The sequence below is a fragment of the Mycobacterium europaeum genome, assembly GCF_002102155.1.
Lineage (GTDB): Bacteria > Actinomycetota > Actinomycetes > Mycobacteriales > Mycobacteriaceae > Mycobacterium > Mycobacterium europaeum.
In genome coordinates this window covers 1-55,588 of record NZ_LQOU01000064.1, presented here as the reverse complement: position 1 = coordinate 55,588, position 55,588 = coordinate 1, and the positions used below count along the sequence as shown (strand labels likewise).

Sequence of the window (55,588 nt, the reverse complement as noted above, 5' to 3'; positions counted from 1 at the left end):
CAGCTCGCGCGCCGGGGTGGAAATCGCCATCGACGACAACGGCACCGGGGTGCCCGAGGACGAACGCGACGTGGTGTTCGAGCGGTTCTCTCGCGGATCGACCGCCTCGCATTCGGGCTCCGGGCTGGGGCTGGCGCTGGTGGCCCAGCAGGCCCACCTGCATCGCGGGACCGCTGCACTGGAAAGCAGCCCGCTGGGCGGCGCGCGGCTGGTGCTGCGGCTGCCGGGCCCCAGTTAACGCATCCGCCGGCTACCGGGTCGGCCCCCGACGGGTCGGGCACACTGGAGCGATGGGCAACGGCAAGAAACCGACCGACAGCGAAACCCTGGCACACATCCGAAACCTGGTCGCCGAGGAGAAAACCCTGCGGGCGCAGCTGCAGCAAGGCGACATCACCGAATCGGAGGAGCACGATCGCCTGCGGCGGGTGGAGGTCGAGCTCGACCAGTGCTGGGACCTGCTGCGGCAACGGCGGGCGCTGCGTGACACCGGCGGCGACCCGCGCGAGGCCGAGGTGCGCCCGCCCGACGAGGTCGAGGGCTACCTGAGCTGAGCCCGCACCCGGGGGATGTCGACGTCGTCGTTGTCGGGGGCGGTCACAACGGCCTGGTGGCGGCGGCTTATCTGGCTCGGGCGGGCCTGCGGGTGCGGTTGCTCGAGCGGCTGGGACACGTTGGCGGAGCGGCCGTCTCGGCTCAGGCCTTCGACGGCGTCGGGGTTCGGCTGTCGCGGTACTCCTACCTGGTCAGCCTGTTGCCGCCCCGCATCGTCGACGACCTGGGCGCCGCCGTGCGACTGGCCCGGCGGCGGTATTCCTCGTACACGCCCGACCCCGGCACCGACGGCCGCCGCGGGCTGCTGATCGGGGCGGGCGGCGACACGTTCCCCGCGATCGGCGCCGGCCCCGATGCGCAGGGGTTCGCCGCCTTCTACCGACGCTGCCGGCTGGTGACCCGGCCGCTGTGGCCGACGCTGCTGGAACCGCTGCGCACCCGCGAACAGGCGCGCCGGCACGTCGTGGACAGCGGCGGGCACCAAGCGGCGGACGCGTGGCAGGCCTTGATCGACGAGCCGATCGGAGACGCCATCACCGCCGCCGTCGGCAACGACGTGGTCCGCGGCGTGATCGCGACCGACGCACTGATCGGAACGTTCGCTCGCCTCGGCGACCCGTCGCTGATCCAGAATGTCTGCTTTCTGTATCACGTACTCGGCGGCGGGACCGGGGACTGGGACGTGCCCGTCGGCGGAATGGGCGCGCTGACTCAGGCCCTGGCGGCCGCCGCCGTCCACCACGGTGCCGAAATCAGCACGGGTGCAGAGGTTTACGCCATCGAACCGGACGGGCTGGTCCGCTACCGCACCGGCGAGACGGAGCGCCTGATCCGGGCCCGCTTCGTCCTCGCGGGTGTCACGCCGGCGGTGCTGGCCCAGCTGCTCGGCGAACGGCCCCCGCCGCCCGCCCAGGGCGCACAGGTCAAGGTGAACATGGTGCTGCGGCGGCTACCCCGGTTGCGCGACGACAGCGTCACCCCCGAACAGGCCTTCGCCGGGACGTTCCACGTCAACGAGGCGTGGACGCAACTGGATACGGCGTATGCGCGGGCAGCCGTCGGTGAGGTGCCCGATCCCCTGCCGTGCGAGGCGTACTGCCATTCGCTGACCGACCCCGGCATTCTGCCGGCCGGGCTGCGCGACGCGGGTGCGCACACGATGACCGTGTTCGGCCTGCACACCCCCCACTCGCTGTTCGACGGCACCTACTCCGGCGCCCTGCGTGACCGGCTGGCCGACTCGGTGCTGGCATCGCTGGATTCCGTTCTGGCCGAACCGATTCAGGACGTGTTGCTGAGCGACGCCCACGGTCGCCCGTGCATCGAGACGACCACCACGCTGGACCTGCACCGCACGCTGGGGATGACGGCCGGCAACATCTTCCACGGCGGCTTGGCATGGCCCTTCGCCGAGGACGACGACCCGCTGGACACCCCGGCGCGGCAATGGGGAGTCGCAACGGCGCACGAGCGGATCATGCTGTGCGGCTCGGGCGCCCGCCGCGGCGGCGCGGTGTCGGGGATCGGCGGGCACAACGCCGCCATGGCGGTGCTGGCCTCGCTGTGACTCGACTCCGGCGTGGCTAGCGCGCGTCGATGGTCGTGTAGTCGCGCTCGGTGTAGCCGGTGTAGATCTGGCGCGGACGGCCGATCTTGCTGTCACCCTCGTCGTGCATCTCGCGCCAGTGCGCGATCCAGCCGGGCAGCCGGCCCAAGGCGAACAGCACGGTGAACATCCGCACCGGGAAGCCGAGGGCCCGATAGATCAGGCCGGTGTAGAAGTCGACGTTGGGGTACAGCTTGCGCTCGATGAAGTAGTCGTCGGTCAGCGCCGCCTCTTCGAGCTCCTTGGCGATGTCGAGCAGCGGGTCGCCGCCGAGCTTGGCCAGGATCTTGTCGGCCTGCTCCTTGACGATGCGGGCGCGCGGGTCGTAGTTCTTGTAGACCCGGTGGCCGAAGCCCATCAGCTTGACGCCCTCTTCGCGGTTCTTCACCTTGCGGACGAACTCGCTGACGTCGTCGCCACTTTCGCGGATCTGCTCGAGCATCTCGAGCACCGCCTGGTTGGCGCCGCCGTGCAGCGGTCCCCACAACGCGTTGATGCCGCCGGAGATCGAGGTGAACAGGTTGGCCCGCGACGACCCAACCAGCCGGACCGTCGACGTCGAACAGTTCTGCTCGTGGTCGGCGTGCAGGATGAGCAGCATGTCCAGCGCCCGCACCACCTCGGGGTCGGCCTGGTAGGGCTCGGCGGGCAGCCCGAACGTCATCCGGAGGAAGTTCTCCACCAACGACATCGAGTTGTCCGGGTAGAGGAACGGCTGGCCGACCGACTTCTTGTACGCGTACGCGGCGATGGTGGGCAGCTTCGCGAGCAGGCGGATGGTCGACAGCTCGACCTGGTTGTTGTCCATCGGGTCGAGCGCGTCGGGGTAGTAGGCGCTCAACGCGTTCACCACGCTGGACAGCACCGGCATGGGGTGCGCGTTGCGCGGGAAGCCGTCGAAGAACCGCTTCAGGTCCTCGTGCAGCATGGTGTGCAGCTGGATGCGCTTGGTGAACTCCGCGAGCTGGTCGGAGTCCGGCAGCTCACCGTAGATCAGCAGGTAGCTCACCTCGATGAAGGTCGACTTCTCGGCGAGCTGCTCGATCGGGTAGCCGCGGTAACGCAGAATTCCGGCGTCGCCGTCGATGTAGGTGATGGCGCTCTTGCAGGCGGCGGTGTTGACAAAGCCGTTGTCGAAGGTGGTGTGCCCCGTTTTGGACAACAGGGAACCGAGAGCAATCCCGTCAGCACCCTCGGTGGCGCGGACGATCTCTAGGTCGATCTCGCCCCCCGGGTACTTCAGAGTTGCGGTGTCGTCGGTGTCGGCCACGAGAACCCCTTTGCGCTCTGGCTGGTATGGCTGCCCTGACTAGCTGCTTATAGGTGAAGGTAGTCGTTGTCGCGTTCGCGTGCCTGCCCGGGGTCGGCCTTGCGGAGGCTGCCAGCGTATCCATCGGGCGACGCGGTGGCGGTCGTGGCCGCTCACGACTTCACCGACGCGATATCGACCTGAAGGCCGAGTCGCCCCCGCCGCCGCGCGGGCACCCCCGGCCCCTCCCGCGCACCCGGGAGAAGATCCGAACGGCCGCGCGCGGGGCTTCACCCGGCCATCGGTGCGGCCAACCCGAACAGCCGAGCGGCGTTGTCGTGAAAGACCTTCCGCAGCCAGTCGTCGTCGACCCCCGGCAGCCGGGTCAGCACCCGCATCGCGTCGACGAAGCCGTGCGGGATGTTCGGGAAGTCGCTGCCGAACAGGATGCGGTCGCCGTGGTCGCGCAGCCGCCGGTGTTCCGTGCGCGGGAACGGCATCGCCTCCTCCATGAACGGGGTGAACGCCATCGTGGTGTCGAGCCGGATCTCGTCGTACCGGTCGGCGAGGTCCAGGAAGTCGGTGTACTCGGGCATGCCCATGTGCGCGACGATCAGGCGCAGGCGGGGATGGCGCGTCAGCAGCTCCGCGACGGGGCCGGCGCCGGTGTGTTCGCCGGGGACCGGACCCGAGCCGCAGTGGATGACGACGGGGGCGGCGGCGTCCTCGATGACGCCCCACGCCCGGTCGAGCAGCGGATCGGTGGGGCTGAAGCGGCCGACCTGGACGTGCACCTTGAACACCCGCGCGCCGGACTCGACGGCCCGACGGACGTAGGCCTCGACGCCGGGCTCGGGGTAGAGCGTCGCCGTGTGCAGGCAGTCCGGCGTCGCCGCGGCGAAGGACGCCGCCCACTCGTTGAGCCAGGCCGCCATCTGCGGCTTGTGGGGGTAGACCAGTGAGGTGAACGCCCGCACCCCGAATCCTCGGAGTGTGCGCACCCGCTGCTCCTCGTCGGTGCGGTAGGCGATCGGCCAGCGGCGGCCGACCAACGGGCCGGCGTCGTCGAAATAGCGCCACACCTTGTCCATCACGGACTTGGGCATGAAATGGGTGTGCACGTCGACGATGCCCGGCAGCCCGAGCGAGCGCCAGATGCGGCGCACCGCTTCCATCTCGTCCACGTCAGCCAGGATGGCAGCCACATCGGCGGCGACACCGGCCGGGACGACGCGCACGCCGGCCCGCCTTCAGGGCTGGAGCCGCTCGACCCGGGCGCCGGTGACCCGGATCCGGTTATGCAACCGGTTCTCCCGCCCCTGCCAGAATTCGACCGACTCCGGAACGAGCAGATAGCCGCCCCAGCCCGGTGGCACCGGGACCTGCTCGCGGTCGGCGAAGCGTGCGGTCACCTCCGCCAGTTGGTCGAGCAACGCCAGACGCGACGCGATCGGACGGGACTGGTGCGACGCCCACGCGCCCAGCTGAGAGCCGCGCGGGCGCTTGGACCAGTAGTCCTCGGTGACCTCCGGGGTGACCTTGCTCACCGGGCCCCGGAGGTGGACCTGCCTGCCCAGCTGATACCAGGGAAACGTCACCGACGCGTACGGCGTCGCCGCCAGGTCGGCGCCCTTGGCCGAGTCATAGTTGGTGAAAAATGTGATCCCGGCCTCGTCCACGCTCTTGCACAAGACCGTCCGGCTGGCCGGCCTGCCGTCGGCGACGGTGGCCAACACCATGGCGTTGGGCTCGGCGACGCCGGACCGCTCGGCGTCACCGATCCACTTGCGCAGCAAGGCAACCCAACCGTCGTCGAGCCAATCGGTATCGAGATCGGGACTGCCGTCCTTTTCCGCCGACCCGTATTCCACTCGCATGCGCTGCAGGTGTTCGGAGTCTGGTCCTGCCATCGCGCCAACGCTACCGGGGCTTGCTACCGGCCGGTAGCGTCCGCCCGAAGGTGGGGTGCGAGAATTTCCGGTATGAGTGTGGTCCCCGAGAACTTTGTCCCCGGCCTCGAAGGCGTCGTCGCCTTCACCACCGAGATCGCCGAACCGGATAAAGACGGCGGCGCGCTGCGCTACCGCGGCGTCGACATCCAGGATCTGGTGAACCAACAGGTCACCTTCGGTGACGTGTGGGCCCTGCTGGTCGACGGCAGGTTCGGCCGCGGTTTGCCGCCGGCCGAGCCGTTCCCGCTACCCATCCACACCGGCGACGTGCGCGTGGACGTGCAGGCGGGCCTGGCGATGCTGGCGCCGATATGGGGGTACCGGCCGCTGCTCGACACCGACGACGACACCGCCCGCGACCAGCTGGCCCGGGCCTCGGTGATGGCACTGTCCTACGTGGCGCAGTCCGCCCGCGGCATCTACCAGCCCGCCGTCCCGCAGCGCGTGATCGACGAATGCTCAACCGTCACAGCCCGTTTCATGACCCGATGGCAGGGTGAGCCGGACCCGAGGCACGTCGAAGCGATTGACGCCTACTGGGTCTCGGCCGCCGAGCACGGCATGAACGCGTCGACGTTCACCGCACGGGTGATCGCCTCGACCGGCGCCGACGTCGCCGCCGCGCTGTCCGGCGCGATCGGCGCGATGAGCGGGCCGCTGCACGGCGGGGCGCCCGCGCGGGTCCTACCGATGATCGAAGAGGTCGAGCGCACCGGCGACGCCCGTGGCCTGGTCAAGAAGATCCTCGACAGCGGCGACAAGCTGATGGGCTTCGGGCACCGGGTCTACCGCGCCGAGGACCCGCGGGCGCGGGTGCTGCGCGCCACCGCCGAGCGGTTGGGTGCGCCGCGTCACGAGGTCGCGGTGGCGCTGGAGCAGGCCGCGCTGGCCGAACTGCGCGAGCGTCGCCCGGACCGGGCCATCGAGACCAACGTCGAGTTCTGGGCTGCGGTGATCCTGGACTTCGCCCAGGTGCCGGCCAACATGATGCCGGCGATGTTCACCTGCGGGCGCACCGCCGGCTGGTGCGCGCACATTCTCGAGCAGAAGCGGCTGGGCAAGCTGGTGCGCCCGTCGGCCATCTACGTGGGACCGGGCCCGCGCAGCCCGGAGTCCGTCGAAGGTTGGGACCGCAGCCTCACCCACGCCTGAGGCGGGCTCAGTTGTCGGTGCCCCGCGATTGAATGAAATCGCCGCGATGAATTTGTGTCGCGGGCGAAGTCATAACTCGCGAACCCGCCCGCCCGGGCGGGTCTGGGACACCGACAACAAGGAGAACCACGATGGCGATCAACTTCGAACCGGCACTGGCCCCGCACCTGGTGGTGGACGACGCCGCCGCCGCGATCGACTTCTATGTCAAGGCTTTCGGCGCCGAGGAGATTGGGCGGGTGCCTCGCCCCGACGGAAAGCTCGTCCACGCCGCCCTGCGCATCAACGGCTTTCTGGTCATGCTCAACGACGATTTCCCGGAGATGTGTAGCGGCAGGTCGATGACGCCCACGTCACTGGGCGGCACCCCGGTGACGATCCACCTGACCGTCAGCGACGTCGACGCCAAGTTCCAGCGCGCCCTGGACGCGGGCGCCACCGTGGTGATGCCGTTGGACGACCAGTTCTGGGGCGATCGCTACGGCGTGGTCGCCGACCCGTTCGGCCACCACTGGTCGATGGGGCAGCCGGTCCGCGAGGTCGGCTACGACGAGATCCAGGCCGCGATGGCGGGGCGGTAGCCCCGGCTATCGGCCGCGCGGCTCGGCCATAGGCCGTGGATCAGGTCTAGGAAGACGCGTTAGTGGTCTGGATCAGCCGGTCGACCTCTTCCGTGCTGTATAACGAGACCCCGCCGGTGGCGAAGTTTGCCACATCAGCGCTGGCGGCGGCCATCTCGGGTGATTTCAGCGCCCCCATGAGGTCTTCGAGGGAGCCGAACATCAGGCTGGCCACCATGTAATACGGGGCCTCGCGGTCAGGCATGAGCGACCGACACTTGCCGGTGGTGAAACCGGTTAAACCGGGGATCTTCAACGTCAACGGAACATGCGTGCTGCTGTAGTACTTCTCGAATGCTCCAGGATCGGTGGGCTCGCCGTAGCAGACTGAGACTCGAAACATATTTTGCTCCTCAGAGTTAGAACGGATCGGATAGCACCGGGCGACGAAGAACCCGGATCACGGCGGCTTGAAATGGAACGCAAGCCGGTCTGGCGGCTTCGCTACGACTGCGACCACCGCGGTGACGCCTCGGGGCTTCAAGGTCTGGAGCTGGGGAGGGGCTGGCCGCATCGCTTGACAGTGTCATTGACGCCCCGGTTGGTTGCGTTGCTCTTTCAGTTTTGCAACCAGCGTCAACACGTCATAAGTAGCCACCTGGTCACCATCCTGATTGGTCACCACGGCATCCCAGCGGACTTCGCCGTAGTCGGCCGAAAGCCGCGGTGTTAGCTGCTTTGCGGTCAGGGTGACGGTTAGAGCGTCTCCTGCCTTGACCGGGGTGAGGAATCGCAGCCCGTCCACGCCAAAGTTGGCCAGGACCGGCCCTGGGCTGGGTTCGACGAACAAGCCGGCTGCCAGCGACACGACGAGATAGCCGTGCGCCACGATCCCGCCAAACAACGGGTTGTTTGCTGCTGCCGATGCATCGGTGTGAGCGTAGAAGGTATCGCCGGTGAACTCGGCGAAGTGGCCGATGTCTTCGAGGCTGACGACCCGCGGGCCGCCGACGATCGTGTCGCCGATGTGCAGCTCCTCGAGGTGCTTGCGGAACGGGTGCACATCCGTGGTGGTACGTGCGGAACCGGCGGTCCAACGACCGGTGATCGCTGTCATCATGTCGGGACTGGCCTGGATCGCGCTGCGTTGCATGAAGTGCAAGACGCCGCGGATGCCCCCCAATTCCTCCCCGCCACCGGCACGGCCGGGCCCACCGTGCACCAGCGTGGGCAGCGGCGATCCGTGGCCGGTCGACTCCTTGGCGTCGTCGCGGTCCAACACCAGGATGCGGCCGTGATATGGGGCGATGCCGATCGTCACCCGTCGCGCCAGTGCGGCATCGTGGGTCACCAATGACCCTACGAGACTTCCCTTTCCGCGCGCTGCGAGCGCAATGGCATCATCCAAGTCGCGGTAGCCGATGACAGTGCTGACCGGGCCGAAAGCCTCTACCTCATGCACGGCAGCCGCCGTGGGATCCGCCGCCCGCAGTAGCAATGGCGGCAGGAAGGCGCCACGGGCGGCGTCGGCGCCCTCGACGGTGAACGAATCCGGGTCACCGAAGACGAGGGCAGCGGCGTCGCGAAGGCTCTTTAGCGACCGCAGCACCTCGTCGCGCTGATCGATGCTGGCCAACGGGCCCATCCGCACGCCCTCGAGCGCCGGGTCACCGACAACGATTTGCGCCAGTCGCGCACTCGTCGCGTCGATCACCTCGTCGAGAAGCTCGTTGGGCACCAGGGCGCGCCGGATGGCCGTGCACTTCTGCCCCGCCTTCGTGGTCATCTCCGCCACGAGTTGCTTGACGTACAAGTCGAACTCGGGTGTGTCCGCAGTGGCATCGTGACCCAGGATCGAGCAGTTCAGGGAATCGGCCTCGCCGTTGAAGCGCACGCCACCCTCGACCACAGCGGGATGGCTGCGGAGCTTGGCGGCGGTCGATGCGGACCCGGTGAACAGCACACTGTCCTGGCTGTCGAGGTGGTCCAGCAACTGGTGCGGGCTGGCGCACAGCAGCTGCACGGACCCTTCGGGAAGTAACCCGGAGTCGATGATGGCGCGGAACACCAACTCGGTCAGGTAGGCGGTTTGATGTGCCGGCTTGACGATCGAGGGCACGCCGGCGATAAACGCCGGGGCCAGCTTTTCCAGCATCCCCCATACCGGGAAGTTGAACGCATTGATCTGGACAGCGACGCCGCCGCGTGAGGTGTAGATGTGCTGTCCGACGAATGCGCCGGTGCGGCCGAGCTTTTCAGCGGGGCCGTCGAGGTAGACGGTATCGTTCGGAAGTTCGCGCGTGCCCTTGCTCGCGTAGCTGAACAGCGTGCCGATTCCCCCGTCGACGTCGATCGCCGAGTCGCGCACGGTCGCGCCCGTGGCCGCCGACAGCGGATAGAACTCTTCCTTGCGGCTCATGAGCAGCTTGCCCAGCGCTTTCAACGCGTTGGCACGCTGATGAAAGGTCAACGCGCGCAACGCCGGGCCGCCCACCTCACGCCCGTGGGCGATGACGGCGGCCAGATCCAGCGATCCCGTCGCGAAGCGGGCCACTTGCTCGCCGGTGACCGCGTGGAACAGCGGGACGTCATCCCCCGCGGGCGCGATCCAGCTTCCCGTCACGTAGCTCTTCAGCACATCGGTCATCCAGTGGGCTCCCTCTTAACCAACCGTCCATTCGTTCGGTTATCACCATGCCAGTGTGGCCATCGACGCGTCAAGCGGACATCATGGGGCGGGTAATACCGGCCGAACGGTCAGTCTGTGGCAGCGGTGCGCAGTCCGTCGAAGATCATCGTCGCCACCGCCTCGGCGAGCTCGTCGGCGCCCAGGGCACGGCTTGGCCGGTACCACTCGATGAGGGAGTTGACGGTGCCGAAGATGAGCCGGCTCGTCAGGGCCGGATCGACGTCGGGACGAATGCTGCCCTCGTCGCACGCGTTCTCGACGAGCTTTCCGACGATGTGGTCGAACTCTCGGCGCCGCGCCAAAGCGCGTCGCTCCACGGTGGTGTTGCCGCGGATCCGCAGCAGCAGCGTCACGTAGGGAAGCTCCTCGACCAGCACATGAATACTGCGTTTGACGAGGTTTTCCAGGCGCTCGATGGCCGGTCCGGTGGTGGTGTCCGGGGCTTGCGTGGCGGCGAAGAGCGCGTCCAGGGCCCGATCCACGGCAAGCCGCAGCAGCTCTTCCTTGCCGCTGACGTGGTGATAGATCGACGACTTGCTGATGCCCAGCCGGGCCGACAGGTGTTCCATCGACGTGCCGTCGTAACCGCGCTGGTTGAACACCCCGACGGCAATGGCCAGCAATGAGTCCAAGTCGTAGCCCGGCCGACCGACATGCCCGGTGGAACGCGATCGCGGTGCGGCCATGTTGATCATCATGGCATTCCGCGTCTCCGCATGCTGATAACCCTCGCGCTCATCTGTCTGCTATTAATAATAGACCGAATGGTCGGTTATTGACGGAAATCGCGAAAGGATGCCGCAGTGGGCGCAGAAGTGCATCTGGTCGACGGCGTTTTCCGCGCCGACGGCGTCGTGACCGCGCGATCGTCGTCACCACTGCCCGCCGGTTCGGCGGCCGCGCTGATCGAGGCGCTGTGATCGTCTACGAAACTCTGCGCGTTCACCAGGAAGACGGCCGCGTGGTGGTCGAATTGCACCGCCCCGCCCAGCGCAATGCCATCAACGCCGCGATGGTCGCCGAACTCCACGCGGTATGCGCGCTTTTGGAGTCCCGGCCCCGCGTGCTCGTCGTCAGCGGCGCCGGCACCGACTTTGCCGCCGGCGCGGATATCGGCGAACTCCGCTCGCGGGGACGCGACGAGGCGTTGGCCGGAATCAATCGCGGCGTCTTCGACCGGATTGCGGCGCTGCCGATGCCCACCATCGCCGCCGTGGAGGGAAATGCGTTGGGCGGTGGCGCCGAACTGGCATATGCCTGCGACCTGCGCGTCGCGGCAATGGGCGCCCGGTTCGGCAATCCCGAGCCCGCACTCGGAATCCTGGCGGCCGCGGGCGCCAGCTACCGGCTCACCGACTTGGTGGGCAAATCGATTGCCAAGCAGGTCATCCTCGGCGGGCGCATCCTCGACGCCGAGGCCGCACTGCAGTGCGGCCTGGTCGGTGAGGTGGTCGAAACGGGGACCGCGCTCAGCCGCGCATGCACGCTGGCGGATCGGATTGCCCGACTCTCGCCGCTGGCGGTGCGGATCTCCAAGGCGGTGGTGGATGCCACCGCGCCGCATCCCCTGCTCGATGACGTCGCTCAGGCGGTCCTGTTCGAAAGCCCCGACAAAACTGAGCGGATGACCCGGTTTCTACAGAAGAGGACCTCATGATCACCGTGCCCGAAGTGGTCGCAGTAATCGGCGGAGGTCGGATGGGCGCCGGCATCAGCCAGGTCTTCGCGGCGGCCGGGTCGACGGTCACCGTGGCGGAGGCGAACCCGGATGCCGCATCGGCCGCCCGCGAACGGGTTGCGGCCGGGCTGGCCCGCGCCGCGGACAAAGGCAGCCTGCGTGACGATCCGCAGCGGGTCTTGGCCCGGGTGCATACCGTGCCGGCCCTGACCGAATTGCCCGCCGCCGCCGGGTTGGTCATCGAGGCGGTGCCCGAACGGATGGCCGACAAGATCAATGTCTTGTCCGGGGCGGAAAAGGTCGTCGCGCCGACCGCCGTGCTCGCGTCGAACACCAGCTCGCTGTCGATCAGTGAAATCGCTGCGGCGCTTCGCTTTCCAGAGCGCTTCGTCGGTATGCACTTCTTCAACCCGGTGCCCGCGTCTGCCCTGGTCGAGGTGGTGCGCGGACCCGGCACCGCTGACGACGTCGTCAACGAGGTGCTTGGCTGGATTCACCGGCTCGGGAAATCCGATGTGGTCGTCAATGATTCGCCCGGGTTCGCCACCAGCCGCCTCGGCGTGGCGCTCGGGCTGGAAGCGATCCGCATGCTCGAGGAAAGCGTCGCGGATGCCGCATCGATCGACCGCGCGATGGAATTGGGTTATCGCCATCCCATGGGTCCGCTCCGATCCACGGACCTCGTCGGCCTGGATGTCCGGCTTGCGATCGCCGAGCATTTGCACGCCACCTTGGGGGATCGCTTCCGGCCACCGGCGCTCCTGCGCGACAAAGTCGCTCGTGGGGAGCTGGGCCGCAAGACCGGCCAGGGATTCTTCCACTGGCCGCGGTAAACAACCATCGAGGAGCATCTGATGACAGGAACATCCGCGGCGACAGTCGATTACCACGTTGAGGACGGCGTCGCCGCGATTCGACTGGACCGGCCCGGGGCCTCCAACGCGCTCGACCGCGCCACCAAACAGCAGCTGCTGAATGCGCTGACTGCTGTCGCGGCAGACAACAGCGTGCGAGCCCTCATGATCACCGCTGCCGGAAAGAACTTCTGCGTGGGCCAGGACCTCGCCGAACACGTCGACGCGCTGCACGCCGACCCCGGCCACGCGATGGACACGGTGCGCGACCACTACAACCCGATCGTGACGGCACTACATGCGATCAAGGTGCCCGTCATCGCGGGGATCAACGGTGCTTGCGTCGGGGCGGGCCTGGGACTGGCCCTGGCGGGCGACGTCCGCATCGCCGGTTCCAATGCCAAGTTCGGCACTGCTTTCACCGGCATCGGTCTGGCGGCCGACTCGGCGCTGTCCGCGTCGCTGCCCCGGCTCATCGGAGCAGGCCGTGCCACAGCGATGTTCCTGCTCGCAGACACCATCGACGCGGCCACCGCCCAAGCGTGGGGACTCGTGCATCAGGTCGTCGACCCCGACGTCCTCGACGATGTGGCGACCGGCCTTGCGGCGCGCCTGGCCGCCGGCCCCACCGCCGCGTTCAGCGCCGTTAAGGCGCTGCTGGCCGAAAACGCCACCGGCTCATTGCAAGACATCCTCGAACGCGAAGCCGCCGCACAACAACGGCTTGGCGCGTCGACCGATCACGGTGCGGCCGTCGAGGCATTCCTCGCCAAGGCCAGGCCGGTTTTCGTCGGGCACTGAGCCCGCGCAACTTGTGTTCGGGCGCGCGATCCGGCAAAATTATATAACCGAACATTCGGTCGGTATTTGGGAGGCTCGATGACCCTGGGCGACGTCTCGTCGCAGACGGATGGCCACGATCCCGCCGCACTGGCGCGGGAGTTCGAAGCGATCATTGCCGGCGGCATGCGGATAGAACCGCGCGATTGGATGCCCGACGGCTACCGCACGACGCTGATCCGCCAGATCGCACAGCATGCCCACTCCGAAATCATCGGCATGCAGCCCGAAGGCAACTGGCTGACCCGGGCGCCGTCGTTGCGCCGCAAGGCGATCCTTCTGGCGAAGGTGCAAGACGAAGCCGGTCACGGCCTCTACCTGTATTCGGCGGCCGAGACGTTGGGTGCCGACCGTGCCGACCTCAACGCCAAGCTTCTCGCCGGTACGCAGAAGTATTCGTCGATCTTCAACTACCCCGCGTTGACCTACGCCGATGTGGGCGTGATCGGCTGGCTGGTCGACGGCGCGGCGATCTGTAACCAGGTTCCGTTGTGCCGCAGCTCGTATGGGCCCTACGCCCGCGCGATGATCCGGGTCTGCAAGGAGGAGTCCTTCCACCAACGCCAGGGCTACGAACTGTTGGCCACGATGATGGCGGGCACCGCCGCGCAGCGCGCGATGGTTCAAGACGCCGTCGACCGGTGGTGGTGGCCAACCCTGATGATGTTCGGGCCGCCCGACACCGACTCGCCCCACAGCGCCACGTCAATGGCGTGGGGGATCAAGCGCCATACCAACGACGAACTCAGGCAACGTTTCGTGGACATGACGGTCCCGCAGGCCGAGGCACTCGGCGTCACCCTGCCCGATCCGCAGCTGTGCTGGAACGAAAAACGTGGCGCACACGATTTCGGCACGCCGGATTGGAACGAGTTCACCGACGTCATCGCTGGGCATGGGCCGTGCAACGCCGAGCGCATCGCCAGGCGCACGCGCGCCCACGACGACGGTGCATGGGTGCGCGAGGCCGCGACCGCATTCGCGGCGAAACGCCGAACCTTGGAGGGGAAAGCACGATGAGCGACAACGACTTCACCGCCGAAGGCGGTCACGGCGCGGTTCCGATAGCGAGCGTGGACACGGTACCGGACGAGGCCGCGGTCGCGGCCGACTGGCCGCTCTACGAGGTATTCGTCCGCGGCAGACGCGGTCTCAACCATGTGCATGTCGGTTCGCTGCACGCCGCCGAGGAGAAGATGGCCCTGCGCCACGCGCGTGATCTCTACACCCGGCGCAACGAAGGCGTCAGCATCTGGGTGGTGCGTTCGGACGCGATCCTCGCGTCCAGCCCCGCCGAGAAGGATCCGTTCTTCGCACCCAGCGGCGACAAGGTGTACCGCCACCCCACCTTTTACACCATTGCCGACAACGTCTCCCACATGTGATCGGCGAGGAAGGCCTGCGCGCATGAACGACCCCGACACCACCTACGCCATCGACGAAGACACGCACGACCAGTGGGCATTCGGAACCAGCTTCGACGATCCGCTGGCAGGCGTCGACACCGCGTTGGTTGACGGCATCGACGCCGCCGACCTGGCGGTCTACTGCTTGATGCTCGCCGACGATGCGTTGATCTCCGCGCAGCGGCTGACCCAATGGTGCGCTAACGCGCCCGAACTCGAAGAGGAGATGGCACTGGCCAACATCGGGCTGGACCTGCTCGGCCAGGCCCGCCTGTTGCTGGCCCGGGCCGCGGCCGCCCACCCGGCAATTGTCCCGGCGCTGCCCGACGACTCCCCCGTGCCCGCCGACGACGCGTTGGCCTTCTTTCGCGACGAGCCGTCGTTTCGGTGCCTTCGCCTGGTGGAACTGCCCAACGGCGACTTCGCCCACAGCATCGCGCGCCTTCTGGTGTTCGCCACTTTTCGGCTGGCGACACTGCAACGGTTGCGGGACTCGCGCGACCCGGTGCTCGCGGCCGTGGCCACCAAGGGCGTCAAAGAAGTGACCTATCACCGCGACTACGCCGCCCGGTGGTTCCGCACGCTCGCAGGGGGGACCGCCGAGTCGCGGTTCCGGCTGGAGCGGGCGGTCACGGCTGTATGGCCCTACGTGGACGAACTTTTCATTCCCAACCCGGTGGAGCAGCGACTTGCGGCGACGGGCGCGGCGGCCGACTCGGCGATGCTTCGCGGTGAGTTCGACGACGTCGTCGAACAGATCTTCCGGGCCGCGCTGTTGCCCGTCCCGGTGGTGCGGGCCGCGGCGCGAGTGGCCGGCAGATCCGGCCGAGACGGTACCCACACCGAAGCGCTGAGCTATCTACTGGCCGAAATGCAGTCCGTGGCCCGGGCGCATCCCACTGGGGCATGGTGAGGTCGATGACCGCCGCGATGATGGGGGCGGTGGCCCGGGCGCGTGCAGTCGCCGCCACGGTGACCGACCCCGAGATGCCGATGCTGACGCTGGTGGACCTCGGAGTGTTGCGTGACGTCCACCAAGAAGAAGACGGCACGATCGTCGTCACCATCACCCCGACCTACTCCGGATGCCCCGCGATGGCCACCATCCGCGAGGACCTCGCAAATGCGCTCGCCTCAACGGGTTTAGAGCGGGTTGAGGTCCGGATCTCGCTGGCGCCGCCCTGGAGTTCGGACTGGATCACCGTCGACGGCCGCCGCAAGCTCGAAGCACATGGGATCGCTCCCCCGCACGCCGCCCCGCGGCCGACCACCGGCCCCGTCCCCCTCGCCCTCGTTGCGCACCGCCCCGTGGTGCAGTGCCCGCAGTGCGACTGCCTGGATACCGAAGAACTGTCGGCCTTCGGGTCGACCGCCTGCAAATCCCTGCACCGCTGCCGGCGCTGCGGTGAACCATTCGAGCGCATCAAGGAGATTTGATATGTCCACCGCTGAACTGGTCGCCGCGACGGGTACGGGCCCGCGTCGTCGGCGATTCCGCACGGTGCGGGTCGCCGACGTGCAGCAGCTCTGTGCTGACGCCGCCGCCATCACCTTCACCGTGCCCGACGAGTACGCCGCCGAATTTGCCTTCGCGCCCGGCCAATCCGTCGTCATTCGGCGCATCATCGACGGCACCGAGCAGCGCCGGACCTACTCGATCTGCTCGCCCGCCGGTGACCGGCCCCGGGTCGGAGTCCGCGAAGTACCCGGAGGAGCGCTCTCGGGCTGGCTGGTCCACCAGCTCTGCCCGGGCGATGAGGTCGAAGTGCAGCCGCCCTCGGGCAATTTCACCGCGGACCCCGCCCGAGGGGGACACCACGTGGTGATTGCCGCCGGTTCCGGTATCACCCCGGTCCTTTCGATCGCCGCTTCGGTCCTGACCCATCCCGAATCACGGGTCACGCTGCTTTACGGCAACCGCCGCGCCGGCACGGTCATGTTTGCCGATGAGCTGGCCGACCTCAAGGACTCCTACGGCGCACGGCTGCAGCTGGTGCACGTGCTTTCGCGTGAGCCGCGAACTTCCGACCTGCTCAGCGGCCGGCTCGACCGTGCCCGCATCCACGCACTGTTGCAACGCCTCGTGCCGGTGCACAGCGTCGACCACTTCTGGCTGTGCGGACCGCTCGGGATGGTCACCGACGCCAAGGCGGCGCTGCACACGCTCGGGGTGCGCGGCGACCGAATCCATCAGGAGCTGTTCTTCGTCGAAGACACCGCTCCCGTACCGGTCGAACATGTCGATGCAGCGATGTCCGGCCCGGTCAGCCAGGTCACCCTCGTTCTAGACGGTGCCACCACCACACTCGCGCTGCCGCGTGATTCTTCGATCCTCGACGCGGCGCAGCGGTCCCGCAGCGACCTGCCCTTCGCGTGCAAGGGTGGGGTGTGCGGGACCTGCCGCGCCCAGGTCACCGGCGGCGCCGTGGACATGCGCCGCAACTACGCACTCGACCCCGCCGAAGTCGAAGCCGGCTTTGTGCTGACGTGCCAGTCCTATCCCAGCACCGATGCCTTGACCGTCGATTTCGACGCATGACGATGTTGCCCTGGGAACTTGCCATGGCCGATCTCGTCGACCGTCCCGCCGATGACGCCGCGCGCCGCTCACCCGATGCGCTCGAACCGATCGAAGTTGCCTCGCGCGATGAGATCGCGGCGCTGCAGCTGTCCCGGCTGAAGTGGTCGCTTCGGCATGCCTATGACAATGTCGCGCATTACCGAACCGCCTTCGATCAGGCCGGGGTCCACCCAAGTGACCTCAAAGACCTGGCGGATCTGGCCCTGTTCCCGTTCACCACCAAAGCCGACCTGCGGCAGAACTATCCGTTCGGCATGTTCGCCGTGCCGCAGGCGGAGATCCGACGCGTCCACGCCTCATCGGGCACCACCGGGCGCCCGACCGTGGTCGGCTACACCGCGGCCGACATCGACACCTGGGCCGACCTGGTCGCACGCAGCCTGCGCGCGGCAGGGGTCCGCTCCACCGACAAAGTCCACATCGCCTACGGCTACGGTCTTTTCACCGGCGGAATAGGGGCACATTACGGGGCAGAGCGCCTCGGCTGCACGGTCATCCCCATATCGGGCGGCATGACCGAACGTCAGATCCAACTCATCACCGACTTTGAGCCAGACGCCATCATGGTCACCCCGTCGTACATGCTCACACTGATCGACGCGATGGAACGCGCAGGCATCGATCCACGCAAAACGTCCTTGCGTACCGGCGTCTTCGGCGCCGAACCCTGGACCGAACAGATGCGCACCGAACTCGAACGCAAGCTCGGCATCGACGCAGTCGACATTTATGGCTTATCCGAGGTGATCGGCCCCGGAGTAGCCCAGGAGTGCGTCGACACCAAAGACGGGCTGCACATTTGGGAAGACCATTTCTATCCCGAGATCATCGAACCGGCAAGCGGCCGAGTGCTCCCCGATGGAGCCGAAGGCGAGCTGGTCTTCACCTCACTGACCAAACAGGCGTTCCCGATCATTCGGTACCGCACCCGCGACCTCACGGCACTACTGCCCGGTACCGCGCGGAGCATGCGGCGGATGCGCAGGATCGCCGGGCGCACCGACGACATGATCATCCTGCGTGGCGTCAACCTTTTCCCGACTCAGATCGAGGAGCTGATCTTCGGGGTCGAGGCGCTGACACCGGAATTCCACTGCGTTCTGAGTCGCGCCGGCCGACTCGACACCCTGACCGTGCACGTGGAAAGCCGGTCGGGGGCGACGCCCGAGATGCGTGTGGATGCCGCCGACACGCTCACCAAGCAGATCAAGAGTCGCATCGGCGTCAGCGTCACGGTCAACGTTGTCGAGCCGAACAGCATGAAGCGCTCCGAGGGAAAGGCGAGGCGGTTGATCGACAACCGTACGCAGCGGTAGCCGGGCAGCGGCGGCGGCCGTGATTGCCGGTGGACACGTCAATGCCGTTTCCCGCGCAGGCGGTACCTGCGTTTGACCGCGACCACCATCTCGATCTCCACGCAGATGTCGAACGGCAACTCGGCCATGCCGACCGCGGAACGGGCGTGGCGGCCGACCTTGTCGCCGAACACCTGCACGATCAGTTCCGAGCAGCCGTCGATGACGGCGGGCGTATCGGTGAACCCGGGAGCGCAGTTCACCATGCCGAACACCTTGAGCACCGATCGCACGCGGTCAAGGGATTCGATTTCCGCGCGGAGCGCGGACAGCAGGAACAGCCCTGTGAGGCGGGCTGCCGATCGGGCGGCCTCCGGCGTGAGGTCGATTCCCACTTTGCCCTGGACGCCGGGTAAGGAGCCGCCATGCCTGCTCCGAATAGGCCCGTGGCCGGATACGAAAACCAGGTCGCGATCGCGTTTGGCCGCAAGGTATCTGCCGGCGACCGGTGCCGGGGCCGGCAGCTCGATGCCGAGCCGCGCGAGACGCTTCTCCGGCGTCGACGCGGGCTTCACCTCCGCCGCCCTGCGCAACGACCAGACGGCCGGTCTACGCAGCGGGCACGCCATCCGCGGAACCCGTCGTCCATCGGTGCTCACCTCCTCATGGCCGTGGCGAATGCGAACCGGCGGCACCCCGACCGCACTGTGACCACACTTGTGACAACATGTCACGCATGGCATATTACATACTGTCCTTATCTTGCACGCCTACTATGGCCCCGCGGCAGCGCGGGACGGATTCGAGGGGCGGAAAGCTTCGGAACTCCGCGCACGACATACCCACCACCATGGCCGGTGCACTAACCAGATCCACACGGCGCGTTAGGAATTGAATCGTGACGATCCAGACATTGCCTCCCGAACCGTCCTTTCTCGTTTTCGGCGCCGCCGGACACATCGGACGCCCCTGCGCACAATGGCTCACCGAAAGGCACCCCAGCGCGCACATCCGGGTCGTTTCCAGCAGGCCCGACATGGCCGCAGCCCTGGCCGAAGCGCACCCGGGCGCCGAGGTGATGATCGCCGACTACCTGAGCGCCGATGACATGATCGCGGCCTTCGACGGGATCCATGCGGCGTTCGTGCTCACCCCGGATTTCATCGACGAGAAGGTCGCCATGGCCAACGTGGCCAGCGCGGTCAAGGCAACCGGAACGCTCGTGCGGCTGGTCCGGCTGATCGGCGACCCGCCGGGAATCCGTGATGAAGCGGAGGTGCTGGCATTGTGGGGCCCTGACTACAAGAACGAAACGGCGCTGCATCATCTGCGAGCCCGTAAAGTGTTGACGGAAGCGGGCGTTCCGGTCGTATACATGAACATCCCGGGCTGGTTCTTCGAGGATTTCTCCGAGTTTCTGGTCGACCCGATCCGCGACAGGCGCACGTTCGTCATGGCGGCGGACCGGCCGATGAACTTCATCGCGACCCGCGACATCGGCCGCTGCGCGGCCGAACTGCTGCTGGACCCCTCGCTGACCGAAGCCGGTGAAACCCTGCACCTGGAGAACGGCATCGACACGATGATCAGGTTCAGCAGGATCGCGGACATCATGAGCGACGCGTGGGGCGTGCCGATCGGCTACGAAGGCTCCGATGAAGCCTTTCTGCGGGAACTCGGGCCCGCCCTGCGTAAGTACTACAAGCAGGACGACGCCGCCGAGCACATCCTGGCCGAATGCCATCATGAGGTGCCCTTCATCAACGAGCTCCTCAAGCGCGGCAACGACCTGCGCGGCGGTGAACGTCACCTCACACCGGAAATGCTTGGTTTCGAGCCGCTTTCGTTGAAGTCGTGGTTCCGGGACAACCGGGACGTCTTCATTCCCGAGTGCGGCTGACCCGGCGTGTCGGCTCCGGCGGCAACGATGAGCGGTTAAGGAGGGCGGCACGGTGAAGCGTGCAGCATTCGGTACGACATTCTTTGGTGCTGAGGGTTTCCTGGACACGGCCACATCTGGGCTGCCGCCTTGCTTTGTCGCCGATGGAATGCACGAATGCGTGCGGTCGTGGGCGCAAGGACGCCTGCAGATGAGCGCATTCGACGCCCCCATGAGCGCCAGCCGCGCCGCGTACGCCGCCCTGATCGGCGTAGATGAACACCGGGTGACGATGGGCACCAGCGTCTCGTCGGCCATTGGCCTGCTGGCCGCGTCGATACCCGACGGCAGCCGGGTGGCGACCTTGCGCGGCGAATTCACCAGTGTCATCTTCCCCTTCGCCGCCCAAGCTGCGCGGGGAGTCACGGTCACGGAGTTGCCCGGGGGCCGGCTCGAGGATGCGGCGGGTGACTTCGACGTGGTGGCAGCCAGTCTCGTGCAATCCGCCGACGGAGCCGTGCTGGACGTCGAAAGGTTGCGTCGCAACGCCGCCGAATCCGGGACGATCACCGTGATCGATGCGACACACGCGCTGGGCTGGAAGAACATCGAGATGCCGTGGGCCGACGCGGTGGTGTCGGTCAGCTACAAGTGGCTGCTCGGGCCGCGCGGTGTGGCGTGGATGTCGTTGAGCCAACGCCTGCTGGATGCGCTGATACCGCACCTGGCCAATCCCTATGCGGGGGAAGATCTATGGTCCTCGGTGTACGGCCTACCGATGCGGCTGGCCGGCGGTGCACGGCGGTTCGATGCGGCGCCGGTGTGGTTCAGCGTCTTGGGAGCGGGGCTCGCGCTGCCCTGGGTGGCGTCGCTGGACCGGGGCGCGGTGGAAGCCCACGGGGTGGGTTTGGCGAATCGGCTGCGAGCCGAACTCGACATGCCCGCCGTCGACTCGCCGATCGTCTCCGTCCCGGGCTCCCACGACGCCGATTCCCTGCGGCGGGCCGGGATCCGGGCATCGGTGCGCGCCGGCTCCGCCCGCGTCGGCTTTCATCTGTACAACACCGATGACGACCTCGATCGGCTGCTCGACGTGCTCTAGCCGGCGCGGACGATCCCCCTGAAGAACGCGGCAACATATTGTGAGGAGCCCACGTGAAAGAACTGACCGGCAAGACCGCCCTGGTCACCGGAGCGTCCGGCGGCATCGGCCGCGCCATCTGCCAGGCGCTCGCCGATGCCGGCGCCGCCGTGCTGGTTTCTGGTCGACAAAGCGGTGCTCTCGACGAGCTCGTTGCCGAGCTGGGCGCGAACCATGCACGCGCACAAGCTATTCCGACCGACCTGACGGACCCCGCGGCAGCAGACGACCTGCTCGGCCGCGCCGAGCGAGACTTCGGCCCCGTCGACGTTCTGGTCAACAACGCCGGCGTCGAACAGCCCGCCGCGTTCACGGACATGACGCCCGACGACATCCGCACCATGGTCGAGGTCAACTTGACCGCCACGATGCTCCTCACCCATCGGGCCCTGCCCGGCATGCTCGACCGTGGGCGTGGCCATATCGTGTTCGTCTCCTCGGGACTGGCGAAGATGGGCAGCGCCTACCAAGTGCCCTACTCTGCGACGAAGGCCGCCCTGCTCGCGCTGACACAGGCGCTACGCGCCGAATACCGTCACACCCCCGTCGGTTTCTCCGTCGTGTGCCCCGGGTTGGTAACCGGTGCCGGGATGTACCAACGGATGCTCGACAACGGATTCTCCGCCAGCCCCTTGCTCGGCACGACCACAACCACTCGAGTGGCCCGCAAGGTCGTCGCGGCCATCCGCCACGACCGCCCCGAAGTGCACGTCACCGGCGCGCCGGTCCGCCCCATTGCCGCAGCCATCCAACTCAACCCGCGATTGACCGAAATGATCACGGCCCGTGCCGGCATGACCGAGCTGTTCCGTCGCGTCGCCGCCAGCCGCGCCGAAACCAAGAAGACCTGAACCGGGGTTACGTCGCCGCGGCCGACCCGTACAGCGTGCGGATCCAGATGGTCGCCAGCGCTTCGGTGACCGCCGCCGGGTCGCTGAACGGAGGGTGCCCGAACGATACGAGCAAGTACCGCTCGTTCATCCACGTGAGCGCACGGGCCACCTCGTGCGGCTCGGTGATGTCGCTCCGTCCGGCCGCGACGTCCGCTTCGATTCGGCGCGCGGTTGCGCTGAGAAGGCGGTCGGCCAGGCGGTCGTAGAGCGCGCCGATCTCTGGGTCGTGCCGGGCGGTATCGGAGATGGCCTGGATGAGGCGACCGTGCTCGACGAAAACCGTTGTCAGGCCGCCGAGGCTCGCGCGCAGCTCGGCCACGGGGTCATCGGCTGGTGCCATCCAGTTGTCGGCGACGTGATCCAACTCGAGTCCGACGTCGTCGAGCATCGCCATCAACAGGTGCTGACGGTCCTCGAAATGGCGGTAAAAGGCGGTGCGCGCAACATCGGCGGCCGAGGTGATGTCATCGAGCGAAATCTCCGCCCAGCGTTGCTCTTCGAGCAGACCGTGCGCGGCGTCCAGCAGCCGACGGCGGGCATTGCGTCTGCGCTCGCGCCGGCGCGCCTGCAAATCGCTTTGTCGAGTAGTCAGGAGCGCAACCTACTTGCGGTAATGGGCGGGTCCGCGCGACCGACCGTCGTCGCAGACACCCGATGGGCATGACGTGTCTACCCCGCCAGCATATCGGACGCCAAATTGAACGTCGTTATTGACATGCTGTCACACGCGTCGTTACGTTTGCTTGCGAGCCGGTCCGGACGTATCGGTCAAGACCCAGAGAAGGGGCGTGTGCACCTCGCCATGACCACTGCGCGCCAGGTCGGCCAGAGCCCGCCGGGGCTCAACCTGCGGCGACTGGCCGCCGGAGGCGGCCGCTATCTCGCCGATGAGCAGGCCGCCGGCGAACTGCACCTGGTGGTGGTCCGCTCCCGCGAACCGCACGCCCGCGTCTCGGTCGACACGCGCAAAGCCTGCACCGCTCCCGGCGTGCGCGCAGTTCTGGTCGGCTCAGACGTCCGTTCCGCTACCGAACCGATGGCGATGATGTGGACGACACAGATCCAGGCCGACGCACCCACGTGGTGTCTGGCTGGCGACCGGGTTCGCTATGTGGGTGAACCGATCGCGGCCGTCGTCGCCGACGACGCCTACCTCGCCGAGGACGCCGCCGAGCTCGTGGACGTCACCTATGAGCGGCTGCCCGCGGTGGTCGAGGCGAGCGCCGACAGCGAACCGCTTCTTTATGACGACTGGCCCGACAACGTCTTCGGCCGAACACGTTTCGAGGCCGGCGATCCCGGCGCTGCTCTCGCGGGTGCGGCGCTGATCGTCGCCGGCCGGTACACCAGCAATCGAGTCGCCGGGCTCTCACTGGAGACACGCGGGGTGCGCGCCATATGGGATATCACCGGCGAGTCCGTCACATTGTGGACCTCGACGCAGGCGCTGCATCAAGTGCGCGCCTCTTTGAGCGCCACACTGCGAGTGCCCGAGAGCCGCGTCCGCGTGATCTGCCCCGATGTCGGCGGTGCATTCGGTAACAAGACGTGCGCCTACATCGAGGAGACCCTGGTGGCCTTCGCCGCACGCGTCGTCGGCCGTCCCGTCCGTTGGATCGAAAGCAGATCCGAGGCGTTCACCGCCACCGTTCACGGGCGCGGAACGGCGGTCGACCTCGAGTTGGGGCTCAATGCGGACGGCACCATCACCGGACTGCGGGCCACGGTCGTACTCGATTGCGGGGCAACGCCATATATGGCCGGCGCCGGGTCCGGGGTGGTCACCGCGGCCATGCTGACCGGCCCGTACCGGGTCACCGACGCGCTCAGCGAGCTGGTCGCGGTGGTGACCAACAAAACGCCGATCGGGGCGTACCGCGGCTTCGGCATGCCAGAAGCCACCCTCGCGATCGAGCGAGCGCTGGACGAGGGGGCGCGACGCCTCGGCATCGATCCGATCGAGATCCGCCGCCGCAACCTCTTGCGTCCCGACGAGTTGCCGTATTGGACCCCCGCGATGATGTGCCTGGACAGCGGGCGCTACGGCGAACTGCTCGACCTCGTCGCCGACCGCGTCGACTGGCCGCGGGCACGCCGCGAGGCCGCCGAAGCCCGCGCCATGGGGCGGCTGGTTGGCGTCGGCATCGCCTGCTACGTCGAGGCTTCCAATTTCGGCCCATCGGCGGCCGCGGCGATGATGGGCATCAACAACCCCGGCCATGACCGCGCGGTGGTCCGCATGGACGCGTCGGGCCTGGTCACGGTGCTGACCGGGCAGATCCCGATGGGCCAGGGACTCGAGACCGTCCTTGCGCAAGTGGCCGCCGACGAGATCGGCGTTGCGCTGGAATCGGTTTCGGTCATCTGCGGCGATACGCAGGCCTGCCCGTACACCGGCTATGCCAGCGGCGGCAGCCGCGGCGCCGGGGTCGCCGGCTCCGCAGTCATGATGGCCGCGCGCGGGCTTCGGGAACGGATGCGAGAAATCGCCGCGCACCTGCTCGATGCGAGCGATCAGGCGGGTGTCCTCGACAGCGATTCCGGCTTCGCCGATGAGTCCGGCGCCCAGGTCAGCATCGGTCAGGTCGCCGAAGCGGCTTGGCGTGCAATAGATCTTCCGCCCGATACCGAACCCGGGCTCGAGTCGGCCTATACCTACGATCCGCGCAACTTCGCTTTCACTTTCGGTGCCGTCGCGGTCGTGGTCGAAATCGATCGCGACACCGGCGCGGTGTCCTTACCCAGGGTGGTATTCGGGCACGACTGCGGCCGCCAGCTCAATCCCGCGCTCGTCGCGGGACAGATCCAGGGCAGCACCGCACAGGGCATCGGCGCGGCGCTGTATGAGCAGCTGCCCTACACCGACGATGGCCAACCGGTGGTCCAGTCGATGTGGGACTACTTCCCCCCGTTGCCGGCCAACGTGCCCCAGGTCGAACTCGTCCACCTCGAAACACCCTCACCCTTCTCACTCAACGGCGCCAAAGGAGCCGGTGAAAGCGGCGCCATCCCGCTGCCCGCGGCGCTGGCCAACGCGATCCGCGATGCCATCGGGGACGAACACGCCCACATCGTCGACACCATCCCGATCACCGCCGATCGGCTACTCGTCGCGATAGATTCGATGACCTCCCGCCCCGCACCAGAGCCACAACCATCTGCGCCCCAGCGGGTATGGGCGACAGGTGGCGGTAGCGGTTTCTGAGAAACTAAGTCAGGGCGGAAACGCTCTCGGTGTGAGGATTCCGGCGTCGGCCAACCGCGAGAAGAATGTCACCAGCCGGGGATTGTGCCGGGTAGCGGTTTCCAGAAGTTGTCTGGCATCGTCCGTTCGTCCCCAGCGCGCCTGCAGCACCGCTTGCCAGAACGTCGCCTCGGGGTTGTCGCCCAGCACCCTCGCCACCGTGGCCAGCGTTGCGGCGGCGGAATTGTAGACGCAATCGGGCTGCGGCGGGCCGAGGATCGGGCCTTGCGGATCGAACACCACCCGCGACATGTCGTCGACCGCGTCGTTGATGTCCAGCAGCCGGCTCAGTTCCCCGATGGGGTCCCGATCGTCCTCGACGCGCAGATCTCGCACGATGCCATCCCATGGCGCATCGGTGGGTGCGCCGTCGACGACCAGAATTGCGGCCGATTGCCGCCCGCGAATGTCACCGCCTGCCTCATCGGCGGCCTGCAGGCCGGCCGCGAGGCGGTGGGCCAGGTCACCGCGTGCGCTTTCGAAGCCATGCACCATCGCCTGCGGCACGCCGTCGTTGTCGAGCATGTTGCCCAGCCCCACGACGTGCTCGCCTCGGGCCACGCCCGCGGCGCCGACACATCGAGTGCCGCTGTGTATTCCGAATTCCCCCGCCGCATCCAGGAACGCGACTTGTCTGATCTCGCGGTCGGCATCCGACCGCAGCAGTTGCCGCAGTGCATCGGGCGCGCGGCTGCCGGCCCGCATCAGGGCCAGGCCGCGCGGCCCGTAGCCGCGGAGCGCGAACGCCTGTGTCGCCACCGCGCCGGTACCGGCTTCGGCCCAGGTCACTACGGAGCCGACGCCCATGTAGTGCGACTGCGATGCGACGCCGAGATGGCCCGTGACCGGATCGCGGGCAAGCAGCGAGAAGGTCAAGAGAAGTCGGTTTCCTCGCAGAGCTGTGTGAGATGCCGCTTGTATTCGGCTGTTTGGGTGAGCGGCATCAGCTTGCCGAGCTTGGCCACGTCACCGGCCAGCTTGATGCGCCCGTCCATGAACGCCGTCGTCGGGGGCAGTTCGCCACGCAGGATTGCGACGGAGTCGCCGAACGACGCCGTCATGGTGCCATCGGCGGCGGGGTCGTCACCCAGCTGCTGTTCCACGGCGCGGCCGTCGCGGACGTCGGCGTAGTAACGGATTTCGCCTCCGCCCGGGGCGTTGGTGAGACGGTATTGCACCCGGGCCGTAGCGCCGGGGCGTACCGCGAACGACTGCTGGAGCGCGGTCTGCCGGGTCAGCCATTCCTGAGATGCGTACTTCATCGTGCGGCCTCCGTCGGGGGTTGTGGGTTGCTGCTGTTGATTACCGCGATCCTGTCGGCCACCAGTTCCTCGGCCGCGGCGATGATCGGCGCGTACCCGGTGCAGCGGCACAGCGATGAGCTCAGGTGTTTGCGTATCTGGATGGCCGTCGGGCGCCTGCCGGCGTCGACCTCGGCAAGCAGTTCCTCGATCAGGACCACGAAGCCGGGTGTGCAGAAGCCGCACTGCAATGCGTGATGCCGCACGAGGCAGTCCTGCACGTTCGAGGCATACCCGGGCGGGCTGAGCCCTTCGATCGTGACGACGTCGGTGTCGTCGGCCTGGACGGCCAGCATCAGGCACGCACGCGCGGAACACGAGTCGAGGAGCACGTTGCACGCGCCGCACAACCCCTCGCCGCAGCCGATGTGCGTACCGGTGAGGCCGAGCCGCTCCCGCAGGAAGTCGACGAGCGTCATTCGCGCGGGCACGTAGGCGCGCACCGACCGGCCATTCACCCGAACTTCGATGGCCACACCGTCGGTCATAGCAGGTCCTCCCGCAGCCGACGCAGCAGGCGAGCGACGATCCGGATCGCCAGCCGTCGACGATGATCGGCGCACGCCCTTGTGTCGCCGCGGAATTCGAGTTCTGCGGCAAGCGAGCGGCTCGCGTGCTCGATCGCGGGGTCATCGAGCGCTCCCGTCAGCGGCGCGGTGATACGCGACGGGGCGCGCGTCGGTTTCTGCCCCTCGCCGCCCACCCCGATGCGCACATCGGTTGCCCCGTCGGCGCCGAGGCGGGCGCTGACCGCGGCGCTCAACAACGGGGTGTCACCCGCACCGCGAATCGTCACCTTTTCGAAATGCCCCACGGTGCCCGCCTGCGGGCGGTCGTACCGCACCGTGTGCAGCAACTCGTCGTCCTCGAGCGCGGTGCGACGCGGAGCCAGGAAGAAGTCCTCCGCGGCGATGCGACGCAGGCCGCGCGTCGAGATCGCGGTCACCTCGCCGCCGAGGAGCACCAGACACACACCGAGCTCCGCGGCGGGGTTGGCGTTGGCGAGGCTGCCGCAGACCGTTCCGCGATTGCGGGTGGTGACCTTGCCGACCCCGGGCAAGGCTTGCGCGAGCACACCGAAGCCCTGCAGCGCGGGATACAGCTCTGCCGTTCGCTGCGTGACCGCGGCGCCCATCCGCACACCGTCTGGCGTGGCGGACAATTCGTGAAGTTCGGCAATTCTGCAGATGTCGACGAGGCGGCGCGGGCGATCCAGCCGGCGCACCAGCCGCGGCATCAGGCTCTGTCCACCGGCCAACACCCGCGTCCCCTCGGGGTCGCGACCGAGCTCGGCACACGCTTCGGTCACGGTGGACGCCGCCACATAGTCGAACACTGCCGGGCGCATCACGAACCTCGCGCAGCCGGGGATTCGTGCGACGCGTCGGCCCGACAAATGTGCTCTTCGAGCAGCGCCGCAATTCGTTGGGGGTCCTCGATGTGTGCCATGTGCCCCAGCCCCGCCAGCACCATGCAGTCGGTGCGCAGGGCGGTGGCCAGTGCCGCCCCCAGTGCGGGAGGACAGGTCCGGTCGTGCTCGCCGGTCAGCACCCGGGCCGGCGCCGCGGCCCGGGCGGCGGCGGCCGAGACGTCGGCGGCCAACGCCGCGCGCAGGATCCGCTCGATCACCGCCTCGTCGCGAAACGCGGCCAACCGCACCGATTGCCGCAGCATCTCCTCGTCGGCATCCGGCCCGAAGCTCACCGCGGCGGCCTGCTCGAAAAACGACTCCGCGCCCAGCCGGCGCAACTCGGCGACGGCGGCTTCGGCATCGGCGGTGCCGGCGACGCTGAGTGCCCCACCGACGAGCGTCAGCGACGCGGCACGATCGGGCTCGGTCGCGGCCAGCGTGACGCAGACGCCCGCTCCGAACGAGGCGCCGACCAGGTGAGCGCGCGTGATGCCCAGTGCGGACATCGCCGTGCTGACATCGGCGGCGTAGTCGGCGGCTTCGTACGAACCTCCCGGCTCCGAATCGCCGTGGCCGCGAAGGTCGACGGCAAGCAGCCCGCGACCGGCCACCAGGCCGGCGACCGGCGACCATTGCTCGGCGACTCCGTTGATGCCGTGCACGAACACCAGAGGCGTTCTGGGCGAGTCGGATTCGGCCCACAGACAGCTGAGGCGCCCGGCCGGACCCGCCACGAAGCGTCGCCGCACCGCCTAATCCCCCTCGCGCGGGGGCGGCAGGGTCATCGTCCGCCCATCTGGTCGGGCACGTGTGCCGAGAAGTGGGTGTGGACCAGCCGCCATTCGCCGCCGCGTCGCCGCCAGATCTCGGTGCTGCGCATGCCGCCGTCATAGGTGCCCAGTTCACCGAAATCCGCTTGATAGTGGCTCAGGTAGGTGACCCACGCGACGTCGCCCTCGACCTCGACGCGTTCATCGCGCAGTTCGGCGCTCACCGCCTGCTCGTTCATGTTGGCCGACAGGGTGTCCCACAACGCGGCGATGTGGTCCTGTCCGACGTAGGCGGAGCCGTTGAGGTTGTACCAAACGAGCTCGCCGGGGTTGGCGCTCACGCGCCGTCTCAGATAGCGCGAGTCCAGCGGGCTGTTGGCGTCGACGAATTCGCGGTGCAGCCGCATGATTTCGGCGGCATCGCCCTCGCGCACAGTGGCGCCCTGTGTCATCTACGTTCCGTCCTTCAGGGTCGGTATTCAGGGTTTGGTGGCCATCGCGGGCCGGTTCTCGGCCAGCAACCGGACCAGATCGGGGACCTCGGCGGGCGGCATGAACGGGGCTATGGCGACCTCGTCGACGCCGGTTTGGGCGTAGGCCGCCAACGATTCGCCGACGCCATCGGGAGGGCAGACCATTGCCACGGCATCGATGACTTCCGGGGTGAACACCTTGATCGCCGCGGCCGGGTCGCCGGAGGCCACCGCCGCAACCAGGGCCCCCGGCGGGATCGCGCCGGCCGCAAGGTATTCCGTGGTACCCGCGTCGAATGTCGACAGCAACGAGGCCACCTGCAGCCGCGCACCGTCGATGTCCTCGGTGATGAAGGCGGGAACCACGACAGAGATCCGGAAGCTTCCCCGCGGCCGGCCGGCCGCGGCCAGCGTCTCCTCGACCCGCCGGACGGTCTCGGTCAGGTAGGCCCGCGACGAACCGGCGCTGAGGCACACACCATCGGCGTATCGCGCCGCGGTCTCCACCATTTTCGGGCGCACCGCCATGATGTCCAGTGGCGGTGGCGCCGCGTGCGGGTTCAGCTGGTACCGCGCGAAGGCGAATCCTGGGTAATCGCCTGTCAGTTCGACGCCGCCGAGTGCGGATCTGAGCGCCTGGTGCAGCGCGATGGTCGAGGCGATCGGTCTGTCGATCGAGCGTCCCAGCCTGGCGATCATGTCCGGCACGCCAGTGCCGATCGCGGCACGAATCCGGCCGGGGGCGATCTCGGCCAGCGACGCAAGTTCCATTGCCGTGACCCCGGGGTGGCGGCCCGCGGGATTGATGCCCATCAGCGCCAGCTCCAGCCGCTCGGTTTCCCGCAGATAGACCGTCGCGGGCACAACCGCGTCGTGAGCGCAGATGTGTTCGGCGTACCAGATGCCGTCCAGTCCGCACTCCTCTGCGGCGTGGACCGCCGGCAGGTCGGCGAAGATCGAGCCGAATCCGGTGAACGACAGACTCAATCGCACGAGGCTCAAACCCCAATCTATGGTGCGGGACGCGGTTGCGCGGACGCGTGGTTCCGCGTGGGTGCCCATCACGTAACTACAAGTGTGACACTGTGTCAAGAACGATGTTTCACTTGATGTGCCACGTGTGCGAGACTCGACCTCATGACCACCCGCCAGACGGACCTGCAAGCGCGTCGCCGCGAGCACCGCCGCAACGCCCGTCGCCGCATCCTCGACGCCGCGCACGCCCTGCTCGAACAAAAGGCGTGGGCGGAGATCTCGCTCGACGACATCACGTCTGCCGCGGACGTTGCGCGCACGGCCTTCTACCGCCATTTCGACGATCGGCAGAGCCTGCTGATGGCAATGCTCAGCGACGTCGGCCTCGAATTGGACCACGTGGCCGACAACTGGTTGGCGGAGTCGGACGATCCGGTCGCCGAGCTGCGCCGCAGCCTGCAGACGCTCACCGCGCTATGGGTCGAGCACGGACGGCTGATCGAGGCGATCTCCGACAGCGCCCGGCACGATCCCGAGATCGGCGCGCTCTATCGGGAGCTCGCCGATCGCCTCGCCGAGCAGACCGCGCGCCGCATTGCGTCGGATCTGTGCGCGAAACGCACCCACATCACCGAGCCGGCGGAAGTGGCGCGGGCGCTGACGTGGATGAACGAACGTTATCTGATCGCGGCGTTCGGTCGGAGGCCGATCACCGACCCGGCCACCGCCGCGGCGGCACTCACAACCGTCTGGATCAACACGTTGTACGGGCCGTGCCCGACGGATCACACGTGACGGCGCGACTCGTGGTCCGGGGCGGCCACGTCTTCGATCCGATCGGCGGGACGGCGGGGCCCGCGGACGTCGCCGTCGAGGGCACCCGGATTGTCGACGTCGGCGTGGGGCTGGACGGCGACACCGCGATCGACGCCACCGGCCAACTGGTCGTTCCCGGCTTCATCGACTGCCACGTGCACGTCATGCTCGACGACGTCGACACGTTGCGGCTGCTCCAAACGCCATTGTCGCTGCGGTTCTTTCAGGCCGCGCGCAACCTGCGGCTGACGTTGCGCGCCGGCGTGACGACAATCCGGGACGCCGCCGGCGCCGACCTGGGTGTCAAGCAGGCACTCGCCGCCGGGCTCGTCGAGGGTCCCGACATGCAGATCGCCATCGGAATGCTCAGCCAAACCGGCGGCCACGGTGACGAATGGCTGCCAACCGGCGAGTGTGTGCACGCGTTGTGGCCCACCTATCCCGGCCGGCCGTCGACCGTCGTCGACGGCGTTGACGAAATGCGCCGCGCGGTCCGCGAACTCGTGCGCGCGGGAGCCGACGTCATCAAGGTCGCGACCACCGGCGGGGTGATCAGTCCACGAAGCGATCCGCGGCGCGCACAGCTCGCCGAGGACGAACTCGCGGTCATGATGACCGAAGCACGCGCCGCACACTTGCCGGTGATGGCGCACGCACAGGGCGCGCAGGGCGTCAAAAACGCGGTCCGGGCCGGGGTGCGCTCCATCGAACACGGTGTCTACCTCGACGAAGAGGCCGTCGACATGATGGTCAAGAGCGGAACATGGCTGGTTCCAACACTATCCGCCCCGTACGCGATCCTGCGACAGGCCGACACCTCGGGCGGCATCGCCGAGTCGACGCGCGAGAAGGCCGTCGCGGCCCTTGAAGCGCACGAAGCGTCCGTGCGGCTCGCCCACTCCGCGGGTGTCCGCATTGCAATGGGTACCGACGCCGGCATCTGCCGCCACGGCGAGAACCTCCGCGAGTTGGAACTCATGAATCGGCTGGGGATCTCGGCCATCGACGCGCTGCGTGCCGCATCGACGTCGGCGGCCGAACTGCTCGACGCGGGCGCGTACATCGGTGAGCTGTCCCCGGGCAAGCGGGCCGACATGGTGCTGCTGGAGGGCCCGGAGATCTCGGTGCAGGGGCTTCGCGAACGCGTACGTCTGGTCATTCATCGCGGCAAAGTGGTCGGGTAGGCGGCTCAGCAGACCGTTCACCGGGGGCTGCTGCCAACCCACCAAAGCAACAAATCCTCCGTCTATTTCGCCGCAGTGGAGCATTCTGTCCGAATTATTCGCGCCGATCTCGCCTGTCCGTCCGCATCGCCCTAGCGTCGCTACACGTTGGTCGATACGAAAGGCTTAGTCATGAACCCCGATGACGCACTTCGGTGGGAGGGCGAACTGACGCTCACCCGCCATGACGCCGACACCGGCACGACTTTCGTGATCCGGGTCGATTCGATCCGGCACGGCCGCGCCGCGGGCGGGACGCGCGCAGCCCAATACGCCTCGCTCACCGACGCGCTGGCGGACGCGGCCCGTCTGGCCGAGGCCATGACATTGAAGATGGCGGTGAGCAACCTACCCATGGGCGGTGGAAAATCCGTCATCGCCCTGCCTGCCCCACGCCAGGACATCGATGCGGCGACCTGGAAACGAATCCTGTACCTGCACGCCGAAAACATCGACAGACTCAATGGCGCCTACTGGACCGGTCCGGACGTCAACACAAACTCCGCGGACATGGACGTCCTCAGCAACACAACGGACTTCGTGTTTGGCCGCTCGGTCGGCAGGGGCGGCGCCGGGTCGAGCGCGGTCAACACGGCAGTCGGAGTCTTTGAGGCGATGAAAGCCACCGCGCGGTTCGGCGGGATGGGCGGCTTCGAGGGCCTGACCATCCTCGTCCAAGGCCTTGGCGCGGTCGGCGCCCACCTCGCGACGATGGCGGCCCAGGCCGGCGCGCGCCTGCTGGTCGCTGACGTCGACAGCGAGCGGATCGCCTGGGCGCAGGAGTTCGGGTGCACCCCGATCCCACCCGCGCGGGTATCCACCACCCCATGCGACATCTTCGCGCCCTGTGCGATGGGTGCCGTCATCGACCGCGCCGTCGCGCGGCGACTCAGCGCCTCCGCGGTTGTGGGTGCCGCCAACAACATCCTGGCCGAGGACGAAGCGGGGTCGGTCCTGCGTGATCGCGAAATCCTGTACGCCCCCGACTTCGTCACCAATGCCGGCGGCGCATTCCACCTTGTCGGCCGGGAGGTGCTCGGGTGGGATGCCGACGTGGTGGCAGATAACACCAGAGCCATCGGACGGACGCTGACGCAGGTCTACGAAATCAGCGTGGCAGAAGGCATTCCCACCGATGCGGCCGCTCGAACTCTGGCGCGCCGCCGCACCGCCGCACCCACATCCCTCGCCGGCTGAGCACGAATCACAGCCATTCGCGACTCAGGTCACTCCACTCCTCGAACACCAGCCACGTGCGGCTCGAACGGATTCCGGCCAGACTGTGGATCCGGTCGAGCACGACGTTGCGAAGGGTGTGGTTGTCGGGGGCACGCACCACCACCAGCACATCGAAGTCTCCGCCAACCAGGGTGAAGCGCTCGACATAGCGCAGCGTCTTCAACTGCTCAGACAGGCCGCGCCAGGAATCCTGCAGAATCGTCAGGGCGATCAACGCGGATGTGGCAAACCCGGCCTTCTCCATGTTGATTCGTGCGGTGAAGCCCTCGATGACGCCGGCCTTTTCCAGCCGTTCGACCCGTGCGTAGACGTGGGTACGCGAGACGTGTGCGCGCTGCGCCAATGCCAGCATTGACAAGCGGCCGTCCTTGACCAGCTCTTTGATCAACCTGCGGTCGACGTCGTCGAGTTGAACGTGTGTCACCGCGTCATCCATTTGTTTACCGCTCGCTTCCGCTCGGCCATCGCACTGAACAATTTGTTGCCGCTTGCCGGGATAGACAGCAATCCGTATTCATTATGACCGATCTCGTTGTCACGTGGCCCACAACTGCCGAAGATCGTAAGACAGACAATCGACATTGGAGGCTACCGTGACAGTGGTCGCATCGGCTGACACCTCGCTGTATCAGAAGTTCCTTCCCGCCGACACGGCCGTACAATTCCTCGATCCCGCCGGCCAGCCGGTCGCGAGCAGCGCCCGATATGCCCGACCCGAGGCTCAGCGGTTGCTGACGATGTACCGGAACATGTTGCTGGGGCGCCGTTTTGACGAGCAGGCGGTGGCGTTGACGAAGCAGGGTCGACTTGCCGTCTATCCGTCTTCGCGCGGGCAGGAGGCCTGCCAGATCGCGGCGGCGATGTGCCTGCACGCGCAGGACTGGCTGTTCCCGACGTACCGCGATTCGATGGCCCTGACAGCTCGGGGCATCGACCCGGTCGAGGTCCTCGGAATGCTCGCAGGCGACTGGCACTGCTGCTTCGACGCCAAGCGTCACCACACCGCTCCACAGTGCACACCATTGGCCACCCAACTCCTGCACGCGGCCGGCTTGGCGCACGCCCTGACGCGCAAGGCAACCAGCGCGGCGGTGTTGGCCCTATGCGGTGACGGTGCCACCAGCGAGGGCGATTTCCACGAAGCCCTGAACTTCGCCGCGGTGTTCAGGGCACCGGTGATCTTCCTGGTCCAAAACAACGGCTTTGCCATCAGCGTTCCGCTGGCCCGCCAGTCCGTGGCTCCGTCGTTGGCGCACAAGGGGGTTGGCTACGGCATCGGCAGTGAGCAGGTCGACGGCAATGATCCCGTCGCCATGCTTGCGGTGCTGGACGCGGCGCGCGACTACGTGCTGGCGGGAAACGGACCCGTCATCATCGAGGCGCACACGTACCGGATATCCGGCCATACCAACGCCGATGACCCGCGCCGGTATCGCACTGAGGAGGAGGTGACGGAATGGACCGCCCGCGACCCCATCCGGCGACTGGAAACCTTCCTGCGCGCCCAAGGATTGGTGGACGACGCCTACGCCGCCGCATTGACCGCCGAGGCGGAAGGCCTGGCCACCACGATCCGGGACGGCATGAACCGTGCCCGGCCCACCGAGATCGACGATTTGTTCCGGTACGTCTACGCGGAGCCGACCACGCAACTGCGCGAACAGCAGACACAAGCCCGCATCGAATTCACGGCCGAGCTCGAAGAGGACGAAAAATGACACCGACCACGATGGCGCAGGCTCTGAACGCGGCATTACGCGATGCGCTCGACAACGACGATTCCGTGGTGGTGTTCGGAGAGGACGTCGGCACGCTCGGAGGCGTCTTTCGCGTCACCGATGGCCTGGCCGAGACGTTCGGCGCCGACCGCTGTTTCGATACTCCGCTGGCGGAGTCCGGAATCATCGGATTCGCGGTCGGGATGGCGATGGGGGGTTTTCGGCCCGTGGTCGAGATGCAGTTCGATGCGTTCGCCTACCCGGCTTTCGAACAGGTCGTGTCGCACGTCGCCAAGCTGCGTAACCGCACCCGTGGCGTCCTGTCGGCGCCCTTGGTGATACGTGTGCCCTACGCCGGTGGTATTGGCGGAGTCGAGCATCACTGCGATTCGAGTGAGGCCTACTATGCCCACACGCCGGGACTGAAAGTCGTCACGCCGGCGACGGTCGCCGATGCCTATGGGTTGTTGCGCGAGGCCATTGACGATCCCGATCCGGTGGTATTCCTTGAGCCGAAGCGTCTGTACTTCTCCAGGGACGACGTCGAGCTCCGCCGCGGCGCAAAGATCGGACAAGCCCACGTGCTCCGATCCGGCGCGGACGTCACGCTGGTTGCCTTCGGGCCGTCGGTGGAACCCGCCATGCACGCCGCGGCGGCGGCCGCCGAGCACGGCCGGGAGGTGGAACTCGTCGACTTGCGCTCGATCGTGCCGTTCGACGACGCGACGGTGACGGCCTCGGTCCGCAAGACGGGTCGCTGCGTAGTGGTGCAGGAGGCACCGGGGTTCGCCGGGGTGGCGGCCGAAATCGCCGCACGTATCCAGGAGCGCTGCTTCCACCAGTTGGCGGCACCGGTGCTACGCGTGAGCGGCTACGACATCCCCTACCCCGCACCGAAATTGGAACGCTGGTATCTGCCCACCTGCGACCGCATTCTCGACGCCGTCGACCGGCTGCAGTGGGATGACCATCCCGACACCCGCTGGGCGGTCGGCGCGTGACCGATCAGACCTTCATGCTGCCCGACCTCGGCGAGGGGCTTACCGAAGCCGTGATCACACGGTGGCTGGTGGACGTCGGCGACAGCGTCAGCATCGACCAGCCGGTCATCGAGGTAGAGACCGCCAAGGCGTGCGTCGACGTACCGATCCCGTTCGCCGGCACGGTCGCCGAACTGCACGGGACCGTGGGCGTCGCCGTGGCGGTCGGGGCACCGCTGATCACCGTGCGCACCGGTGAATTCCCCGACTCCGCCGAAAGCAGTGGCACGTTCGCACAACACCGGGACGAAGAGCGCGCCGGTTCCGGCAATGTACTCATCGGCTACGGAACCAGCGGTCATGACGCGCCACGTCGCCGGCGCCCACGAGTTCCGGTAAAGGCGGAGGGCCCTGCCACGAAGGTCATTTCGCCGGTTGTCCGAATGCTTGCCCGCGACAACGGTGTCGACCTAGAGCAGCTTGCGGGCAGCGGCACCGGCGGCATCATCACCCGCGCCGACGTCGAGCGGGCGATCTCGGTCGAGGCACCATCCGCCAACGAGGACGATCCCCGAATTCCCGTCACCGGGATCCGGAAGGTCATCGCGGACAGGCTGAGCACCAGTCGCCGCGAAATCCCGGACGCCACCACGTGGGTCGACGCCGACGCAACCGGGTTGTTGGAGGCGAAACGACTCATGGGTCAGGCGGCGCCCGTCAGCCTCCTCGCATTGCTGGCCCGGCTCACCATCGCCGCGCTGCGCCAATTTCCCGAGCTGAACGCGTCCTTCGACGCCGAACACCAGCACATTGTGCGGCACCGCCACATTCATCTCGGGGTTGCGGTGCAGTCGCCGCGCGGGTTGATGGTCCCGGTCATCCCGCACGCTGACGCGCTCGACACCGTGACGTTGTCGAACAACCTCGCCGAAGTCATTTCTCTGGCCCGGGACGGCAAGCTCCCGCCCGCACGGCTGGCGGGCGGCACCGTGACATTGAACAACTACGGTGTCTTCGGTGTCGACGGGTCGGCGGCCATCATCAATCACCCTGAGGCGGCCATCGTGGGCGTCGGCCGCATCATCGACCGGCCGTGGGCCCTCGGCGGTGAGCTCGCCGTGCGCAAGGTGACCCAGCTGTCGCTCAGCTTCGACCACCGGGTCTGCGACGGCGGCTCGGCCGGTGGCTTCCTGCGCCTATTCGCCGACTACGTGCAGAATCCCGTCACGGCGCTGGCGCTGCTGTGACGGCGGTTCAGCACAGCGACGTGCTGATTCTCGGTGGCGGCCCGGCTGGGTATGCGTGCGCGCTGCGGGCCGGCCAACTCGGATTGTCGGTGGTACTGATCGAGGCCGACAAACTCGGCGGCACCTGCCTGCACCGCGGCTGCATACCGACCAAGGCGCTGCTGCATGCCGCCGAGATCGCCGACATGACGCGCGCCGCAAGCACTTTCGGTATTAGGGCGCGCTTGGACGGGGTCGACATGGCCGCCGTGCATGCCTACAAGGAGTCGGTGGTCACCCGGCTGCACGCAGGCCTCGCGGGACTGGTCGCAAGCCGGAAAGTCACCACCGTACCCGGCACCGGCCGCTACCTGGGTCGGCGGGCCGTGGACGTCGAGGGCACCGTCTACACCGGGAACGCGGTGGTCCTGGCGACGGGCTCGTCGCCGCGGCGGATTCCCGGCATCTCGATTGGCGGTCGCATCGTCACCAGCGATGAGGCGCTCGCACTGCCCTATGTCCCGGAAACCGCGATTGTGCTGGGCGGTGGAGTCATTGGAGTGGAATTCGCCAGCTTGTGGACGTCGCTCGGGTCGTCGGTGACGATCCTGGAATCGCTGCCCCGACTGTTACCGGGAGAGGACTCCTGGGCGTCGGGAACCCTGGAACGCGCGCTGCGCCGCCGCGGCGTCACCGTCAACACCGGAATCGCGGTCACCGAGGCGGGTCAGACCAAGGACGCCGTCACCGTGACACCCGACCGTGGCGACGCGTTGACCGCGGACGTGTTGCTGGTCGCCGTTGGCCGTGAGCCGCGCTCCCGGGCGCTGGCTGACGCGGGGATCACCGTCGACCGCGGCTTCGTCTGTGTGGACGAGCGCCTCGCCACCAACCACGAGGGCGTGTATGCCGTCGGCGACCTTGTCGCCGGCCCACAACTCGCGCACCGAGGCTTTGCGCACGGTGCCTTCGTCGCCGAAGTGATCGCCCGGCGTGATCCCGTGCCGGTCGTCGAGCAGTTCATCCCGAGGGTCACCTACTCCCATCCCGAGGTGGCTTGCGTGGGACTCACCGAACCCGCGGCACGCGAACGGTACGGCGACATCACCACGACGGTGTACGACCTCGGCGGCAATGGCAAGAGCCAGATCTTGCGCTCCTCGGGCGGCATCAAGGTGATCCGCCGCGGCCCCGTCCACGGTGACGGCCCCGTCGTCGGAATCCATTGCGTCGGTGATCGAGTGAGCGAATTCATCGGCGAAGCGCAGGTGATCGTCGGCTGGGAAGCCCTACCGGCCGAGGTTGGCCCCTTTCTGCATGCGCATCCGACTCAAAGCGAAGCGCTCGGCGAGGCGATGCTCGCGCTGTCGCGCTCACCACTGCACGGTCATTCCTGATGACCACCATGCTTGTAGATCGGAGACAATCTCGCGGGCAATCGACCCAGCCCCTGTGTGGCGGGTGAAGTTGGTGGCGTGAAAGTTTCGTGGGACACGCTGGGAAGATTCCTTCGTCTCGCTTGTCCGGCCGGCCCCCCGTACCGACGATTAGACGAGTCACTTCCCGAGCCGGCGCACTACGCTAGAGCTCGCAACGCCAAGCCCATCGGCACATAGGGGGGCCACACCTGCCGGGCATCACGGGAAGACCTGCCCTCTGCTGCCCGCAGGCACCAAATCAGCTGGAAAATCCCACTCCTATCAGCCAAGCCTCGGCAGCCAGCGTCGCCGTGCTCGCGCGGTGGCAGCTGCGGCTAGCATGTCGGCGACCTCGGTGAATTTGTTCCGAGGCCGGCCGTCGTTGCTCCCGCGCGCGACCTCGGCGGCGTCGATCGCCCGCCAGCCGCGGGCGTCGACGGCGTCGGGCTGCCGGGCGTGGACCAGCTTGGCCAGCGTCTCCGGCTTCGACACCGGATCGCTCAGCCTGCCGGCGTTGAAATCCGCCACCAGAGCCTGCACCGTCTGCAGGGAGCAGGATTTGTTCGTACCGATGAATCCGCTCGGCCCCCGCTTTATCCAGCCCGCGACATACGCGCCGGACACCGGCTCCCCCGAGTCGGGATCGACCACCCGGCCGCCGTCGTTGGGCACGACAGCCGCCGACTCGTCGAACGGCAGGTCGCGAATCGGCTTGCCGCGGTAGCCAATCGACGTCAGGACCAGGCCGGCGTCCAGTCGGCGCAGCTCGTCGGTGCCGGTGACGGCGAATTCCACGCCGGTGGCCCGTCGCTCACCCAGCACCCGGCTGGGGGTGAGCCGATAGCCCAGCCTGACCCGCGCACGCCCATCTCCCGGCGCCGAGTCGTCACCGAGGTCGCTCAGGATTTCCAGCTTGCGTTGGGTCAGGCCGTCGGTCGCGCTAGCGAGGTCGGCCGCCACCAGTTCGTGGTCGGCCGCGCTGAGCACGACATCCGACGAGCCGGTGAGCCCGATGAGTTCGGGCAGGGTGAACGCCGACTGCGCGGGACCACGCCGCGCGGCGACCACCACTTCGCGGACCGCGGACCCGCGAAACGCCGCCAGCGCGCGATCGGAGATGTCGGTACGGGCCAGGTCATCCGGATTCGCCGTGAGCACTCGGGCGACGTCGAGGGCGACGTTGCCGTTGCCGACGATCACCACCCGCTCGTGGCTGAGATCGACTGGCAGGTAGGCGAAGTCGGGGTGGCCGTTGACCCACGCCACGAATTCGGTGGCCGTTCCGGTGCCCGGCAGACCCATGCCCTGGATCTGCAAGCGACGGTCGTCGGGGGCGCCGACGGCGTACAGGACGGCGTGGTGGTGGGCCAGCAGATCAGCGTGGCTCAGGTGCCTGCCGACCTCGACGTTGAGAAAGAACCGGAAGTGGCGATGACCGGCGACCCGGTCGAACAGCCGGGTGACCCGTTTGGTGCTCTGGTGATCGGGCGCGACGCCGGCGCGCACCAGCCCGTACGGGGTCGGCAGCTTTTCGAAGACGTTGACCCGCACGCCGTGCTGGGTGAGCAGTTCGTCGGCCGCGTACATCGCCGCCGGCCCGGACCCGACGATGGCCACAGTCAGCGGCTGGCGGCGGGCGCGCACCTGGGCCGCCGGAATCACCGGGGCCAGCTTCGACGTCGGTGGCACTTTCTCGCCCTCGGGCCGCTCCGGGTAGAAGGACGCGTTGATCTCGACGAACGGCAACTGCTTACTGTCCAGCCGCGTGTCCGGCGCGATCGCGCCGACGGGGCAGGCGCTCACGCAGGCGCCGCAGTCCACGCACGCCACCGGGTCGATGTAGAGCATCTCCGAGGTGGCGAAGCCGGGCTCGTCGGGCGTGGGGTGAATGCAGTTCACCGGGCACGCGAAAACGCAGGACCCGTCGTTACAGCACGACTGGGTAATAACGTGCGGCATAGGCGATTACCCGTGCGGACCTAGGCGGCAGGTACCGCGGCCAGGTGCTGGCGCTGCGGCTCGCTGCGGTAGCGCGAGGGCTTGCCGTCGATCTTGCAGAGCCGCCACATGAGTCGCGCGGAACGCGTCTCCATCAACCCGGTGTCGTGGGCCAGCATCCGGACGTCACCGAACATGTCGCTGAGCCACTTTCGCGATTCCGGAGACCGGAAGAAGAGCTCCTTGCGCACCGCGCGCGGAATGTCGAACTCCTGCCAGAATGCCTTGGGCGGCACCACGATCGCCCGGCACAGGAGCTTCATGGTGAGCGGCAGGTACAGGGCCGTCCAGAAGCGCTGCCGCTTGGTCAGCTGCGGCACCCGCCTGCGCAGGAACTCGTGCGCGAAGGAGATGTGACGTGCTTCCTCGGCCACGTGGATGGCCATCACCCGCTCCATGATCGGGTGCAGCGACTTCCCTTCGCGGAGAACGTTTTTCTGCGTGTGGTCGATCGGCTCCTCGCCCGCCAGCACGCCGATGAAGAACGCCACCGGCAAGGGGCCGGCCACCAGCGGGACCAGCGGCGAGAGCCACTTGAGCAGCCGCGGCATGCCCGGCACGTCGGCGCCCACCCGGTTGACCATCTCCTGGAACATCATGGTGTGGTTGCACTCCTCGACCGATTCGTGCAAGCAGTACCGGTATTCCGGAGACCCGTTCGGCACCCAGAACGTGTAGTTCATCAGGCCGCGGATCAGGATCGACTCGAAGTGCAGCCCAACCTTGGCGACGTTGGCCTGGCGCCACATGCCGATCCTGATCTTGCGCTCGTCGGACTGCGCGAGATACCAGGGGTGGCGCCCCAGCGGGTCGGTCGTGGGCAGGATCCACCGCGGGTCGTTCTCCGTCACCGCGAATTCCGGTGAGTCCCAGTCGATGTCGGTGTACGGGTTGAAGTTTCGCCGCACCGAGCCCTCGGACAGGGTGGCAAGCGTGTTGACGTACTCGGTGTCGTCGCGCACCTCCATATTGCGGCGCCAACGCCGAACCATGCGTGTCCTGGCCATATCCAAGCCTCCCCAACGAGGTTTACATTTGGACGTGCTATGTCCAGACAGTACCGCAGGTACCGGATATCTTCTAGACCCCCCACGGGCACTGTGGCCTGACCGGTGGTCAGGCCGCAGGTGTGCCCTGCCTCACAGTGCGCCAAACGCCGCCGGCGCGCGGCCAGGCGTTTTGCGCGGGTCACGGAGGCGGGCCGGCGGACCGCTGCGTCACCGGTCACATCCGCTCACTACCCTGATGAGCATGGCTGACCAGCTCGAGGTTCCCGCTGACATCAAACCCCGCGACGGCCGCTTCGGATGCGGCCCTTCCAAGGTCCGGCCCGAACAGTTGCAGGCGCTGACGACCACCGCGGCCCCGCTGTTCGGCACTTCGCACCGCCAAGCTCCCGTCAAGAACCTGGTGGGCCGGGTCCGCACCGGGCTGACCGAGCTGTTCTCCGTGCCGGACGGTTATGAGGTCATCCTGGGCAACGGCGGCGCGACGGCGTTCTGGGACGCGGCGGCGTTCGGGTTGATCGACAAGCGCTCGCTGCACCTGTCCTTCGGCGAATTCAGTGCGAAGTTCGCCTCGGCGGTTGCCAACAACCCGTTCGTCGGCGACCCGATCGTCGTCAAGGCGGACGCCGGCAGCGCACCCGAGCCGCAGAGCGATCCCTCGGTCGACGTGATCGCCTGGGCGCACAACGAGACCTCGACCGGGGTGGCGGTGCCCATCCGCCGCCCGGCCGACTCCGGCGACGCCCTGGTCGTCATCGACGCCACCTCCGGCGCGGGCGGCCTGCCGGTCGACATCACCGAGACCGACGCCTACTACTTCTCGCCGCAGAAGAATTTCGCCAGCGACGGTGGCCTGTGGCTGGCCATCATGAGCCCGGCGGCGCTGGCGCGGGTGGAGTCCATCGCCGCCTCGGGCCGATGGGTTCCCGACTTCCTGTCGCTGCCGATCGCGGTGGACAACAGCCTGAAGAACCAGACGTACAACACCCCGGCGGTCGGCACCCTGGCCCTGATGGCCGAGCAGATCGACTGGATGCTCGGCAACGGTGGGCTGGAGTGGGCCGTCAAGCGCACGGCCGACTCGTCGCAGCGGTTGTATTCCTGGGCGCAGGAGCGACCGTACACCACGCCGTTCGTCTCCGACCCGGGCCTGCGGTCCCAGGTGGTCGGCACCGTCGATTTCGTCGACGACGTCGACGCCGCGGCCGTCGCGAAGATCCTGCGGGCGAACGGCATCGTCGACGTCGAGCCGTACCGCAAACTCGGCCGCAACCAGTTGCGGGTCGGCATGTTCCCCGCGGTCGACCCCGATGACGTCAGCGCGCTGACACAATGCGTCGACTGGGTGGTCGAGCGACTCTGACCCGCCGAGCGGCGGGCCGCATCCGGGCCGTAACCCGCTCGCAATCGGCGCGCAACCGCCCAGCGTGTCAGCACAGGTTATGGGCGTCAGCTGCACTAGAGTGCGCACGAGACGGGTCCGTCGACCTGCACGGAGCCTGCGAGGAGAAACCATGCGGGAACTCAAAATGGTTGGGGTCGATGCCGGCGGCAAACACATCATCTGCGAGGCCGGCGATCCCGCCGAGCCCTTCAAGCTCGCGGTCGACGATCAGCTGAAGGCCGCCGTGCGCGGCGAAATCGCGCCGCCGGAGCAACCGCAACTCGACATCCAGGTCACCAACATGCTGAGCCCCAAAGAGATTCAGGCCAGGATCCGCGCCGGCGCGTCCGTGGAACAGGTGGCCGCGGCCTCCGGCTCCGACGTCTCACGGGTCCGCCGATTCGCGCACCCCGTGCTGCTGGAACGCGCTCGCGCCGCGGAGTTGGCAACCGCCGCGCATCCGGTGCTCGCCGATGGGCCCGCGGTGCTCACCCTGCTGGAAACCGTGAGCGCCGCCCTGGTGACGCGCGGCCTGGAACCCGACCGGCTGAGCTGGGACGCCTGGCGCAACGAAGACAGCCGCTGGACCGTGCAGCTCGCCTGGAAGGCCGGCCGGTCGGACAACATCGCGCACTTCTGCTTCGCGCCGGGTGCGCACGGTGGCACGGTCACGGCCATCGACGACGCGGCCAAGGAGCTGGTCGACCCGAACTTCGACCGTCCGTTGCGCCCGCTCGCGCGGGTCGCCCACGTCGACTTCGAGGAGTCGGCGAAGCCCACCGCCGCCGCTCCGCAAGAGCAGCCCGCTCCCCAGGAGCCCCCGGTGCACACTCGACGCGGTAAGCCCGTCATTCCGGCTTGGGAGGATGTGCTGCTCGGGGTGCGCTCGGGCGGGCAGCGCTAGGCGACCCGCCGCGCCCACAGCGTCTAGCTCGCCACCGTCAGCGCGAGCAGTGTCAGCCAGGCTCCCGCGACACCGATTCCCGCGCCCAGCAGGAACCAGCGCAGCACCGGCTTGTGCCGCCAACCCCACAGCGTCGGCGCCAGCCCCCCGGCTGCGACGATGTTGAGCCCGACCGCCAGCAACGGATGCACCCGGACTAGGCCCAGGCTGAGCACCACGATGGCGGCCCCGGTCACTGCGGCGACGAAGCCGGCGACCGTCAAACCCGTTGCCCAGGGCGGGGAATCGTCGGTCACCCGCCGAGCCTAACCCGTTCGTAGAACGCCAGGGCGGCTGCGGTGGCGACGTTGAGGGAGTCCGTTCCGCGCGACATCGGGATGCGTACGCGCACATCGCTTATCCGCAGGGTCGCCGGCGTCAGCCCCGGCCCCTCGGCCCCCACGATCACCGCGATGCGTTCGTCGCGCGCGGCCGCCATCGCCTCCGCCAGGGTGGCGGCGTTGCCGTGCGGGGTCATCGCGAGCAGCCGAAATCCCTTCTCCTTCAACATTGCCAGTTCGGCGGGCCAGTCCGTCGCTCGCGCGTACGGGACCAGCAAGGCGTGCCCCATGGAGACCCGGACGGCACGGCGGTAGAGCGGGTCGGCGCAGCCGCTGCCGAACATCACGGCGTCGACGCCCAGCCCGGCGGCGTTGCGAAAGATCGCGCCCAGGTTCTCGTGATCGTTGACGCCCTCGAGCACCGCGACGGTCCGGGCGCGCTCGACCAGTTCGGCCACACCGGGTTCCGGCACCCGTCGGGCGGCCGCCAGCACCCCCCGATTGAGGTGGAAGCCGACCACCTGGGCCATGACGTCGGCGGAGGTTCGGTAGAACGGCACGGCGTTGCCCGCCAGGTCGTCTGCGAGTTCGGCGAGCCGGCGCTCGGTCCCCAGCAGCGCGTGCGGGGCAAACCGGGAGGAGAGCATGCGCTGGACGACCAGCACACCTTCGGCGATCACCAGGCCCTTGCCCGACGGCAGGTCGGGACGGCGATCGACGCTGTTCAGGTCGCGGAAGTCGTCGAGGCGGGGGTCGTCGGGATCGGCTACGTCCTGGACGTTGAGGCCATCGATGCCATCGCTCACGGGCTTTCGTCGACCAGGGCCAGCATCAGGTCGGCCGCGTTGCGCAGGGTGTCACGCTGTTCGTCGTCCAGGGTCGCCAGCCGTTTGGCCAGCCACTCCTGACGGGCCCGCCGGGTGGCCTTGACCAGCTCGGCGCCGGACGGGGACACCGAGACCAGCACCTGTCGGCCGTCGACGGGATGCGGGGCGCGGTCCACCAGGCCCATGTCGGCCAGCGACGCGATCACCCGGGTCATCGACGGCGGCCGGACCCGCTCGCGGATAGCCAGCGCGCCGGGCGTCATCGGGCCCTCGTTGGCCAGCGTGGCCAGCGCCGACAGCTGGGACAACGACACCGGCGACGACGGGTTTCGGAACCGGAGTTGGCGGGCCAGCCGCATGACCGCCAGCGACAGGTCGCTCGCCAGCCGCGCATCGCTGTCAGGCATGGCGCGAGGGTACACGGAAGCTCAGGAAGTCGGGATACGAACCGGTGAACGACGGGCTTTGGCTCCCGGGACCACGCGGGCCGACGATCGCCGAACCGCTTGTGTGGCCGGGTAACCCGCGCCGCCCCGGCATTTCGGACACCCCGGCACCCGGGGGGTAGGGCGGCCCGTGCGGGCGGGGGCTATGTTAATCGCGATGTCCGAGGAACCCGGCTCGAACCGCGAGGCGCCGCCCCTGCCACCGGCGCTGCTCAACGCGTGGCCTTTCATCGGCCTCGGCGCGCTCGGTTGGCTGGTGGCGGCGGCCGCCGCATTTTTTGTCCCGGCCCTGCAGAGTTGGCGTCCGCTGACGCTGGCCGGGCTCGGGGTGGGCGTGCTCGGGACGAGCATCTTCGTGTTGCAGCTCGCATCTGCGCGCCGCGGCGACCGCGGCGCGCAGACCGGACTCGACAACTATCTCGACCACGGCTAGTTCTCGCACCGATAACCCGGGAGGATCGATGGTAGCTCCGCTACTGCAAGCGCAAATCGATATCGACGCACCGGTTTCCACCGTTTGGGGGTTGATCTCCGATCTTCGGCGGATGCCCCAGTGGAGCCCGCAGTGCCGTTGGATGAAGACGTTCGGCCCGCTGCGCCAGGGTACGCGGACCCTGAACATCAATCGCCGCAACCGGCTGTTCTGGCCGACCACGTGCACGGTCGTCGAGGTCATCCCGGAGAGCAAGCTGGCGTTCCGCGTCGACGCCAACCGCACCATCTGGAGCTACGAGCTGCAGCCCATCGACGGGGGCACCCGGGTGATCGAGAGCCGTCACGCGGAGAACGGCGTGACCGCGGTCTCGAACCTGACGGTGAACGCGCTGCTTGGCGGGACCACCAACTTCGAGCACGAGTTGCTCGAGGGCATGAACACCTCATTGGCCAAGATCAAGGCCGCAGCCGAAAAAAGCTAGTCCGCCTCGGGCTGCTCGGGCCGGCCCTCCGGTGCGCCCGACGCCGTCGCGTCGGGCTGGGCCTCCGAGGCCTCGGGCGCGGATGCCGGCGGCTCCGCCTCGAGCTCCGGACCGCTGTCCGACTCGGTCTCGGGGTTCTGCGATTCGGCCGCCTCGGACACCTCGGCCGGCTCGAATACCTCGGCCGCCTCGGACACCTCGGCCGGCGCTTCCACGACGTCGAGCACGCCATCGTCGTATGGCTCGTACATCGGCGACCCGGTTCCCGCCGGAGCCGGGGTGTCCGAATGGGCTCCGCAACCGTACTGCTTGTCGACCACCTGCCCGTCGGCCGACAGTTCGTTGCCGCACACCCCGAACATCGCGCCGAGCGAGCCCGCCAGCGGCAGGAAGAATCCGCAGTCGCGGCACACCCGCTTGGTGGAGCGGGCCATCGGCGAGTCGGGCCCGTGGTCGCCCGTGTGCCATCGCTCGGCCGCCTCCGCCCTGCCCCAGGCGCTCATCACCCAGCGCCGGCCCAGCCCGATCTCGGCGGCGGTCTCGTCGACCTGGGGGTCGCCGGTGGCGGTGTAGCCGGGCGCCAGCCGAGGGTCGTCGGCCGCGGGGGCCAGCAGGTCCCCCGGGCTCAAGTCGCCTGGGCGCACCCGCTGATCCCACGGAACCCAGTGCGGGGCCAGCAACGCCGTCGGTCCGGGAATCAGCACCACTTCGCTCACGGTGGCGTGGTCCGCACCGGGGTGGGCGGCGACGACAACGGCCCACTGCCAGCCCTGATAGCCGGGCAGATGCGCCAGGAACCGGTGGGTGGCCGCCGCGGGATCCTCGTAGCTGACGCCCAGGTAGTCGCCGACGGCCTCGGCCCCGCTGAATTCCATGACGGCGGCCCTGGCCTGGCCCGCCGCGCCCATGAGCACGGCCGCCAACCCCTCCGGCCACTCGGCCACGGCCGCCACGGCGGATTCCTCGATGGGCCCGGTCACCATGTCCCCTTCCTGCATTGCGTTTCCAATACTAGGTTGGCCAGCCACGCCCCGTTACCTGCAGACGCATGTCGTCGGCATAGGGGAGAATCGGGACGTGTCTGGACGGCGGCGTGACGATCCGGGCCGCGTGGCCTCCACCCCGGGCCGCCGGCCCCGGGGTGGGTCCGGCAATCAGCATCCGGGCATGGCCAACTACCCCGCCGACGACGGCGATTATCGCCGCGCGCGCAGGTCACCGCCGATGCCCAGCGCCAATCGCTACCTGCCGCCCATCGGCGAGCAGCCGGAGCCGGAGCGACGCGAGAGCCCACCGCCGCGCGGTGCCCCGACCGGCGAGCGGATCACCGTCACCCGCGCCGCGGCGCTGCGCAGCCGCGAGATGGGTTCGCGGATGTACTGGATGGTGCAACGGGCCGCCACCGCCGACGGCGCCGACAAGTCGGGTCTGACCGCGCTGACGTGGCCGGTGGTGGCCAACTTCGCGGTGGACGCGGCGATGGCGGTGGCGCTGGCCAACACGCTGTTCTTCGCGGCGGCCACCGGGGAGAGCAAGGGCCGGGTCGCGTTGTATCTGCTGATCACGATCGCGCCGTTTGCGGTCATCGCGCCGCTCATCGGCCCGGCGCTGGACCGGTTGCAGCACGGCCGGCGCGTCGCGCTCGCCACGTCGTTCGCCCTGCGCACGGCGTTGGCGCTGGTGCTGATCATGAACTACGACGGCGCCACCGGCAGCTACCCGTCGTGGGTGCTTTATCCTTGCGCGCTGGCCATGATGGTGTTCTCCAAGTCGTTCAGCGTGCTGCGCAGCGCCGTGACCCCGCGCGTCATGCCGCCGACCATCGACCTGGTGCGGGTCAACTCCCGGCTGACCGTGTTCGGCCTACTGGGCGGCACCATCGCCGGCGGGGCCGTCGCGGCCGGTGTCGAGTTCGCCTGCACCCACCTGTTCAAGTTGCCCGGCGCGCTGTTCGTCGTCATCGCGGTCACCGTCGCGGGCGCCTTGCTGTCCATGCGGATCCCGCGTTGGGTCGAGGTGACCGCGGGCGAGGTGCCGGCCACCCTGAGCTATCGCCAGGACAGCGAGCCGCAACGGCGGCGCTGGCCCGACCAAGTCAAGAAGGTCGGCGGGACGCTGCGACAACCTTTGGGCCGCAACATCATCACGTCATTGTGGGGCAACTGCACCATCAAGGTCATGGTCGGGTTTCTGTTCTTGTACCCGGCGTTCGTCGCCAAGGCGCACCAGGCCAGCGGCTGGGTTCAGCTGGGCATGCTCGGGATGATCGGCGCGGCGGCCGGCATCGGCAACTTCGCCGGCAACTTTGCGGCCGCGCGCCTGCAACTGGGCCGGCCGGCCGTGTTGGTGGTGCGCTGCACGCTGGCGGTCTCGGCGGTCGCGTTGGCGGCCTCGGTCGCGGGCACCCTGGCGGCGGCGGTGATCGCCACCCTGGTCACGTCCGGCTCCAGCGCCATCGCGAAGGCCTCGCTGGACGCCTCCTTGCAGAACGACCTGCCTGAGGAATCGCGGGCCTCGGGATTCGGGCGTTCGGAGTCGACGCTGCAGCTGGCCTGGGTGCTGGGTGGTGCCGTGGGCGTCCTGGTCTACACCGAACTGTGGATCGGCTTCACCGTCGTCACGGCCCTGCTCATCCTCGGCTTGGCGCAGACGCTCGTCAGCTACCAAGGGAATTCGCTGATCCCCGGCCTCGGAGGTAACCGGCCCGTCATGGTCGAGCAGGAGGGCGCGCGCCGCGGCAGCCCGGCGGTGGTGCCCGAGTGAAACGCGGTGTCGCCGTGCTGCTGGCCGGCGTGATGACGGCGTTGTGCGCGGCGGTCGGCGTCGGCACCTGGCTGCTGGTGCGCCCGTCGGGTCCGCAGCGCCCGGAGATCAGCGCGTATTCGCACGGCCACCTCGCCAGGGTGGGCCCCTACCTGTACTGCAACGTGCTCAACCTCAACGACTGCGACACCCCGCAAGTCCAGGGCGAGCTGAAGGTCAGCGAGCGCTATCCTGTGCAGCTGTCGGTGCCCGACGCGATCTATCGCGCGCCCTGGCGGCTGCTGCAGGTCTACGAGGACCCGACCAACACCACCAGCACCATCTTTCGGCCGAACACCCGGTTCGCGGTCACCATCCCCCCGGTCGACCCGCACCGTGGGCGCCTGGTCGGGATCGTCGTGCAGTTGCTGACTCTGGTGATGGACCCCGCCGGCGAATTGCGCGATGTCCCGCACGCGGAATGGTCAGTGCGGCTGACGTATTGAGCGCTGATCGCGGGGCTAACCCCCGCGAGCGACGATCACGGGTGTGCGCACCGCGTGTACCACCGCCGTGCTGACCGATCCCAGCAGCATGCCGGTGAACCCGCCGCGCCCGTGACTGCCGACGACGACAAGTTGCGCGGACCCCGACCGCTCCACGAGATGCTGCGCGGCGTGGTTGACGACGACCTCGCGGTGCACGACGACGTCGGGGTACCGTTCCCGCCAGCCCGCCAGACGTTCCGCCAGTGTCTCCTCGGCCGCCGATTGCAGCTTGGTCCAGGACGTCCTGGTCAGTCCGGTCCACTCCCGGCTGGGGAGATCGGGGACCTCGGCGTCGGTCCAGGCGTGCAGGGCCACCAGTTCCGCGTTCCGCCATGACGCTTCGTCGAAGGCGATGGCCGTCGCCAGCTCCGATGCCGGCGAGCCGTCGACGCCGACGAGCACGCAGCCCTCGACGGGTGCTGAGCCTTCGTCGCGGATGACCGCCACCGGGCAATGGGCGTGATGGACCAGCCCGGTACTGACCGAGCCCAGCAGCACGCGTTCCAACGCCCCGTGCCCGCGGCTGCCCACCACGACCATGTCGGCCTTCGTCGACAACTCGACCAGCGCGGGAACGGGCGCCTCGGCGATGACCTCGTTGTGGATCCGCAGGTCGCTCCCCCCGGTCGCGTCCTCGACGATCTTGACCGCGTCAGCGAGCGCCTGTGTTGCCATCGCACCCAGCTCCTCGCGGAATTCCGGTGGAGCGGACTCGCCTGCCCACTCGAGCACCGGCGCGCCGCCGGGCGCCGGCGCCGCGGCGTAGGCGAGCGTCAGCGCGACGTTGCGCATGATCGCCTCGCGGGCGGCCCAACGGATGGCAGCATTCGAATCCCGCGATCCGTCGACACCAACGACGACTCCCAGATCCCCTGATTCACCGGACATTTCGTTGCCTCGCTTACACGTGTGGTCGGTACCATCGACTCTAGGACCCCGAGGACGCGCGGACAGGGGGCGTTGGTCCCACGCTTCAGTGACCAAACGGCCTTTCGCCGCCGACCGCGACGCAATCCGCCGGCGGCCGCGACGCGGGAGCCCCGAGGCTTGCTATGCTCCGTGCCCGGCGGGCACCGCCTCGCCTTCGACCGGCGGCCCGGGCGGCGTCCCATCGCCGAAAGGCTTGCCGCCCAACGAATCCCGGTTATGTGGTGACAGCCAGCCGGTCAGGTCCGGCCCCTTGGGCACGATGCGGGTTGGGTTGATGTCGGCGTGCACGATGTAGTAGTGCTGCTTGATCTGGACGAAGTCGATGGTGTCGCCGAACCCGGGCGTCTGGAACAGGTCGCGCGCATACGCCCACAACACCGGCAGCTCGCTCAGTTTGCTTCGGTTGCACTTGAAATGCCCGTGATAGACCGGGTCGAACCGGGCCAGCGTGGTGAACAGCCGCACGTCGGCCTCGGTGATGGTGTCGCCCACCAGGTATCGCTGGTCGGTCAGGCGTTCGCTCACCCAGTCCAGCGCGGCGAACAGCCGGTCGTAGGCCGCGTCGTAGGCCTGCTGTGAGCCGGCGAAGCCGCACCGGTACACCCCGTTGTTGATCTCGGTGTAGACGCGCTTGTTCACCTCGTCGATCTCGCCGCGCAGCCGCTCGGGGTACAGCTCCGGCGCGCCGTCGCGGTGGTAGGCGGCCCATTCCGTCGAGAAATCCAGCGTCATCTGGGCGAAATCGTTGGTGACCACCGCACCGGACGGGATGTCGACGATCGCGGGGACCGTGATGCCCTTCGGGTAGTCGGGGACGCGCTTGAAGTACGCGTCCTGCAGCCGCGGGATCTTCAGCACGGGGTCGACGCCGCCCGGATCGAGGTCGAACGTCCAACTGCGTTCGTCGTGGGTGGGTCCGCAAAATCCAATGGAGAGAACGCTTTCCAGCCCCAGCAACCGGCGGACGATGATGGCGCGGTTGGCCCACGGACACGCGCGGGCAACGACGAGCCGGTACCGGCCGGGCTCCACCGGGTAACCGTCGCGCCCGTCGGCGGTCACGCGGGTGCTGATGTAGTCGGTGTCGCGGGCGAAGTCGCCGTTACCGGCAACGTATGCGGCCATGGCGACAATTCTGCCCCAGCCACGCCGGGTGCCCGCGGGGGCAAACCCGCCCCCTCGACGCGCTAGGCGTCGAGTTCGCGGGCGACGGCCCGAACCACCTCGGAAACCCGTCGGGCCGTCTTGCGGTCGGGGTAGCGACCCTTGCGCAACTCGGGCTGCACGGCGCTCTCGAGCAGCGTGATCATGTCCTCGACCATGCCGTGCAGTTCGTCGGGGCTGTGCTTGTGCTCGGCGGGCACCTCTCGGCGGCCCTGCGCCTTGGTGAGGCTGGGCGGCGGCTCAATCAGCTTGAGGCTCAGCGCCTGCGGCCCGCGCCGCCCGGAGGCGATGCCGAACTCGACGCGCTGGCCCGCTTTGAGCCCCTCGACCCCAGCGGGTAACGCCGACGAGCGGACGTACACGTCTTCGCCGTCCTCCTGCGACAGGAAGCCAAACCCCTTGTCGGCGTCGTACCACTTAACCTTGCCGGTCGGCACTGGTCTCACCTGCTTGTCTAACGGATCAATAGAATGGCCAACACAATAAGCGTCCCGCCTGCGCAGGACGCCGTTTGGTCTATAGATCCTACTCGGATGCTCAACTCACGAGCACCCCGTTCTTCCCCGCTCGGTACGCTGGACGTCAACGGTGGAGGAAATATGCGCCTGATCCTGAACATCATCTGGCTCGTGTTCGGCGGCCTGTGGATGGCCCTCGGGTACCTGGTCGCGGCGCTCATCAGCTTCCTGCTCGTCATCACCATCCCCTTCGGCTTCGCGTCACTGCGCATCGCCTCCTACGCGCTGTGGCCGTTCGGCCGCACCATTGTCGACAAGCCGACCGCCGGGACGGGTGCCCTCATCGGGAACGTCATCTGGGTGCTGTTGTTCGGGATCTGGCTGGCGATCGGCCACTTGGCCAGCGCGCTGGCGATGGCGATCACCATCGTCGGCATACCGCTGGCGCTGGCCAACCTCAAGCTGATCCCGGTGTCGCTGATGCCGTTGGGCAAGGAGATCGTTCCGGTCGGTCCGCCGTCCCACCACCCGGCGGTGGCCGCGTGACGCTGACCGCGCTGGGTGTGCCGACGGTGCCGGGTCGCACCGACGGCACCGCCGCGCCGAACGCGCCGACCGCCGGCCCGTTGGTGGACACCTATGGCCGGGTAGCCACCGATCTGCGGGTCTCTCTGACCGACCGCTGCAACCTGCGGTGCAATTACTGCATGCCGGCCGAGGGGCTGGACTGGCTGCCCGGCGAGCAGCTGTTGCGGCCCCACGAGCTGGCGCGGCTGATGCACATCGCGGTCACCCGATTGGGCGTGACCAGCGTGCGGTTCACCGGCGGTGAGCCCCTGTTGGCACGGCACCTCGAAGAGGTGGTCGCCGCGGCGGCCGGCCTGCGGCCGCGCCCGGAGATCTCGCTGACCACCAACGGCGTCGGGCTGGCGCGGCGGGCGGAGGGCCTCGCCCGGGCGGGCCTGAACCGCGTCAACGTGTCGATGGACAGCGTGGACCGCGAGCACTTCGCGGCGATCACCCGCCGGGACCGACTCGACGACGTGCTGGCCGGCCTGGCGGCCGCCCATGATGCCGGCCTGACACCGGTCAAGGTGAACGCCGTGCTCGACCCCGTCACCGGGCGCCAGGACGTGGTCGAACTGCTGCGGTTCTGCCTCGAGCGCGGCCACCAGTTGCGCGTCATCGAACAGATGCCGCTGGACGCCGGGCACCAATGGCGGCGGGGCGCCGCGCTGAGCGCCGACGATGTGCTCGACACGCTGCGGCCGCACTTCCGGCTGCGTCCCGACCCGGCACCGCGCGGGTCGGCGCCCGCCGAGCTCTGGCTGGTCGACACGGGCCCGGGGACACCGAGCGGCAAGTTCGGTGTCATCGCGTCGGTCTCGCACGCGTTCTGTTCGGCCTGTGACCGCACCCGACTGACGGCCGATGGCCAGGTCCGCAGCTGCCTGTTTTCGGTCGAGGAAACCGATCTTCGGACCCTGCTGCGCACCGGCGCCCCCGATGAGGCGATCGAAACGGCGTGGCGGGTCGCGATGTGGGGCAAGCCCGCGGGTCACGGGATCAACGACCCGAGCTTCGTCCAGCCCGACCGCCCGATGAGCGCGATCGGTGGCTAGACCCATGAGTCACGCGTCCGTCGAACAAGACGGGATTCAGGTGACGGTGCGCTACTTCGCGGCCGCTCGGGCGGCCGCCGGAGCCGAGTCGGAGACGGTGGTGGTGCGCCCCGGCACCACGGTGGCCGAGCTGATCGGGCGCCTCGCCGTGCGAGGCTCACGCCTGGCCTCCGTGTTGGGCAGGTGTTCCTACCTGTGCGACGGGGTCGCCGTCCGCGACGAGACCGCACCGTTACGCAGGGGCAACACGATCGACGTTCTACCGCCCTTCGCCGGCGGCTGAAACTGTGAAATATCTCACGTAACGGAACGATAACGGCATAATCACGCTCCGATATCACGTGCCTTGACCTGCGTGAATGCCGCGTGTTCGGTGCGTTTTCGCAGATGGCCGGGAGGGAAACGCCGGGTTTCGCAGGACGTGACGGGACCAACAGAAACCGCTACCTTTCTCCGAAGGCTCGCCAAGACAACCGAATTGGCGGACCTCCCCTCCTATCGCGCCGAGCTCCATCCAATAGGCAGGGGTCCACCGACCTACGTGGATGGAGACGGGGGACCCACCGGTCCACCGTGATCGGATCGGGGGCCGCACGCGGCCCCCTGGGGTGAAGCCGACGTCGTTTCACAGTGGATACGACGACGGCCGGGTGGCCTCTCCAACCCGAACCCGACAGCTGACCTCGCAGGCGCGTCACGAGAGAGGAATTTTCACGGCCTATGAGTGGACGTCACCGTAAGCCCAGCACGTCAAACATCAGCGTCGCCAAGATCGCCGTCACCGGCGCCGTCCTCGGTGGCGGCAGTATCGCCCTGGCCGGCCAGGCGGCCGCGGCCACCGACGGCGAATGGGACCAGGTGGCCCGCTGCGAATCCGGCGGCAACTGGGCGATCAACACCGGCAACGGTTACCACGGTGGCGTGCAGTTCAGCTCGAGCACATGGGCCTCGCACGGCGGCGGTCAGTACGCCCCGTCGGCCGAATTGGCCACCAGGGAACAGCAGATCGCCGTCGCGGAGCGCGTGCTGGCCACCCAGGGCCGCGGTGCGTGGCCGGTATGCGGTGGCCCGCTCTCGGGCCCGACGCCGCGTGAGGCTCCCGCACCGGCCGGCCTGGACGCCCCCCTGGACGCTCCCGGCATCAACGGCCAGCCGGCGCCGCTGGCTCCCCCGCCCGCCGACGCGCCGCCGCCGGAC

General features: G+C 68.1%; 59 protein-coding genes, 1 pseudogene and 1 riboswitch (1 of these 61 cut by a window edge). Of the genes and pseudogenes, 35 read left to right on the top strand and 25 right to left on the bottom strand.

Annotated elements, in window-relative coordinates; translation table 11 throughout:
- The 3 genes in view from AWC03_RS24350 to AWC03_RS24340 are tightly spaced (at most 52 nt apart) and all read left to right on the top strand, a layout consistent with a single transcriptional unit that may run on beyond the window.
- Window positions 1-238, top strand: partial view of a sensor histidine kinase gene (locus tag AWC03_RS24350; protein WP_085243262.1) — the end only. 1,103 nt of this gene lie to the left of the window's left edge; only the last 238 of its 1,341 coding nucleotides appear in the window; the start codon falls outside the window, past its left edge; it ends in the stop codon at window positions 236-238.
- Between the two features lie 52 nt (window positions 239-290).
- Entirely contained in the window at window positions 291-554 is a 264-nt protein-coding gene (locus AWC03_RS24345) for a DUF2630 family protein (protein WP_085243261.1), read from the top strand.
- Window positions 551-2,122 carry a phytoene desaturase family protein gene (locus tag AWC03_RS24340; protein WP_085243260.1) on the top strand — a complete coding sequence of 524 codons (1,572 nt, stop codon included), beginning with the start codon at window positions 551-553 and terminating at the stop codon, window positions 2,120-2,122. The genes AWC03_RS24345 and AWC03_RS24340 overlap by 4 nt, the downstream gene beginning before the upstream one ends.
- A gap of 16 nt (window positions 2,123-2,138) precedes the next feature.
- Here the strand turns inward: AWC03_RS24340 and AWC03_RS24335 are convergent, their stop codons facing one another.
- The 3 genes from AWC03_RS24335 to pdxH form a co-directional block, all read right to left on the bottom strand.
- Complete coding sequence (locus AWC03_RS24335) at window positions 2,139-3,431, bottom strand: citrate synthase (protein ID WP_085243259.1); 1,293 nt, start codon at window positions 3,429-3,431, stop codon at window positions 2,139-2,141.
- 269 nt (window positions 3,432-3,700) lie between these two features.
- A complete protein-coding gene (locus AWC03_RS24330) occupies window positions 3,701-4,585 on the bottom strand; it encodes an amidohydrolase family protein (RefSeq protein ID WP_211279285.1) in 885 nt (294 codons plus the stop codon).
- Window positions 4,586-4,660: 75 nt separating this feature from the next.
- Entirely contained in the window at window positions 4,661-5,320 is a 660-nt protein-coding gene (pdxH, locus tag AWC03_RS24325; RefSeq protein ID WP_085243258.1) for a pyridoxamine 5'-phosphate oxidase, read from the bottom strand.
- A 72-nt stretch (window positions 5,321-5,392) separates the two neighbouring features.
- On the opposite strand from pdxH, the gene AWC03_RS24320 reads away from it, so the two are divergent.
- Both AWC03_RS24320 and AWC03_RS24315 read left to right on the top strand, forming a co-directional pair.
- On the top strand, window positions 5,393-6,514 hold the full coding sequence (locus AWC03_RS24320; protein ID WP_085243257.1) for a citrate synthase 2: 1,122 nt from the start codon (window positions 5,393-5,395) through the stop codon (window positions 6,512-6,514).
- A 131-nt stretch (window positions 6,515-6,645) separates the two neighbouring features.
- Window positions 6,646-7,095 carry a VOC family protein gene (locus tag AWC03_RS24315; protein ID WP_085243256.1) on the top strand — a complete coding sequence of 150 codons (450 nt, stop codon included), beginning with the start codon at window positions 6,646-6,648 and terminating at the stop codon, window positions 7,093-7,095.
- Between the two features lie 46 nt (window positions 7,096-7,141).
- Here the strand turns inward: AWC03_RS24315 and AWC03_RS24310 are convergent, their stop codons facing one another.
- From AWC03_RS24310 to AWC03_RS24300, 3 genes are all read right to left on the bottom strand, one after another.
- Entirely contained in the window at window positions 7,142-7,477 is a 336-nt protein-coding gene (locus AWC03_RS24310) for an EthD family reductase (protein WP_085243255.1), read from the bottom strand.
- Between the two features lie 183 nt (window positions 7,478-7,660).
- Window positions 7,661-9,721, bottom strand: a complete 2,061-nt coding sequence (gene paaZ, locus AWC03_RS24305) for a phenylacetic acid degradation bifunctional protein PaaZ (protein WP_085243254.1) — start codon at window positions 9,719-9,721, stop codon at window positions 7,661-7,663.
- A gap of 110 nt (window positions 9,722-9,831) precedes the next feature.
- The gene (locus AWC03_RS24300; protein WP_085243347.1) at window positions 9,832-10,449 is read right to left on the bottom strand and encodes a TetR/AcrR family transcriptional regulator; all 618 of its coding nucleotides are present in this window, start codon (window positions 10,447-10,449) and stop codon (window positions 9,832-9,834) included.
- A gap of 230 nt (window positions 10,450-10,679) precedes the next feature.
- On the opposite strand from AWC03_RS24300, the gene AWC03_RS24295 reads away from it, so the two are divergent.
- The 9 genes from AWC03_RS24295 to paaK all read left to right on the top strand — a co-directional run bounded on the left by AWC03_RS24295 (window position 10,680) and on the right by paaK (window position 18,438).
- Window positions 10,680-11,420 (top strand): enoyl-CoA hydratase/isomerase family protein, encoded by a 741-nt coding sequence (locus tag AWC03_RS24295; protein ID WP_142278511.1) that lies wholly within the window; start codon window positions 10,680-10,682, stop codon window positions 11,418-11,420.
- A complete protein-coding gene (locus AWC03_RS24290; protein WP_085243253.1) occupies window positions 11,417-12,274 on the top strand; it encodes a 3-hydroxyacyl-CoA dehydrogenase family protein in 858 nt (285 codons plus the stop codon). The genes AWC03_RS24295 and AWC03_RS24290 overlap by 4 nt, the downstream gene beginning before the upstream one ends.
- 21 nt (window positions 12,275-12,295) lie before the next feature.
- Window positions 12,296-13,096, top strand: a complete 801-nt coding sequence (locus tag AWC03_RS24285) for an enoyl-CoA hydratase/isomerase family protein (protein ID WP_085243252.1) — start codon at window positions 12,296-12,298, stop codon at window positions 13,094-13,096.
- 78 nt (window positions 13,097-13,174) lie between these two features.
- A complete protein-coding gene (paaA, locus tag AWC03_RS24280; protein ID WP_085243251.1) occupies window positions 13,175-14,155 on the top strand; it encodes a 1,2-phenylacetyl-CoA epoxidase subunit PaaA in 981 nt (326 codons plus the stop codon).
- A 53-nt stretch (window positions 14,156-14,208) separates the two neighbouring features.
- Window positions 14,209-14,520, top strand: coding sequence for a 1,2-phenylacetyl-CoA epoxidase subunit PaaB (gene paaB, locus AWC03_RS24275; protein WP_322861015.1), 312 nt, complete (start codon window positions 14,209-14,211; stop codon window positions 14,518-14,520).
- 22 nt (window positions 14,521-14,542) lie between these two features.
- On the top strand, window positions 14,543-15,454 hold the full coding sequence (paaC, locus tag AWC03_RS24270) for a 1,2-phenylacetyl-CoA epoxidase subunit PaaC (protein ID WP_085243249.1): 912 nt from the start codon (window positions 14,543-14,545) through the stop codon (window positions 15,452-15,454).
- 5 nt (window positions 15,455-15,459) lie between these two features.
- The gene (gene paaD, locus AWC03_RS24265) at window positions 15,460-15,978 is read left to right on the top strand and encodes a 1,2-phenylacetyl-CoA epoxidase subunit PaaD (RefSeq protein WP_208859291.1); all 519 of its coding nucleotides are present in this window, start codon (window positions 15,460-15,462) and stop codon (window positions 15,976-15,978) included.
- A gap of 1 nt (window position 15,979) precedes the next feature.
- Window positions 15,980-17,080 (top strand): 1,2-phenylacetyl-CoA epoxidase subunit PaaE, encoded by a 1,101-nt coding sequence (gene paaE / locus AWC03_RS24260; protein ID WP_085243247.1) that lies wholly within the window; start codon window positions 15,980-15,982, stop codon window positions 17,078-17,080.
- A gap of 23 nt (window positions 17,081-17,103) precedes the next feature.
- Entirely contained in the window at window positions 17,104-18,438 is a 1,335-nt protein-coding gene (paaK, locus tag AWC03_RS24255) for a phenylacetate--CoA ligase PaaK (protein WP_085243345.1), read from the top strand.
- Window positions 18,439-18,476: 38 nt separating this feature from the next.
- Here the strand turns inward: paaK and AWC03_RS24250 are convergent, their stop codons facing one another.
- Window positions 18,477-19,076 carry a RidA family protein gene (locus AWC03_RS24250; RefSeq protein WP_249025963.1) on the bottom strand — a complete coding sequence of 200 codons (600 nt, stop codon included), beginning with the start codon at window positions 19,074-19,076 and terminating at the stop codon, window positions 18,477-18,479.
- A gap of 239 nt (window positions 19,077-19,315) precedes the next feature.
- Here AWC03_RS24250 and AWC03_RS24245 point away from each other — a divergent pair, with 239 nt between their 5' ends.
- Genes AWC03_RS24245 through AWC03_RS24235 form a run of 3 tightly spaced genes read left to right on the top strand, consistent with a single transcriptional unit; the run spans window position 19,316 to window position 22,288 of the window.
- Window positions 19,316-20,317, top strand: coding sequence for an SDR family oxidoreductase (locus AWC03_RS24245; protein ID WP_158090003.1), 1,002 nt, complete (start codon window positions 19,316-19,318; stop codon window positions 20,315-20,317).
- Between the two features lie 52 nt (window positions 20,318-20,369).
- The gene (locus AWC03_RS24240; RefSeq protein ID WP_085243244.1) at window positions 20,370-21,398 is read left to right on the top strand and encodes an aminotransferase class V-fold PLP-dependent enzyme; all 1,029 of its coding nucleotides are present in this window, start codon (window positions 20,370-20,372) and stop codon (window positions 21,396-21,398) included.
- Between the two features lie 53 nt (window positions 21,399-21,451).
- Complete coding sequence (locus tag AWC03_RS24235; RefSeq protein ID WP_085243243.1) at window positions 21,452-22,288, top strand: SDR family NAD(P)-dependent oxidoreductase; 837 nt, start codon at window positions 21,452-21,454, stop codon at window positions 22,286-22,288.
- Between the two features lie 7 nt (window positions 22,289-22,295).
- On the opposite strand, the gene AWC03_RS24230 is transcribed toward AWC03_RS24235, so the two are convergent.
- Window positions 22,296-22,901: a TetR/AcrR family transcriptional regulator gene (locus AWC03_RS24230; RefSeq protein ID WP_158090002.1), complete on the bottom strand. Its 606-nt coding sequence runs from the start codon at window positions 22,899-22,901 to the stop codon at window positions 22,296-22,298.
- Between the two features lie 231 nt (window positions 22,902-23,132).
- Between AWC03_RS24230 and AWC03_RS24225 the strand changes: the two genes are divergently transcribed.
- Window positions 23,133-25,535, top strand: coding sequence for a xanthine dehydrogenase family protein molybdopterin-binding subunit (locus tag AWC03_RS24225; RefSeq protein WP_085243241.1), 2,403 nt, complete (start codon window positions 23,133-23,135; stop codon window positions 25,533-25,535).
- A 9-nt stretch (window positions 25,536-25,544) separates the two neighbouring features.
- Here the strand turns inward: AWC03_RS24225 and AWC03_RS24220 are convergent, their stop codons facing one another.
- The 7 genes from AWC03_RS24220 to AWC03_RS24190 are packed head-to-tail and all read right to left on the bottom strand — an operon-like array spanning window position 25,545 to window position 30,516.
- A complete protein-coding gene (locus AWC03_RS24220) occupies window positions 25,545-26,450 on the bottom strand; it encodes a DUF1028 domain-containing protein (RefSeq protein WP_158090001.1) in 906 nt (301 codons plus the stop codon).
- The gene (locus AWC03_RS24215; protein ID WP_085243239.1) at window positions 26,447-26,836 is read right to left on the bottom strand and encodes an SCP2 sterol-binding domain-containing protein; all 390 of its coding nucleotides are present in this window, start codon (window positions 26,834-26,836) and stop codon (window positions 26,447-26,449) included. Before AWC03_RS24215 ends, AWC03_RS24220 begins: the two co-directional genes overlap by 4 nt.
- Window positions 26,833-27,363 carry a (2Fe-2S)-binding protein gene (locus AWC03_RS24210; RefSeq protein ID WP_085243238.1) on the bottom strand — a complete coding sequence of 177 codons (531 nt, stop codon included), beginning with the start codon at window positions 27,361-27,363 and terminating at the stop codon, window positions 26,833-26,835. The genes AWC03_RS24215 and AWC03_RS24210 overlap by 4 nt, the downstream gene beginning before the upstream one ends.
- Window positions 27,360-28,223 carry an FAD binding domain-containing protein gene (locus AWC03_RS24205; RefSeq protein ID WP_142278510.1) on the bottom strand — a complete coding sequence of 288 codons (864 nt, stop codon included), beginning with the start codon at window positions 28,221-28,223 and terminating at the stop codon, window positions 27,360-27,362. Before AWC03_RS24205 ends, AWC03_RS24210 begins: the two co-directional genes overlap by 4 nt.
- The gene (locus AWC03_RS24200) at window positions 28,223-29,035 is read right to left on the bottom strand and encodes an alpha/beta fold hydrolase (RefSeq protein ID WP_085243236.1); all 813 of its coding nucleotides are present in this window, start codon (window positions 29,033-29,035) and stop codon (window positions 28,223-28,225) included. Before AWC03_RS24200 ends, AWC03_RS24205 begins: the two co-directional genes overlap by 1 nt.
- Before the next feature lie 32 nt (window positions 29,036-29,067).
- Window positions 29,068-29,508, bottom strand: coding sequence for a nuclear transport factor 2 family protein (locus AWC03_RS24195; RefSeq protein WP_085243235.1), 441 nt, complete (start codon window positions 29,506-29,508; stop codon window positions 29,068-29,070).
- 27 nt (window positions 29,509-29,535) lie between these two features.
- A complete protein-coding gene (locus tag AWC03_RS24190; RefSeq protein WP_158090000.1) occupies window positions 29,536-30,516 on the bottom strand; it encodes an LLM class flavin-dependent oxidoreductase in 981 nt (326 codons plus the stop codon).
- A gap of 150 nt (window positions 30,517-30,666) precedes the next feature.
- Between AWC03_RS24190 and AWC03_RS27680 the strand changes: the two genes are divergently transcribed.
- The 3 genes from AWC03_RS27680 to AWC03_RS24175 all read left to right on the top strand — a co-directional run bounded on the left by AWC03_RS27680 (window position 30,667) and on the right by AWC03_RS24175 (window position 33,740).
- Window positions 30,667-31,299 (top strand): TetR/AcrR family transcriptional regulator, encoded by a 633-nt coding sequence (locus AWC03_RS27680; RefSeq protein ID WP_085243344.1) that lies wholly within the window; start codon window positions 30,667-30,669, stop codon window positions 31,297-31,299.
- The gene (locus AWC03_RS24180) at window positions 31,296-32,504 is read left to right on the top strand and encodes a metal-dependent hydrolase family protein (protein WP_211279282.1); all 1,209 of its coding nucleotides are present in this window, start codon (window positions 31,296-31,298) and stop codon (window positions 32,502-32,504) included. Before AWC03_RS27680 ends, AWC03_RS24180 begins: the two co-directional genes overlap by 4 nt.
- Window positions 32,505-32,675: 171 nt before the next feature.
- Window positions 32,676-33,740 carry a Glu/Leu/Phe/Val dehydrogenase family protein gene (locus tag AWC03_RS24175; protein ID WP_085243232.1) on the top strand — a complete coding sequence of 355 codons (1,065 nt, stop codon included), beginning with the start codon at window positions 32,676-32,678 and terminating at the stop codon, window positions 33,738-33,740.
- A 7-nt stretch (window positions 33,741-33,747) separates the two neighbouring features.
- Here AWC03_RS24175 and AWC03_RS24170 read toward each other — a convergent pair whose 3' ends face one another.
- On the bottom strand, window positions 33,748-34,218 hold the full coding sequence (locus AWC03_RS24170) for an Lrp/AsnC family transcriptional regulator (protein WP_065446231.1): 471 nt from the start codon (window positions 34,216-34,218) through the stop codon (window positions 33,748-33,750).
- A gap of 157 nt (window positions 34,219-34,375) precedes the next feature.
- Here AWC03_RS24170 and AWC03_RS24165 point away from each other — a divergent pair, with 157 nt between their 5' ends.
- The 4 genes from AWC03_RS24165 to lpdA are packed head-to-tail and all read left to right on the top strand — an operon-like array spanning window position 34,376 to window position 39,103.
- A complete protein-coding gene (locus AWC03_RS24165; RefSeq protein ID WP_085243231.1) occupies window positions 34,376-35,500 on the top strand; it encodes a thiamine pyrophosphate-dependent enzyme in 1,125 nt (374 codons plus the stop codon).
- Window positions 35,497-36,501, top strand: coding sequence for an alpha-ketoacid dehydrogenase subunit beta (locus tag AWC03_RS24160; RefSeq protein WP_085243230.1), 1,005 nt, complete (start codon window positions 35,497-35,499; stop codon window positions 36,499-36,501). Before AWC03_RS24165 ends, AWC03_RS24160 begins: the two co-directional genes overlap by 4 nt.
- Entirely contained in the window at window positions 36,498-37,727 is a 1,230-nt protein-coding gene (locus AWC03_RS24155; RefSeq protein WP_085243229.1) for a dihydrolipoamide acetyltransferase family protein, read from the top strand. The genes AWC03_RS24160 and AWC03_RS24155 overlap by 4 nt, the downstream gene beginning before the upstream one ends.
- A complete protein-coding gene (lpdA, locus tag AWC03_RS24150) occupies window positions 37,724-39,103 on the top strand; it encodes a dihydrolipoyl dehydrogenase (protein WP_085243228.1) in 1,380 nt (459 codons plus the stop codon). Before AWC03_RS24155 ends, lpdA begins: the two co-directional genes overlap by 4 nt.
- A gap of 303 nt (window positions 39,104-39,406) precedes the next feature.
- Here the strand turns inward: lpdA and AWC03_RS24145 are convergent, their stop codons facing one another.
- Entirely contained in the window at window positions 39,407-41,083 is a 1,677-nt protein-coding gene (locus AWC03_RS24145; protein ID WP_085243227.1) for an FAD-dependent oxidoreductase, read from the bottom strand.
- 20 nt (window positions 41,084-41,103) lie between these two features.
- Window positions 41,104-42,129 (bottom strand): AurF N-oxygenase family protein, encoded by a 1,026-nt coding sequence (locus AWC03_RS24140; protein WP_085243226.1) that lies wholly within the window; start codon window positions 42,127-42,129, stop codon window positions 41,104-41,106.
- A 244-nt stretch (window positions 42,130-42,373) separates the two neighbouring features.
- Here AWC03_RS24140 and serC point away from each other — a divergent pair, with 244 nt between their 5' ends.
- Window positions 42,374-43,492: a phosphoserine transaminase gene (gene serC, locus AWC03_RS24135; protein WP_090421281.1), complete on the top strand. Its 1,119-nt coding sequence runs from the start codon at window positions 42,374-42,376 to the stop codon at window positions 43,490-43,492.
- Between the two features lie 151 nt (window positions 43,493-43,643).
- A complete protein-coding gene (gene sepH, locus AWC03_RS24130; RefSeq protein WP_085243224.1) occupies window positions 43,644-44,417 on the top strand; it encodes a septation protein SepH in 774 nt (257 codons plus the stop codon).
- 23 nt (window positions 44,418-44,440) lie between these two features.
- On the opposite strand, the gene AWC03_RS24125 is transcribed toward sepH, so the two are convergent.
- The 3 genes from AWC03_RS24125 to AWC03_RS24115 are packed head-to-tail and all read right to left on the bottom strand — an operon-like array spanning window position 44,441 to window position 45,971.
- Complete coding sequence (locus AWC03_RS24125; protein ID WP_085243223.1) at window positions 44,441-44,713, bottom strand: DUF2537 domain-containing protein; 273 nt, start codon at window positions 44,711-44,713, stop codon at window positions 44,441-44,443.
- Window positions 44,710-45,543, bottom strand: a complete 834-nt coding sequence (locus tag AWC03_RS24120; RefSeq protein WP_085243222.1) for a TrmH family RNA methyltransferase — start codon at window positions 45,541-45,543, stop codon at window positions 44,710-44,712. Before AWC03_RS24120 ends, AWC03_RS24125 begins: the two co-directional genes overlap by 4 nt.
- On the bottom strand, window positions 45,540-45,971 hold the full coding sequence (locus AWC03_RS24115) for an Rv0880 family HTH-type transcriptional regulator (RefSeq protein WP_085243221.1): 432 nt from the start codon (window positions 45,969-45,971) through the stop codon (window positions 45,540-45,542). Before AWC03_RS24115 ends, AWC03_RS24120 begins: the two co-directional genes overlap by 4 nt.
- 196 nt (window positions 45,972-46,167) lie before the next feature.
- Between AWC03_RS24115 and AWC03_RS24110 the strand changes: the two genes are divergently transcribed.
- Window positions 46,168-46,443, top strand: a complete 276-nt coding sequence (locus AWC03_RS24110) for a DUF2530 domain-containing protein (protein ID WP_085243220.1) — start codon at window positions 46,168-46,170, stop codon at window positions 46,441-46,443.
- Window positions 46,444-46,471: 28 nt separating this feature from the next.
- Window positions 46,472-46,927, top strand: coding sequence for an SRPBCC family protein (locus tag AWC03_RS24105; RefSeq protein ID WP_085243219.1), 456 nt, complete (start codon window positions 46,472-46,474; stop codon window positions 46,925-46,927).
- A gap of 197 nt (window positions 46,928-47,124) precedes the next feature.
- Here the strand turns inward: AWC03_RS24105 and AWC03_RS24100 are convergent.
- Window positions 47,125-47,907, bottom strand: a pseudogene (locus AWC03_RS24100) (DUF3027 domain-containing protein); the annotation flags it as partial.
- Between the two features lie 130 nt (window positions 47,908-48,037).
- On the opposite strand from AWC03_RS24100, the gene AWC03_RS24095 reads away from it, so the two are divergent.
- Entirely contained in the window at window positions 48,038-49,690 is a 1,653-nt protein-coding gene (locus AWC03_RS24095) for an MFS transporter (protein ID WP_090418076.1), read from the top strand.
- Window positions 49,687-50,175 (top strand): DUF2771 domain-containing protein, encoded by a 489-nt coding sequence (locus tag AWC03_RS24090; protein WP_085243216.1) that lies wholly within the window; start codon window positions 49,687-49,689, stop codon window positions 50,173-50,175. Before AWC03_RS24095 ends, AWC03_RS24090 begins: the two co-directional genes overlap by 4 nt.
- Window positions 50,176-50,190: 15 nt before the next feature.
- Here AWC03_RS24090 and AWC03_RS24085 read toward each other — a convergent pair whose 3' ends face one another.
- From AWC03_RS24085 to AWC03_RS24075, 3 genes are all read right to left on the bottom strand, one after another.
- Window positions 50,191-51,105, bottom strand: coding sequence for a universal stress protein (locus AWC03_RS24085; protein WP_085243215.1), 915 nt, complete (start codon window positions 51,103-51,105; stop codon window positions 50,191-50,193).
- Between the two features lie 162 nt (window positions 51,106-51,267).
- Window positions 51,268-52,272: a glutathione S-transferase family protein gene (locus AWC03_RS24080; RefSeq protein ID WP_085243214.1), complete on the bottom strand. Its 1,005-nt coding sequence runs from the start codon at window positions 52,270-52,272 to the stop codon at window positions 51,268-51,270.
- A gap of 62 nt (window positions 52,273-52,334) precedes the next feature.
- Window positions 52,335-52,748, bottom strand: coding sequence for a cold-shock protein (locus AWC03_RS24075; protein ID WP_068082497.1), 414 nt, complete (start codon window positions 52,746-52,748; stop codon window positions 52,335-52,337).
- 162 nt (window positions 52,749-52,910) lie between these two features.
- On the opposite strand from AWC03_RS24075, the gene AWC03_RS24070 reads away from it, so the two are divergent.
- From AWC03_RS24070 to AWC03_RS24055, 4 genes are all read left to right on the top strand, one after another.
- Window positions 52,911-53,315: a YccF domain-containing protein gene (locus AWC03_RS24070; RefSeq protein ID WP_085243213.1), complete on the top strand. Its 405-nt coding sequence runs from the start codon at window positions 52,911-52,913 to the stop codon at window positions 53,313-53,315.
- Window positions 53,312-54,391 carry a GTP 3',8-cyclase MoaA gene (gene moaA / locus AWC03_RS24065; RefSeq protein ID WP_085243212.1) on the top strand — a complete coding sequence of 360 codons (1,080 nt, stop codon included), beginning with the start codon at window positions 53,312-53,314 and terminating at the stop codon, window positions 54,389-54,391. The genes AWC03_RS24070 and moaA overlap by 4 nt, the downstream gene beginning before the upstream one ends.
- Window positions 54,392-54,395: 4 nt before the next feature.
- On the top strand, window positions 54,396-54,674 hold the full coding sequence (locus AWC03_RS24060; protein ID WP_085243211.1) for a MoaD/ThiS family protein: 279 nt from the start codon (window positions 54,396-54,398) through the stop codon (window positions 54,672-54,674).
- A 237-nt stretch (window positions 54,675-54,911) separates the two neighbouring features.
- Window positions 54,912-55,099: riboswitch (cyclic di-AMP (ydaO/yuaA leader) on the top strand.
- A gap of 12 nt (window positions 55,100-55,111) precedes the next feature.
- Window positions 55,112-55,588, top strand: a 477-nt coding sequence (locus AWC03_RS24055) for a transglycosylase family protein (protein ID WP_142278508.1), incomplete at its 3' end; no start/stop codon positions are given.

Coding starts and splice junctions, on each gene's coding strand:
- AWC03_RS24345 (WP_085243261.1), top strand. CDS start 291: ATGGGCAACGGCAAGAAACCGACCGACAGCGAAACCCTGGCACACATC.
- AWC03_RS24330 (WP_211279285.1), bottom strand. CDS start 4,585: ATGGAAGCGGTGCGCCGCATCTGGCGCTCGCTCGGGCTGCCGGGCATC.
- pdxH (WP_085243258.1), bottom strand. CDS start 5,320: ATGGCAGGACCAGACTCCGAACACCTGCAGCGCATGCGAGTGGAATAC.
- AWC03_RS24320 (WP_085243257.1), top strand. CDS start 5,393: ATGAGTGTGGTCCCCGAGAACTTTGTCCCCGGCCTCGAAGGCGTCGTC.
- AWC03_RS24315 (WP_085243256.1), top strand. CDS start 6,646: ATGGCGATCAACTTCGAACCGGCACTGGCCCCGCACCTGGTGGTGGAC.
- AWC03_RS24310 (WP_085243255.1), bottom strand. CDS start 7,477: ATGTTTCGAGTCTCAGTCTGCTACGGCGAGCCCACCGATCCTGGAGCA.
- paaZ (WP_085243254.1), bottom strand. CDS start 9,721: ATGACCGATGTGCTGAAGAGCTACGTGACGGGAAGCTGGATCGCGCCC.
- AWC03_RS24300 (WP_085243347.1), bottom strand. CDS start 10,449: ATGGCCGCACCGCGATCGCGTTCCACCGGGCATGTCGGTCGGCCGGGC.
- AWC03_RS24290 (WP_085243253.1), top strand. CDS start 11,417: ATGATCACCGTGCCCGAAGTGGTCGCAGTAATCGGCGGAGGTCGGATG.
- AWC03_RS24285 (WP_085243252.1), top strand. CDS start 12,296: ATGACAGGAACATCCGCGGCGACAGTCGATTACCACGTTGAGGACGGC.
- paaA (WP_085243251.1), top strand. CDS start 13,175: ATGACCCTGGGCGACGTCTCGTCGCAGACGGATGGCCACGATCCCGCC.
- paaC (WP_085243249.1), top strand. CDS start 14,543: ATGAACGACCCCGACACCACCTACGCCATCGACGAAGACACGCACGAC.
- paaD (WP_208859291.1), top strand. CDS start 15,460: ATGACCGCCGCGATGATGGGGGCGGTGGCCCGGGCGCGTGCAGTCGCC.
- paaE (WP_085243247.1), top strand. CDS start 15,980: ATGTCCACCGCTGAACTGGTCGCCGCGACGGGTACGGGCCCGCGTCGT.
- paaK (WP_085243345.1), top strand. CDS start 17,104: ATGGCCGATCTCGTCGACCGTCCCGCCGATGACGCCGCGCGCCGCTCA.
- AWC03_RS24225 (WP_085243241.1), top strand. CDS start 23,133: ATGACCACTGCGCGCCAGGTCGGCCAGAGCCCGCCGGGGCTCAACCTG.
- AWC03_RS24215 (WP_085243239.1), bottom strand. CDS start 26,836: ATGAAGTACGCATCTCAGGAATGGCTGACCCGGCAGACCGCGCTCCAG.
- AWC03_RS24210 (WP_085243238.1), bottom strand. CDS start 27,363: ATGACCGACGGTGTGGCCATCGAAGTTCGGGTGAATGGCCGGTCGGTG.
- AWC03_RS24205 (WP_142278510.1), bottom strand. CDS start 28,223: ATGCGCCCGGCAGTGTTCGACTATGTGGCGGCGTCCACCGTGACCGAA.
- AWC03_RS24195 (WP_085243235.1), bottom strand. CDS start 29,508: ATGACACAGGGCGCCACTGTGCGCGAGGGCGATGCCGCCGAAATCATG.
- AWC03_RS27680 (WP_085243344.1), top strand. CDS start 30,667: ATGACCACCCGCCAGACGGACCTGCAAGCGCGTCGCCGCGAGCACCGC.
- AWC03_RS24175 (WP_085243232.1), top strand. CDS start 32,676: ATGAACCCCGATGACGCACTTCGGTGGGAGGGCGAACTGACGCTCACC.
- AWC03_RS24170 (WP_065446231.1), bottom strand. CDS start 34,218: ATGGATGACGCGGTGACACACGTTCAACTCGACGACGTCGACCGCAGG.
- AWC03_RS24160 (WP_085243230.1), top strand. CDS start 35,497: ATGACACCGACCACGATGGCGCAGGCTCTGAACGCGGCATTACGCGAT.
- AWC03_RS24145 (WP_085243227.1), bottom strand. CDS start 41,083: ATGCCGCACGTTATTACCCAGTCGTGCTGTAACGACGGGTCCTGCGTT.
- AWC03_RS24140 (WP_085243226.1), bottom strand. CDS start 42,129: ATGGCCAGGACACGCATGGTTCGGCGTTGGCGCCGCAATATGGAGGTG.
- serC (WP_090421281.1), top strand. CDS start 42,374: ATGGCTGACCAGCTCGAGGTTCCCGCTGACATCAAACCCCGCGACGGC.
- sepH (WP_085243224.1), top strand. CDS start 43,644: ATGCGGGAACTCAAAATGGTTGGGGTCGATGCCGGCGGCAAACACATC.
- AWC03_RS24115 (WP_085243221.1), bottom strand. CDS start 45,971: ATGCCTGACAGCGATGCGCGGCTGGCGAGCGACCTGTCGCTGGCGGTC.
- AWC03_RS24110 (WP_085243220.1), top strand. CDS start 46,168: ATGTCCGAGGAACCCGGCTCGAACCGCGAGGCGCCGCCCCTGCCACCG.
- AWC03_RS24105 (WP_085243219.1), top strand. CDS start 46,472: ATGGTAGCTCCGCTACTGCAAGCGCAAATCGATATCGACGCACCGGTT.
- AWC03_RS24085 (WP_085243215.1), bottom strand. CDS start 51,105: ATGTCCGGTGAATCAGGGGATCTGGGAGTCGTCGTTGGTGTCGACGGA.
- AWC03_RS24080 (WP_085243214.1), bottom strand. CDS start 52,272: ATGGCCGCATACGTTGCCGGTAACGGCGACTTCGCCCGCGACACCGAC.
- AWC03_RS24070 (WP_085243213.1), top strand. CDS start 52,911: ATGCGCCTGATCCTGAACATCATCTGGCTCGTGTTCGGCGGCCTGTGG.
- AWC03_RS24060 (WP_085243211.1), top strand. CDS start 54,396: ATGAGTCACGCGTCCGTCGAACAAGACGGGATTCAGGTGACGGTGCGC.